The 53,059-nt window shown below is 68.2% G+C and carries 61 protein-coding genes, 1 pseudogene and 3 riboswitches (2 of these 65 only partly in view); of the genes and pseudogenes, 34 read left to right on the top strand and 28 right to left on the bottom strand.

Annotation, left to right across the window (positions count from 1 at the left end; translation table 11 throughout):
• Window positions 1–105, bottom strand: the 5' portion of a protein-coding gene (locus ACZ5M6_RS14110) for a DMT family transporter (protein WP_464158959.1). It extends 867 nt beyond the left edge of the window; only the first 105 of its 972 coding nucleotides appear in the window; it begins with the start codon at window positions 103–105; its stop codon lies beyond the left edge, outside the window.
• Window positions 106–203: 98 nt separating this feature from the next.
• A riboswitch (FMN riboswitch) is annotated at window positions 204–347 on the bottom strand.
• A 103-nt stretch (window positions 348–450) separates the two neighbouring features.
• Here ACZ5M6_RS14110 and ACZ5M6_RS14115 point away from each other — a divergent pair.
• From ACZ5M6_RS14115 to lpxK, 5 genes are read left to right on the top strand one after another with little or no spacing between them, the layout of a single operon-like run.
• Window positions 451–963, top strand: coding sequence for a hypothetical protein (locus tag ACZ5M6_RS14115; protein WP_464158960.1), 513 nt, complete (start codon window positions 451–453; stop codon window positions 961–963).
• Between the two features lie 31 nt (window positions 964–994).
• Entirely contained in the window at window positions 995–2,818 is a 1,824-nt protein-coding gene (locus tag ACZ5M6_RS14120; protein WP_464158961.1) for an ABC transporter ATP-binding protein, read from the top strand.
• Complete coding sequence (locus ACZ5M6_RS14125) at window positions 2,815–3,498, top strand: lysophospholipid acyltransferase family protein (protein ID WP_152950708.1); 684 nt, start codon at window positions 2,815–2,817, stop codon at window positions 3,496–3,498. Before ACZ5M6_RS14120 ends, ACZ5M6_RS14125 begins: the two co-directional genes overlap by 4 nt.
• The gene (locus ACZ5M6_RS14130; protein WP_182714909.1) at window positions 3,495–4,787 is read left to right on the top strand and encodes a 3-deoxy-D-manno-octulosonic acid transferase; all 1,293 of its coding nucleotides are present in this window, start codon (window positions 3,495–3,497) and stop codon (window positions 4,785–4,787) included. Before ACZ5M6_RS14125 ends, ACZ5M6_RS14130 begins: the two co-directional genes overlap by 4 nt.
• A complete protein-coding gene (lpxK, locus tag ACZ5M6_RS14135; RefSeq protein WP_464160129.1) occupies window positions 4,784–5,815 on the top strand; it encodes a tetraacyldisaccharide 4'-kinase in 1,032 nt (343 codons plus the stop codon). Before ACZ5M6_RS14130 ends, lpxK begins: the two co-directional genes overlap by 4 nt.
• On the opposite strand, the gene ACZ5M6_RS14140 is transcribed toward lpxK, so the two are convergent.
• Entirely contained in the window at window positions 5,800–7,125 is a 1,326-nt protein-coding gene (locus ACZ5M6_RS14140) for a metal-dependent hydrolase family protein (RefSeq protein WP_464158962.1), read from the bottom strand. The two genes, lpxK and ACZ5M6_RS14140, sit on opposite strands and share 16 nt — an antisense overlap.
• Window positions 7,126–7,239: 114 nt before the next feature.
• On the opposite strand from ACZ5M6_RS14140, the gene ACZ5M6_RS14145 reads away from it, so the two are divergent.
• On the top strand, window positions 7,240–7,926 hold the full coding sequence (locus ACZ5M6_RS14145) for a murein L,D-transpeptidase catalytic domain family protein (RefSeq protein ID WP_464158963.1): 687 nt from the start codon (window positions 7,240–7,242) through the stop codon (window positions 7,924–7,926).
• A gap of 3 nt (window positions 7,927–7,929) precedes the next feature.
• On the opposite strand, the gene ACZ5M6_RS14150 is transcribed toward ACZ5M6_RS14145, so the two are convergent.
• Genes ACZ5M6_RS14150 through purD form a run of 3 tightly spaced genes read right to left on the bottom strand, consistent with a single transcriptional unit; the run spans window position 7,930 to window position 9,699 of the window.
• Window positions 7,930–8,205 carry a type II toxin-antitoxin system RelE/ParE family toxin gene (locus ACZ5M6_RS14150; RefSeq protein ID WP_292137071.1) on the bottom strand — a complete coding sequence of 92 codons (276 nt, stop codon included), beginning with the start codon at window positions 8,203–8,205 and terminating at the stop codon, window positions 7,930–7,932.
• Entirely contained in the window at window positions 8,193–8,393 is a 201-nt protein-coding gene (locus ACZ5M6_RS14155) for a hypothetical protein (protein WP_007442400.1), read from the bottom strand. Before ACZ5M6_RS14155 ends, ACZ5M6_RS14150 begins: the two co-directional genes overlap by 13 nt.
• A gap of 31 nt (window positions 8,394–8,424) precedes the next feature.
• The gene (purD, locus tag ACZ5M6_RS14160) at window positions 8,425–9,699 is read right to left on the bottom strand and encodes a phosphoribosylamine--glycine ligase (RefSeq protein ID WP_464158964.1); all 1,275 of its coding nucleotides are present in this window, start codon (window positions 9,697–9,699) and stop codon (window positions 8,425–8,427) included.
• 112 nt (window positions 9,700–9,811) lie between these two features.
• On the opposite strand from purD, the gene xseA reads away from it, so the two are divergent.
• The 9 genes from xseA (at window position 9,812) to ACZ5M6_RS14205 (ending at window position 17,831) form a co-directional block, all read left to right on the top strand.
• On the top strand, window positions 9,812–11,449 hold the full coding sequence (xseA, locus tag ACZ5M6_RS14165) for an exodeoxyribonuclease VII large subunit (protein WP_464158965.1): 1,638 nt from the start codon (window positions 9,812–9,814) through the stop codon (window positions 11,447–11,449).
• 57 nt (window positions 11,450–11,506) lie between these two features.
• A complete protein-coding gene (gene lspA / locus ACZ5M6_RS14170; protein ID WP_152950713.1) occupies window positions 11,507–12,013 on the top strand; it encodes a signal peptidase II in 507 nt (168 codons plus the stop codon).
• A gap of 111 nt (window positions 12,014–12,124) precedes the next feature.
• Window positions 12,125–12,691 carry a DUF3035 domain-containing protein gene (locus ACZ5M6_RS14175; protein WP_201462916.1) on the top strand — a complete coding sequence of 189 codons (567 nt, stop codon included), beginning with the start codon at window positions 12,125–12,127 and terminating at the stop codon, window positions 12,689–12,691.
• 64 nt (window positions 12,692–12,755) lie between these two features.
• The gene (locus tag ACZ5M6_RS14180) at window positions 12,756–13,424 is read left to right on the top strand and encodes a Tat pathway signal sequence domain protein (RefSeq protein ID WP_182714913.1); all 669 of its coding nucleotides are present in this window, start codon (window positions 12,756–12,758) and stop codon (window positions 13,422–13,424) included.
• Window positions 13,424–15,226 carry an arginine--tRNA ligase gene (argS, locus tag ACZ5M6_RS14185; protein ID WP_464158966.1) on the top strand — a complete coding sequence of 601 codons (1,803 nt, stop codon included), beginning with the start codon at window positions 13,424–13,426 and terminating at the stop codon, window positions 15,224–15,226. Before ACZ5M6_RS14180 ends, argS begins: the two co-directional genes overlap by 1 nt.
• An 82-nt stretch (window positions 15,227–15,308) precedes the next feature.
• Entirely contained in the window at window positions 15,309–16,133 is an 825-nt protein-coding gene (locus tag ACZ5M6_RS14190; RefSeq protein ID WP_260171131.1) for a PIN domain-containing protein, read from the top strand.
• A 24-nt stretch (window positions 16,134–16,157) separates the two neighbouring features.
• Window positions 16,158–16,397 (top strand): FitA-like ribbon-helix-helix domain-containing protein, encoded by a 240-nt coding sequence (locus ACZ5M6_RS14195; RefSeq protein WP_054766258.1) that lies wholly within the window; start codon window positions 16,158–16,160, stop codon window positions 16,395–16,397.
• Window positions 16,394–16,825, top strand: coding sequence for a type II toxin-antitoxin system VapC family toxin (locus tag ACZ5M6_RS14200; RefSeq protein ID WP_054766259.1), 432 nt, complete (start codon window positions 16,394–16,396; stop codon window positions 16,823–16,825). Before ACZ5M6_RS14195 ends, ACZ5M6_RS14200 begins: the two co-directional genes overlap by 4 nt.
• Window positions 16,815–17,831, top strand: coding sequence for an adenosine deaminase (locus ACZ5M6_RS14205; RefSeq protein ID WP_464158967.1), 1,017 nt, complete (start codon window positions 16,815–16,817; stop codon window positions 17,829–17,831). The genes ACZ5M6_RS14200 and ACZ5M6_RS14205 overlap by 11 nt, the downstream gene beginning before the upstream one ends.
• Before the next feature lie 188 nt (window positions 17,832–18,019).
• On the opposite strand, the gene ACZ5M6_RS14210 is transcribed toward ACZ5M6_RS14205, so the two are convergent.
• Both ACZ5M6_RS14210 and ACZ5M6_RS14215 read right to left on the bottom strand, forming a co-directional pair.
• Entirely contained in the window at window positions 18,020–18,655 is a 636-nt protein-coding gene (locus ACZ5M6_RS14210; protein ID WP_444572566.1) for a nicotinamidase, read from the bottom strand.
• On the bottom strand, window positions 18,652–19,623 hold the full coding sequence (locus tag ACZ5M6_RS14215; RefSeq protein ID WP_054766261.1) for a class 1 fructose-bisphosphatase: 972 nt from the start codon (window positions 19,621–19,623) through the stop codon (window positions 18,652–18,654). Before ACZ5M6_RS14215 ends, ACZ5M6_RS14210 begins: the two co-directional genes overlap by 4 nt.
• A 157-nt stretch (window positions 19,624–19,780) precedes the next feature.
• Window positions 19,781–19,876: riboswitch (glycine riboswitch) on the top strand.
• A 3-nt stretch (window positions 19,877–19,879) separates the two neighbouring features.
• Window positions 19,880–19,965, top strand: a riboswitch (glycine riboswitch).
• Window positions 19,966–20,020: 55 nt separating this feature from the next.
• Here ACZ5M6_RS14215 and gcvT point away from each other — a divergent pair.
• The 4 genes from gcvT (at window position 20,021) to gcvPB (ending at window position 24,580) form a co-directional block, all read left to right on the top strand.
• Entirely contained in the window at window positions 20,021–21,139 is a 1,119-nt protein-coding gene (gene gcvT, locus ACZ5M6_RS14220) for a glycine cleavage system aminomethyltransferase GcvT (protein WP_464158968.1), read from the top strand.
• Between the two features lie 10 nt (window positions 21,140–21,149).
• Window positions 21,150–21,515 carry a glycine cleavage system protein GcvH gene (gcvH, locus tag ACZ5M6_RS14225; protein ID WP_191554309.1) on the top strand — a complete coding sequence of 122 codons (366 nt, stop codon included), beginning with the start codon at window positions 21,150–21,152 and terminating at the stop codon, window positions 21,513–21,515.
• 135 nt (window positions 21,516–21,650) lie between these two features.
• On the top strand, window positions 21,651–22,997 hold the full coding sequence (gene gcvPA / locus ACZ5M6_RS14230) for an aminomethyl-transferring glycine dehydrogenase subunit GcvPA (RefSeq protein ID WP_464158969.1): 1,347 nt from the start codon (window positions 21,651–21,653) through the stop codon (window positions 22,995–22,997).
• Window positions 22,998–23,011: 14 nt separating this feature from the next.
• Window positions 23,012–24,580 carry an aminomethyl-transferring glycine dehydrogenase subunit GcvPB gene (gene gcvPB / locus ACZ5M6_RS14235; RefSeq protein WP_183214850.1) on the top strand — a complete coding sequence of 523 codons (1,569 nt, stop codon included), beginning with the start codon at window positions 23,012–23,014 and terminating at the stop codon, window positions 24,578–24,580.
• A gap of 27 nt (window positions 24,581–24,607) precedes the next feature.
• Here the strand turns inward: gcvPB and ACZ5M6_RS14240 are convergent, their stop codons facing one another.
• Entirely contained in the window at window positions 24,608–25,219 is a 612-nt protein-coding gene (locus ACZ5M6_RS14240) for a TetR family transcriptional regulator (protein ID WP_464158970.1), read from the bottom strand.
• Between the two features lie 77 nt (window positions 25,220–25,296).
• Between ACZ5M6_RS14240 and ACZ5M6_RS14245 the strand changes: the two genes are divergently transcribed.
• From ACZ5M6_RS14245 to ACZ5M6_RS14265, 5 genes are all read left to right on the top strand, one after another.
• Entirely contained in the window at window positions 25,297–26,220 is a 924-nt protein-coding gene (locus ACZ5M6_RS14245) for an SDR family oxidoreductase (RefSeq protein ID WP_336967740.1), read from the top strand.
• 216 nt (window positions 26,221–26,436) lie between these two features.
• Entirely contained in the window at window positions 26,437–26,841 is a 405-nt protein-coding gene (locus tag ACZ5M6_RS14250) for a hypothetical protein (protein WP_224764434.1), read from the top strand.
• 142 nt (window positions 26,842–26,983) lie between these two features.
• Complete coding sequence (locus ACZ5M6_RS14255) at window positions 26,984–27,454, top strand: DUF6789 family protein (RefSeq protein ID WP_054766268.1); 471 nt, start codon at window positions 26,984–26,986, stop codon at window positions 27,452–27,454.
• A gap of 94 nt (window positions 27,455–27,548) precedes the next feature.
• Entirely contained in the window at window positions 27,549–27,878 is a 330-nt protein-coding gene (locus ACZ5M6_RS14260) for a hypothetical protein (protein ID WP_464158971.1), read from the top strand.
• On the top strand, window positions 27,871–28,014 hold the full coding sequence (locus ACZ5M6_RS14265; RefSeq protein WP_152950726.1) for a hypothetical protein: 144 nt from the start codon (window positions 27,871–27,873) through the stop codon (window positions 28,012–28,014). The genes ACZ5M6_RS14260 and ACZ5M6_RS14265 overlap by 8 nt, the downstream gene beginning before the upstream one ends.
• A gap of 88 nt (window positions 28,015–28,102) precedes the next feature.
• On the opposite strand, the gene ACZ5M6_RS14270 is transcribed toward ACZ5M6_RS14265, so the two are convergent.
• The 5 genes from ACZ5M6_RS14270 to ACZ5M6_RS14290 form a co-directional block, all read right to left on the bottom strand.
• Window positions 28,103–28,618, bottom strand: coding sequence for a F0F1 ATP synthase subunit B (locus tag ACZ5M6_RS14270; RefSeq protein ID WP_228184507.1), 516 nt, complete (start codon window positions 28,616–28,618; stop codon window positions 28,103–28,105).
• Complete coding sequence (locus tag ACZ5M6_RS14275; protein WP_152950727.1) at window positions 28,618–29,160, bottom strand: F0F1 ATP synthase subunit B family protein; 543 nt, start codon at window positions 29,158–29,160, stop codon at window positions 28,618–28,620. The genes ACZ5M6_RS14270 and ACZ5M6_RS14275 overlap by 1 nt, the downstream gene beginning before the upstream one ends.
• A gap of 78 nt (window positions 29,161–29,238) precedes the next feature.
• A complete protein-coding gene (locus ACZ5M6_RS14280) occupies window positions 29,239–29,463 on the bottom strand; it encodes a F0F1 ATP synthase subunit C (RefSeq protein WP_054766272.1) in 225 nt (74 codons plus the stop codon).
• A gap of 63 nt (window positions 29,464–29,526) precedes the next feature.
• Window positions 29,527–30,315 carry a F0F1 ATP synthase subunit A gene (locus ACZ5M6_RS14285; RefSeq protein WP_054766273.1) on the bottom strand — a complete coding sequence of 263 codons (789 nt, stop codon included), beginning with the start codon at window positions 30,313–30,315 and terminating at the stop codon, window positions 29,527–29,529.
• 4 nt (window positions 30,316–30,319) lie between these two features.
• Complete coding sequence (locus ACZ5M6_RS14290; protein ID WP_054766274.1) at window positions 30,320–30,676, bottom strand: AtpZ/AtpI family protein; 357 nt, start codon at window positions 30,674–30,676, stop codon at window positions 30,320–30,322.
• A 238-nt stretch (window positions 30,677–30,914) separates the two neighbouring features.
• On the opposite strand from ACZ5M6_RS14290, the gene ispH reads away from it, so the two are divergent.
• Window positions 30,915–31,886 carry a 4-hydroxy-3-methylbut-2-enyl diphosphate reductase gene (ispH, locus tag ACZ5M6_RS14295; RefSeq protein ID WP_464158972.1) on the top strand — a complete coding sequence of 324 codons (972 nt, stop codon included), beginning with the start codon at window positions 30,915–30,917 and terminating at the stop codon, window positions 31,884–31,886.
• Window positions 31,887–31,902: 16 nt separating this feature from the next.
• Here the strand turns inward: ispH and scpB are convergent, their stop codons facing one another.
• From scpB to ACZ5M6_RS14320, 5 genes are all read right to left on the bottom strand, one after another.
• Window positions 31,903–32,571 carry an SMC-Scp complex subunit ScpB gene (scpB, locus tag ACZ5M6_RS14300; RefSeq protein WP_054766276.1) on the bottom strand — a complete coding sequence of 223 codons (669 nt, stop codon included), beginning with the start codon at window positions 32,569–32,571 and terminating at the stop codon, window positions 31,903–31,905.
• Window positions 32,572–32,751: 180 nt separating this feature from the next.
• On the bottom strand, window positions 32,752–33,570 hold the full coding sequence (locus ACZ5M6_RS14305; protein ID WP_182714897.1) for a segregation and condensation protein A: 819 nt from the start codon (window positions 33,568–33,570) through the stop codon (window positions 32,752–32,754).
• Entirely contained in the window at window positions 33,567–34,616 is a 1,050-nt protein-coding gene (nagZ, locus tag ACZ5M6_RS14310) for a beta-N-acetylhexosaminidase (protein ID WP_464158973.1), read from the bottom strand. Before nagZ ends, ACZ5M6_RS14305 begins: the two co-directional genes overlap by 4 nt.
• Window positions 34,613–35,389 (bottom strand): SPOR domain-containing protein, encoded by a 777-nt coding sequence (locus tag ACZ5M6_RS14315; RefSeq protein WP_183214861.1) that lies wholly within the window; start codon window positions 35,387–35,389, stop codon window positions 34,613–34,615. The genes nagZ and ACZ5M6_RS14315 overlap by 4 nt, the downstream gene beginning before the upstream one ends.
• Window positions 35,390–35,469: 80 nt before the next feature.
• Window positions 35,470–36,651 carry a deoxyguanosinetriphosphate triphosphohydrolase gene (locus tag ACZ5M6_RS14320; protein WP_464158974.1) on the bottom strand — a complete coding sequence of 394 codons (1,182 nt, stop codon included), beginning with the start codon at window positions 36,649–36,651 and terminating at the stop codon, window positions 35,470–35,472.
• 151 nt (window positions 36,652–36,802) lie between these two features.
• Between ACZ5M6_RS14320 and erpA the strand changes: the two genes are divergently transcribed.
• Window positions 36,803–37,120 (top strand): iron-sulfur cluster insertion protein ErpA, encoded by a 318-nt coding sequence (erpA, locus tag ACZ5M6_RS14325; RefSeq protein WP_054767007.1) that lies wholly within the window; start codon window positions 36,803–36,805, stop codon window positions 37,118–37,120.
• Between the two features lie 6 nt (window positions 37,121–37,126).
• Here erpA and ACZ5M6_RS14330 read toward each other — a convergent pair whose 3' ends face one another.
• The 3 genes and pseudogenes from ACZ5M6_RS14330 to ACZ5M6_RS14340 form a co-directional block, all read right to left on the bottom strand.
• Window positions 37,127–37,309, bottom strand: a complete 183-nt coding sequence (locus ACZ5M6_RS14330; protein WP_287397848.1) for a hypothetical protein — start codon at window positions 37,307–37,309, stop codon at window positions 37,127–37,129.
• Window positions 37,306–38,492, bottom strand: a pseudogene (locus ACZ5M6_RS14335) (PepSY-associated TM helix domain-containing protein). The gene ACZ5M6_RS14330 and the pseudogene ACZ5M6_RS14335 overlap by 4 nt, the downstream one beginning before the upstream one ends.
• Window positions 38,402–40,570, bottom strand: coding sequence for a TonB-dependent receptor (locus ACZ5M6_RS14340; protein WP_464158975.1), 2,169 nt, complete (start codon window positions 40,568–40,570; stop codon window positions 38,402–38,404). The pseudogene ACZ5M6_RS14335 and the gene ACZ5M6_RS14340 overlap by 91 nt, the downstream one beginning before the upstream one ends.
• Before the next feature lie 171 nt (window positions 40,571–40,741).
• Here ACZ5M6_RS14340 and ACZ5M6_RS14345 point away from each other — a divergent pair, with 171 nt between their 5' ends.
• Entirely contained in the window at window positions 40,742–41,668 is a 927-nt protein-coding gene (locus ACZ5M6_RS14345; protein ID WP_464158976.1) for an alpha/beta hydrolase, read from the top strand.
• 44 nt (window positions 41,669–41,712) lie between these two features.
• Here ACZ5M6_RS14345 and ACZ5M6_RS14350 read toward each other — a convergent pair whose 3' ends face one another.
• The 4 genes from ACZ5M6_RS14350 to ACZ5M6_RS14365 all read right to left on the bottom strand — a co-directional run bounded on the left by ACZ5M6_RS14350 (window position 41,713) and on the right by ACZ5M6_RS14365 (window position 45,757).
• A complete protein-coding gene (locus ACZ5M6_RS14350; RefSeq protein ID WP_191554325.1) occupies window positions 41,713–42,267 on the bottom strand; it encodes a hypothetical protein in 555 nt (184 codons plus the stop codon).
• 138 nt (window positions 42,268–42,405) lie between these two features.
• Window positions 42,406–43,152 carry a prephenate dehydrogenase/arogenate dehydrogenase family protein gene (locus tag ACZ5M6_RS14355; protein WP_464158977.1) on the bottom strand — a complete coding sequence of 249 codons (747 nt, stop codon included), beginning with the start codon at window positions 43,150–43,152 and terminating at the stop codon, window positions 42,406–42,408.
• Between the two features lie 124 nt (window positions 43,153–43,276).
• A complete protein-coding gene (locus tag ACZ5M6_RS14360) occupies window positions 43,277–44,608 on the bottom strand; it encodes a dihydroorotase (RefSeq protein ID WP_464158978.1) in 1,332 nt (443 codons plus the stop codon).
• Between the two features lie 183 nt (window positions 44,609–44,791).
• On the bottom strand, window positions 44,792–45,757 hold the full coding sequence (locus ACZ5M6_RS14365) for a glycosyltransferase family 9 protein (RefSeq protein WP_333896948.1): 966 nt from the start codon (window positions 45,755–45,757) through the stop codon (window positions 44,792–44,794).
• A gap of 111 nt (window positions 45,758–45,868) precedes the next feature.
• On the opposite strand from ACZ5M6_RS14365, the gene ACZ5M6_RS14370 reads away from it, so the two are divergent.
• The 6 genes from ACZ5M6_RS14370 to ACZ5M6_RS14395 all read left to right on the top strand — a co-directional run bounded on the left by ACZ5M6_RS14370 (window position 45,869) and on the right by ACZ5M6_RS14395 (window position 49,692).
• Entirely contained in the window at window positions 45,869–46,087 is a 219-nt protein-coding gene (locus ACZ5M6_RS14370; RefSeq protein ID WP_054766288.1) for a hypothetical protein, read from the top strand.
• Entirely contained in the window at window positions 46,084–46,629 is a 546-nt protein-coding gene (locus ACZ5M6_RS14375) for a hypothetical protein (protein ID WP_191554329.1), read from the top strand. The genes ACZ5M6_RS14370 and ACZ5M6_RS14375 overlap by 4 nt, the downstream gene beginning before the upstream one ends.
• A gap of 61 nt (window positions 46,630–46,690) precedes the next feature.
• A complete protein-coding gene (gene ygfZ, locus ACZ5M6_RS14380) occupies window positions 46,691–47,494 on the top strand; it encodes a CAF17-like 4Fe-4S cluster assembly/insertion protein YgfZ (protein ID WP_464158979.1) in 804 nt (267 codons plus the stop codon).
• An 8-nt stretch (window positions 47,495–47,502) separates the two neighbouring features.
• Window positions 47,503–48,261 (top strand): 3-oxoacyl-ACP reductase, encoded by a 759-nt coding sequence (locus ACZ5M6_RS14385; RefSeq protein WP_464158980.1) that lies wholly within the window; start codon window positions 47,503–47,505, stop codon window positions 48,259–48,261.
• 197 nt (window positions 48,262–48,458) lie between these two features.
• On the top strand, window positions 48,459–49,058 hold the full coding sequence (locus tag ACZ5M6_RS14390) for a DNA-3-methyladenine glycosylase I (protein ID WP_464158981.1): 600 nt from the start codon (window positions 48,459–48,461) through the stop codon (window positions 49,056–49,058).
• Complete coding sequence (locus ACZ5M6_RS14395; protein WP_228184528.1) at window positions 49,051–49,692, top strand: ribonuclease HII; 642 nt, start codon at window positions 49,051–49,053, stop codon at window positions 49,690–49,692. The genes ACZ5M6_RS14390 and ACZ5M6_RS14395 overlap by 8 nt, the downstream gene beginning before the upstream one ends.
• 2 nt (window positions 49,693–49,694) lie before the next feature.
• Here ACZ5M6_RS14395 and ACZ5M6_RS14400 read toward each other — a convergent pair whose 3' ends face one another.
• The gene (locus ACZ5M6_RS14400; protein WP_152950749.1) at window positions 49,695–50,003 is read right to left on the bottom strand and encodes a hypothetical protein; all 309 of its coding nucleotides are present in this window, start codon (window positions 50,001–50,003) and stop codon (window positions 49,695–49,697) included.
• Window positions 50,004–50,044: 41 nt separating this feature from the next.
• Window positions 50,045–51,082 (bottom strand): DNA adenine methylase, encoded by a 1,038-nt coding sequence (locus ACZ5M6_RS14405; protein WP_464158982.1) that lies wholly within the window; start codon window positions 51,080–51,082, stop codon window positions 50,045–50,047.
• 62 nt (window positions 51,083–51,144) lie between these two features.
• Between ACZ5M6_RS14405 and ACZ5M6_RS14410 the strand changes: the two genes are divergently transcribed.
• Window positions 51,145–51,471 (top strand): hypothetical protein, encoded by a 327-nt coding sequence (locus ACZ5M6_RS14410; protein WP_464158983.1) that lies wholly within the window; start codon window positions 51,145–51,147, stop codon window positions 51,469–51,471.
• A gap of 392 nt (window positions 51,472–51,863) precedes the next feature.
• On the opposite strand, the gene pyk is transcribed toward ACZ5M6_RS14410, so the two are convergent.
• Window positions 51,864–53,059 carry the 3' portion of a pyruvate kinase gene (gene pyk / locus ACZ5M6_RS14415; protein WP_464158984.1) on the bottom strand. 247 nt of this gene lie beyond the right edge of the window, so only the last 1,196 of its 1,443 coding nucleotides appear in the window; its start codon lies beyond the right edge, outside the window — the gene reads right to left on this strand; its stop codon occupies window positions 51,864–51,866.

Raw genomic sequence — 53,059 nt, forward strand, 5'->3', positions numbered from 1 at the left:
AAGGGATTGCAGGATATTGCCGCAGGCGAAGACGAGACTGGCCGACAGCATCAACAGCGCCCCCAAGGCGGGGGCGCGAAGCGAAGACGAGGAAATCTGGTTCAATTGGTCGTCCTTTCCGTAACCAGTTTTCCAGGGTTACGGGCGACGACGCGCCGCGCCCGCCGCTCAAGCAAGAGCGACGCACGCCGCGAGGCGTTGGGTCCCGTTCTCTTTCATCCGGACTATACCGTCGGCCCCGGAATCGCACCGGATCTGCTGACCTCCCCAAGCGGGGGGAGCGCTCGCGGGCTTGGCGTCGCCGCCTTACCGCCGGTGGGGAATCGCACCCCGCCCTGAGAACACCGCAGGCGAACCTGCCCGCCCTACTTAGAAAGGGGCCGCTTGATCTTCAACCACCTGGGCGTTCAGGCGTTCAGACATCCAAGCTCCTCACCCCGAAAGGCCGCCATGAAGATCTTCGCCGCCGTCATCGCCGTCGCCTTGCCGGGCGGCGCCGTCGCCCAGAGCACGCCGCCTGAAGACCCGTCCCTGATCGCCTATCTGCAACAGCGCGCCGGCGAGGCGGCGGCCACGACCCGCTACACCGCCGCCCTGACTCCCGACGGCAAGACGGCTTTGGTCTATCTGACCGGACCGGCCTGGTGCGGATCGGGCGGATGCCGCCTGCTGGTTCTGGACCGCGACGGGTCCTCCTATCGCTCGGTCGGCGAGATCAGCGTGGCCCGCGCGCCCATTCGTCTTCTGGAACGCGAGGATCACGGCCGGCGCGCTCTGGGCGTGCAAGTGGCGGGCGGCGGGATCATCCAGGGCTATGAGGCCGCCGTGCCGTTCGACGGGCGACGCTACGCCTCCAATCCCACCGTCCCCCCGGCGACGAGGATCGACGATGCGCCGGGCGAAACCCTGATCCGGGCCGACGAAGAGGGGCGGCCTCTTCCACCCTCGCCTGACAAGCCTTGACTTGAGGGGCGGCTCGGACGACCGAAGGCCGATGAGCGAGCCCGCCCCCTCCATGCCCCTGAGCGCCCTGCTGGCGCGGATTTGGCGAGACTATCTGAGCAGCCGCAAGGGATCTTTGATCCTGTCGATCCTGTGCGCCGCCACGACAGGTCTGCTGACGGCGGCCCTGCTGAAGCTGCTGGAGCCGGCGGTGAACGGCCTGTTCCTCGGCGGCGACCAGCCGATCGTCCTGTTCGGCCGTTTCCGCTTCCCGGCGGACGAGGCCCTGATCGTCATCCCCGCCGCCATTCTGACGGTGGCGGTGGTGCGGACCCTGGCGGCCCTGGGCCAGGCCGCCCTGGTCAATCGACTGGGCCATACGATCGTCGGCGACATCCAGATCCGCCTGTTCGGCGCCATGATCCGCGCCGATCTGGCCCGACTGCGCAGCCAGCATTCGGGCGGCTTCGTCTCCTCGGTCCTGTTCGACGCCAATCTGGTGCGCGAGGCCTTCACCTCGGGCGTGGTCAACTACACCCAGAACCTGCTGACCCTGATCGCGGTGCTGATCTATATGGGGATCATTGATTGGCAGCTGACCATGGTGGTCCTGCTGGGCGTGCCCCTGGTGGCCCTGGTGCTGCGCCGGTTCGGGCGAAGGACGCGCAAGGCCGCCGTCGGCGCCATGGCCGAGACCGAGAACCTGTCCACCGCCCTGATGGAGAATCTGGACGGGGTTCGCCTGATCAAGATCGAGAACCGCGAGGCGGCCGAGCAGGATCGCGTGGCCGAGGTGGTGGCCCGTCGCCAGCGCCACGTCATCAAGGGCGCCAACGCCCGCGCCTTCGCCGGCCCGTCCAGCGATCTGGTCGCCTATGTCGTCGTCGCCGCCGTCATGGCCTATGCCGGATGGCGGGCCCAGTCGGGCGAGATGACGGTGGGCGGGTTCGCCGCCTTCATCGGCCTGTTGCTGGCGGCCGGCCAGTCGCTGCGCCAGGTCACGAACCTGGCCACGGTGATGAGCGAAGGCTTCACCGCCGCGCGTCGCCTGTTCGCCGCCCTGGACATCGAGCCGGAAATCCGTGAGGCGGCCGACGCCGAGACCCTGCCGTCCGGCCCGGTCGAGGTGGCGCTGGATCAGGTGTCCTTCGCCTATGCGGGGACGGACGCCCCGACCCTGGACGCCGTCTCCCTGCGGGTCGCGCCGGGCGAGACGGTCGCCCTGGTCGGCCCCTCCGGCGGCGGCAAGAGCACCATCCTCAGCCTGTTGCCGCGCTTCTATGACGTCACGGCCGGGGCGGTGCGGCTGAACGGGATGGATATCCGTCAGGTGCGGATCAGCGATCTGCGCGACCACATCGCCCTCGTGACCCAGGAGCCCTTCCTGTTCGACGACACCATCGCCGCCAACATCGCCTATGGCCGGCCGGGCGCGACGCAAGCCCAGATCGAGGACGCCGCGCGATCCGCCGCCGCCCATGACTTCATCACGAGCCTGCCGGACGGTTACGCCACCCGTGCGGGCGAGGCGGGCCTGCGCCTTTCGGGGGGGCAGCGCCAGCGGATCGCCATCGCCCGCGCCTTCCTGAAGGACGCGCCGATCCTGCTGCTGGACGAGGCGACCAGCGCCCTGGACACCGAGAGCGAGGCCCTGGTCCAGGCGGCGCTGGAGCGGTTGATGGAGGGGCGCGCCACCCTGATGATCGCCCACCGTCTGTCCACCGTCAGGAACGCCGACCGCATCTATGTGATCGAGGCCGGGCGGGTGGTCGAGGAAGGGACGCATGACGCCCTGGTGGCCCGTGGCGGACTCTACGCCCGCCTGGCCCGGCAACAGTCGCTGGACGGAACCCCGGCGGTCGAGGCCGTCGCGTGAGGCCGCTGCGCAATCCGATCATCCAGTCCGCCCTGGCCTGGACCCTGGCCAAATGGATGCAGGTCTGTTTCGCCACCATCCGCTGGACCCATGAGAACCAGCAGGCGGCCGAGGCTGTCTGGGCGCAGGGCGGCGGGGTTCTGTGCGTCTTCTGGCATTCGCGCATTGGCCTGTCGCCCGCCTGCTGGCCGCTGGACCGAGCCCAGCCGGCCAAGGCCCTGATCTCTCTGTCGGCCGACGGGGAGTTCATCGCCAAGGCGGTGGCGCGCCAGGGCTTTCCCGCCGTGCGCGGCTCATCGGCCAATAAGGACAAGGCGCAGAAGGCCAAGGGCGGCTCCCAGGCCCTGCGCGACGGGCTGAAGCAGCTCAAGGTCGGCGCCCTGGCCATCACCCCGGACGGCCCGCGCGGCCCGGTCAACATCATGGCCGAGGGCCTGCCGCTGATGGCGAAACTGTCCGGCGCCCCTGTCCTGTTCATCGGCCTGTCCTGCAATCCGGCGATCCGGCTGAACAGCTGGGATCGAGCGGTCCTGCCCCTGCCGTTCGGCAAGGGCGCCATTGTCTGGGATCGGGCCGACTATCCCGAGGGAGCCGACATGGCCCAGGTGACGCGCGACTGGACGGCGCGGCTGAATGCGGTCGAGGCGCGGGCGGATGCGATCACGGGTTTGAAGCCGTGACGCCCCTGCCCCTGCTGGCCTATCGGCTGCTGACCCGCGCCCTGGAGCCCCTGGCGCCGCGCCTGCTGGACGCCCGCGCCGCAAGAGGCAAGGAGGACCCCGCCCGTGTCGATGAACGGATGGGCTTTACCCGGATCGAACGGCCCGAGGGCGACCTGGTCTGGCTGCACGGCGTCAGCGTGGGCGAGACCCTGTCCCTGCTGCCCCTGGTCGAACGGTTCGTAAAGGCGCGGCCGGATCTGACGGTTCTGGTGACGTCGGGCACGGTGACGTCCGCCCGGATTCTTGAGGACCGGCTGCCGAAGGGGGTGATCCACCAATATGCGCCGGTGGACGGACCGGGCGCGGTCGGCCGTTTCCTGGATCACTGGCGGCCTGGGCTGGCGGTCTTCGTCGAGAGCGAACTATGGCCCAATCTGCTGCTGGAGGCCCACCGGCGCGGGGTGAAGCTGGCCCTGGTCAGCGCCCGCATCACCGACAAGACGGTCGAGGGCTGGCGCCGGTTTCCGGCCTCGGCTCAGGCGGTGACGCGCGCCTTCGACCTTGTCCTGCCCCAGGACGCCGCCTCCGCCGAGCGGCTGGAGCGGATGGGCGCCTGTATCGACGGCCTGGTCAATCTGAAGCTGGCGGGCGAGCCCCTGCCCCATGATACGGCCGCCTTCAGCCGTCTGAGCGCCGCCATCGGCGACCGGCCCGTCATCGTCGCCGCCAGCACCCATGAGGGCGAAGAGATCGCCATCGTCCGCGCCCTGGACAAGCTGAGCGAGCGCGTCTGCCTGATCCTGCTGCCGCGCCACCCCGAGCGCGGTCCCTTGATCGCGGAGGCCCTGCACCGGGACGGCGCAGCCTTCGCCATGCGCTCGCGGGGCGAGACCATCGGGCGCGACACGGACGTCTATCTGGCCGACACCTTGAACGAGATGGGGCTGTTCCTGCGTCTGGCCGATGTGGTGGTGATGGGCGGCTCCTTCGCTCCGGCCCTGGGCCTGCCGGCGGTCGGCGGTCACAATCCGCTGGAGCCCGCGCGGCTGGGGCGGCCCGTCGTGACGGGACCGGACGCCTCCAACTGGGCCAGCGTGACGGCGGCCTTGGCCCAGTCGGGCGGGCTGATCCCCGTCCAGGCGCCTTGGGACCTGCCCCAGGCGATAGGCCCCCTGTTGGCCGATCCGGCGGCGGCAAAGGCCATGGGCGAGCGCGCCCGCCGCGCGGCGGCCGAGGCGGGCGGGGATCTGGAGCGGCTGTGGTCCTGGCTCGCTCCGCTTACGCCGCAGAAGAGACCCCGGCGATGAAGCTGAACACGCCCCGCTGGTGGTATGTGCGCGACCGCGATCACGCCCGGATGACACGCACCCTGTTGAAGCCGCTGGGCTGGATCTGGGCTGGGGTGACGGCGCGGCGCATCGCGCGCACCGTTCCCCTTGATCCCGGCTGCGCGGTGATTTCGGTCGGCAATCTGACGGTCGGCGGATCGGGCAAAACGCCGGTTGCGCGCGAGGCGCTGCGGCTGCTGCGCGCGGCGGGGGTGGAGGCGCAGGGCCTGTCGCGCGGCTATGGCGGGCGGCTGGAAGGGCCGGTCCGCGTCGATCCCGCCTTGCATACGGCCGAGGACGTCGGCGACGAACCCCTGATGCTGACCAGGGACGCGCCGGTCTGGATTTCACGAGATCGGGTCGCCGGCGCCGAGGCGGCCGTTACGGACGGGGCCGACGCCCTGGTGCTGGACGACGGACACCAGAACCCCGCCTTGAAGAAGACCGTCAGCCTGATCGTCGTGGATGGAGAGACCCGCGGCGACGAATGGCCGTTCGGGGACGGCTCGGTATTTCCGTCCGGCCCGATGCGCGAGCCTTTGAAAGCGGGGCTGGCGCGCGCCGACGCCGTTGTGGTGATGCTGCCGACCGATCTGGAGACAGCCGATCCTGAACTGCTGGCGGTCTTCGAGGGTCTGCCGATCTATCTCGCGAGACTGACGCCGCAGGGTCCGCCCCCGACCGGCCCACAGGTCGGCTTCGCCGGCATCGCCAAGCCGTGGAAGGTCGAGCGGTCGCTGAAGGCGGCGGGCTGCGATCTGGTCGACTTCGTCCCGTTCCCCGACCATGCGGCCTACAGCGACAAGGATATGGCGTTCTTGAAAGATCGGGCGGCGGTCTTTCAGGCCGGCCTTGTCACCACGGAAAAGGACTGGGTGCGGCTGACGCCCGATCAGCGCTCGCATGTGACCGCCTGGCCCGTCGTCGCCCGGTTTGAGGATGAGGCCGGCTTCGCCGCCTTCCTGGTCGAGAAGATCAGGGCCGACCGGATTCAGTCGGCGCGATAAACGACCCCGCCCTTCATCACGAACTTCATACGCTCCAGTTCGGCGACGTCGCTCAGGGGATCGCCCGAGACGGCGACGATGTCGGCCGGCATGCCCGGCGCGATCCGCCCGGCCTCGCTGGAGATGCGCAGATGTTCGGCGGCGCCGACCGTGGCGGCCTGGACGGCCTCCAGCGGAGTCAGGCCGGCGCGGACCAAGAGGGCGAACTCCTTGGCGTTGTCGCCGTGGGCGGACACGCCGCTGTCGGTGCCGAAGGCGATTTTGACGCCGCCCTGGTGGGCGCGCCGCGCCATCTCCAGCATCTTCGGCCCCGCCTCCAGCGCCTTGGCGGTCTGGGCAGGGGTGAAGAAGTTGTCGGGCCCGGAGGCGACGCGCGCGACGAAATCCCCCGCCAGCAGGGTCGGCACAAGCCAGGCGTCGTTCTGCTTGAACAGGCGGATCGACTGGTCGTCCAGATAGGTGCCGTGTTCGATGGAATCGCCGCCGGCGCGCAGGAAGGCGTTGATGCCGTCGACGCCGTGAGCGTGAGCCGTGACCTGGCGGCCCATCCGGTGAGCGCTTTCAACGATGGCGGTCAGTTCGGGATCACTGAACTGCTGGTTCAGACCGGCGGCGGTGTTGGACAGGACCCCGCCGGTGGCCGTGATCTTGATGATGTCGGCGCCGGCGCGGATCTGGGTGCGGACCGCGCGCATACAGTCTTCCGGTCCCGAACAGACGCTTTCGGGCGACAGCAGGTGCAGGACGTCGGCGCGGAAGCCGTTGGCGTCGCCGTGGCCGCCGTGAACCGACACGGCCGAGCCCGCTGCAATGATGCGCGGCCCCGGCACGTCGCCCGCCTTCACCGCCTCGCGCAGGGCGAAGATCGCTTCGTTGTCGGCCCCGAGATCGGCGACGGTGGTGAAGCCCGCCATCAGGGTGCGGCGCGCATAGCGGGCGCCGACCATGGCCTGGGCGGCCTCTGACTGGGTCACCTCCTCCAGCCGCGAATTGGGGTTTTGCTGGCCGGTCAGGTGGACGTGGCTGTCGATCAGCCCCGGCAAAACGAAGGAGTCCCGCAGGTCGATGACCCGGCCCTGCGCCGGATCGCCGACGAAGCCGTCGCGAATATCGACGACTTGGTTCCCGCTGATCACGAGAGTTTTACTGCGCTGCACAACGCCGTTCGACGGATCCGCCAGCAGCCGCCCCGCCTCGACGAAGGTGACCACAGGGGGTCCGGAAAGTCCAACCCCTGCGGGGGTTTGCTGAGCCGCCGCCGCCGAAGCGGACGCCAGCAGCACCGACAAAGCCAAGATCAAACGCTTCATTGATCGCCCTCCCGCGACGCCTCGCCGCAAAATCGCCCCACAAGGCTCAGGTTGCCTCGGTCGTAACGGTTTGAAACAAACACCTCCGAAGACAAACCGCAACGAGGGCGTCGCATGCGGCTTTCGAGACGAGGACTCATTCTGGGCGGCTCGGCCATGCTGGCGGGGTGCGCCAGCGCCAGCGCCACGGCCCCCGTGACGACGGCGGCGCTCCCGCCCGTCGCGGCCCCGGTGGTCGTTCCCCCGGTTCAGACCGTCAGCGTGACCCCGCCGCCGCTGGATCCTCGCGGCGCCGTTCCGAAAGATCTGATGGACCGGGCCATGGCGGCCCTGGACATCCACCACCGCAAACTCCCCCTGCGTGACCGGATGTATCTGGTCGATTTCAAGAAGTTCTCGGGCGACGAGCGGCTGTACGAGGTCGATCTGATCGCAGGCGAGGTCAAGGTGCTGCGGACCTGCCACGGCCGGGGCTCCGACCCCGACCATTCCGGCTATGCGCGCCGCTTTTCCAACACGCCCGATTCCAACATGTCCTCGATCGGCGCCTACGCCACGGCCGGCGCCAGCTGGGGCAAGCAGCAGGGGCCGAACGTCCTGCTGGACGGGCTGGAATACACCAATGACAAGGCCCGCGAGCGCGCCATCATCGTCCACGGCGCCGACTACGCCGACCCGGACTTCCTGGCGCGCGAAGGCAAGCTGGGCCGCAGCTACGGCTGTTTCTCGGTGGCCCATACCGACTTGCCGGAGCTGCGCGAGCGGATGGGCGAAGGCCGGCTGCTGTTCGCCTGGGCGTAAGGCTTATCCCTCGGGCCGTCGGGCCGAGTGGCGGATGGTGATTATGCGAATCTCGCTGGGCAGGATGGCGTAGCGGATCACATAGGGGCGGATCGAGACCGCCTCGCGAAGCCCATGGCGTATTTGCCTGCCGCGATCCGAAAAGGCGCTCAGACTTTCGGCCAGATCGATCAGGCGCACCGCCAGGCGGATCGCCGCCGGCGGGCTGAAACCTTGCACATAGGATTGTATGGCGATCAGGTCTTCCCGAGCTTGCTCGGTCCAGACTACTCGCCGCATTTCGGCGGCGGGAGCGGATTGTCCGTTCCCCAAGACAGAAGCCACCGCTTTACGGCTTCATGGCTCACGACCCGTCCCGCCTCGGCGTCGGCGAGACCACGCAGGGTCGCCGCCTCGTCCGCCGCGTCGTCGGCGATGTCGAAGACGCCCGGCTCGTCGTCATCTTCGTGGTACGCGGGATCAGCCATGGCGCGAGCCTACCACACCCCGCCGATACGGTCAGCCCCGCTCCAGCGCCCGCCAGCCGATGTCGGAGCGGTTGAAGCCGCCGGGCCAGTCAATCTGGCGGATGGCGGCGTAGGCGCGCTCGCGGGCCTGGGCGATGTCGTCGCCCTCGGCGCAGACGTTCAGGACGCGGCCGCCGGCGGCGCACAGCTGGCCGTCGTCGCGACGCTTGGTGCCGGCGTGGAAGACCTGGACATGGGGACCGAAGTCCTGATCGGCGCCGCGGATGATCGAGCCTTCCAGCGGACTGTCGGGATAGCCCTTGGCCGCCATGACGACACAGATGACCGTCTGGGGCTTGAACGCCGGCGCCGGCAGGCCGGAGACGTCGCCCCGCGCGCAGCCCAGCAGATAGGGGACGATGTCGCCGGCCATCCGCATCATCAACACCTGGCATTCCGGGTCGCCGAAGCGGGCGTTGAACTCGACCACCTTGGGTCCGTCGGCCGTAGCCATCAGCCCGGCGTAGAGAACGCCGCGATAGGGGGCCCCCTCCTCGGCCATCTTGCGGATCGTGGGCTGAACGATGCGTTCGTCAGCCTGCTGGACCAGGTCGGCGGTGAAAACGGGCGCAGGGGAATAGGCGCCCATGCCGCCGGTGTTCGGCCCTAAGTCGCCGTCGAAGGCGCGCTTGTGATCCTGGGCGCCGCCGAACAGCAGGGCCTGTCGGCCGTCGCACAGGGCGAAGAGCGAGCCCTCCTCTCCGTCCATGAACTCCTCGATCACGACGCGGGCGCCGGCGGCGCCGAACCGGCCCCCCAGCATCCGCTCGACCTCGGCCTCGGCGTCGGCGCGATCCGGGCTGATGGCCACGCCCTTGCCGGCGGCCAGGCCGTCGGCCTTGATGACATAGGGCGGCTGGAAGGCGTCGAGCGCGGCCTTGGCCTCCTGAACCGTCTCATAGACGCCGTAGCCGGCGGTGGGGATGGAATGACGCTCCAGGAAGGCCTTGGAAAAGGCCTTGGACGTCTCCAGCTGCGCGGCCTTGGCGGTGGGGCCGAAACAGGGGATGCCGGCGGCGGCCAGCCGGTCCGCCAGACCGGCCGCCAGGGCGACCTCCGGCCCGACCACCACCAGGTCCGCCTTGATCTCGCGCGCCAGGGCCGCCAGGCCCTCGGCGTCGTCGGCCTTGACCGGACGAAGCTCGCACACGGCCTCGATCCCAGGATTGCCGGGCGCGGCGACAAGGCGGGTGACCAACGGCGACTGGGCGATCTTCCAGGCCAGGGCGTGTTCACGCCCGCCCGATCCGACGAGGAGAATGTTCATAAGGTCGGCAATGACCGCACCGCGCGAGGCGGTCAAGCGCGGGGTCGCCCTGATACGCCCTCCCCCCTCGAAACGGGTGCGAAAACGATCCGCCTCGGGCTAGAGTGGCGTCATGAGCGACGACTCCTATGTGTTCGAAGGCCCAGCCGAGGCCGCCGCCCCGCGCGACAACAATCCGCCCCTGTCGATCTCGGAACTGTCCTTTGCCCTGAAGCGGACGCTGGAGGAGCGATTCGGCCACGTCCGGCTGAGGGGCGAGGTGTCCAAGGTCAATCGTCACGCCTCGGGCCATGTCTATCTGACCCTGAAGGACGACAAGTCGGCCATCGACGGCGTGATCTGGAAGGGATCGGTGCGCGGCCTGGGCGTCCAGCCGGAGGCGGGGCTGGAGGTCATCGTCACCGGCAAGATCACCTCCTATCCCGCGCGGTCCTCGTACCAGATCGTGATCGAGAGCATGGAGGCGGCGGGTGCCGGCGCCCTCTTGGCCCAGTTGGAGCGGCTGAAGGTTCGCCTGCGCGACGAGGGCCTGTTCGAGCCGGAACGCAAGACGCCCCTGCCTCCGTTTCCCCGCACCATAGGGGTGATCACCAGCCCGACCGGGGCGGTGATCCGCGACGTCCTGCACCGAATCGCCGAACGCTGGCCGTGCCGGGTGATCGTCTGGCCTGTGGTGGTCCAGGGCGAGGCGGCGTGCGGCCAGGTGTCGAACGCCATTCGCGGCTTTGATGCGATGACGCCCGACGGGCCCATCCCCCGGCCGGATCTGCTGATCGTGGCGCGCGGCGGGGGGTCGGTAGAGGACCTGTGGTGCTTCAACGACGAGGGGCTGGCCCGCACGGTGGCGGCGGCGCGCATTCCGATCATCTCGGCCGTGGGACACGAGACGGACACCACCCTGATCGACTTCGTGTCCGACCGGCGCGCGCCGACGCCCACGGGGGCGGCCGAGATGGCCACGCCTGTGCTGGCCGACCTGAGATACGCCGTCGCCGACCTGGATCGACGGCTGGTTCTGGCGGGCGGGCGGCTGATCGAGGATCGACGGACCCGGCTGCGCGCCGTGGCGCGCGGACTGCCCGCCCGGCCGGAGGACCTGACGGCCCTGGCGCAACAGAGGCTGGACCATGTGTCCAGCCGCCTGGGTTCGGGCCTGCAACGCAACATCGCCCTGCATGAACGCCGTCTGGCCGTGACCGGCGGCAAGTTGAGCCCCGGGCTGCTGCGGACCCGGATCGAGCGGGGTCAGGATCGACTGCGCGGCGCGGGGGACCGGCTGGGGGCGGCGCTTCAGGCGGGCGTCGCGCGCGGCGAGCGACGGCTGTTGCAGATCGGCGGCCGCCTGTCGCCCGAACCGCTGCACCGCCGCCTGGACCAGCGCCAGGCCAGGCTGGACGCGGTCTCCGCGCGCCTGGAGGGCGTCATCCCCCGTCGACTGGACGGCGACCGAGCCCGACTGAACGCCCTGTCCCGCGCCCTGGCGACGCTTGATCCCAGCCGCCCCAAACCCGGCTTCGCCCGGGTCGAGCGCGCCGACGGTGGCTGGATCACCGCAGCGGCGGGGCTGGAATCGGGCCAGACTGTCCGACTGGTGTTCGGCGACGGCGCCCGCGAGGCCGTCATCGACGGCGCGGCGCATAACCCTTCGCCGACGCCGCCCTCTGCGACGCCCCAGTCGAAGCCTCAGTCGACCCCACGACCGACGCCTCGGCCCAAGCCACCGGCGCCGGACCAGGGCGACCTCTTCTGACGTCCGGTCCCGCTTTTCCGCTTCGCCCCTGAGCCGCTTCCTGCTAACCGCCGCCGCATGAAGATCCCCCGCATCGCCTTCGCCGCCTATGGCTTCGCCCTTCTGATCATCGTCCTGGACCAGCTGACCAAGGCCTGGATCCTGAGTCTGCCGGACGTGGCCTCGATCGAGCAAATCCCCGTCGGCTACGTCTTCGCCGAGGTCTTCCCGCCGATCCTGCGGTTCACCTTCGTCCAGAACACCGGCGTCAGCTTCGGCCTGTTCGGCGGGGGCGAGGCGCGCTGGGGTCTGACCATCTTCTCCGTCCTGGTCTCGGGCGCCCTGGCCTGGTGGGCGACGCGGGCCGATCGCCGCCTGCTGATCACCGCCATCGGCCTGGTGATCGGCGGCGCCCTGGGCAATGTGATCGACCGGGTGCGGTTCGGCTATGTGGTCGACTTCATCGACGTTTCGGGCACAGGCGTCTTTCCCTGGGTGTTCAACGTCGCCGACAGCGCCATCACCATCGGCGTCGTCCTTCTGATCATCGACAGCTTCCTGTCCGACCGGGCCTCCAAGGCCTGAAAACGGCTGCAAGGTTGGCGCGGCCCCCGAAAAGTCGTAATCACCCCGTCTTCACTATGCCAACAGCGCCCGCAGAGGCGTTCCGTGCATCAGCCGATCGAGCCTGAACCCATGCGTATCCGCAGCGTCGCCGTCCTGACCCTCGCCGCCTCAGCCGCCCTCGCCGTTTCGGCCTGCGGCAGCCTCAAGCAAGGCATCGGCCTGACCAAGGTCGTGCCGGATGAGTTCGTGACCGTCTCCACCGCGCCGCTCAGCGTGCCGCCGGAATACGGCCTGCGTCCGCCTGCGCCCGGCCAGCCCCGCCCGCAGGAACTGGCGCCCGAAAGCGCCGCGCGTCAGATCCTGCTGGGTCAGCGTCAGGCCGTCACCCGCACCCCCGGCGAACAGGTCCTGGTGGCCCAGGCCGGCGCCGATCAGGCCGACCCCCTGGCCCGCTACGTCGTCGACGACGAGTTCGGCGACATCGCCCACAAGGACGAAAGCTTCGCCAACCGCGTGATGTTCTGGCGCAAGGACGACGCCTCGACCCAGGCGGCCACCACCCGCCAGACCGCCGAGGGCCAGCAGACGATCGACGCCTCGACCGAGGCCGCCCGGCTTCAGGCCCTGACGGGCGGTCGTGAGGCCATCACCATCACCCCGCGTCGCAGCGGCGGTTTCAAACTGCCGGGTCTGTAAACCGGTCGAACCCTTGTCGGACGCCGGCTGCGGCGTTGGTCCTTTCGCTGTCGGAAATCATTTGATGCGTCGCCTGCTCACCGCCCTGGCCGCCGTTTCCATCGCGGCCTCCGTCCTGCCTGTCGCCGCCGAGGCGCAGCAACGTCAGCGTCAACGCGGTTCCAGCGGACAGCAGGCGGACGGGTCGGAGAATGCGCCGTCCACCCGCGCGCCCCGGATCGCGCCCCTGCGCCGCCGCGCCAACGCCGGCCCCTGCCCCTTCGTCAAGGTGCTGTACGACGCCGCCCGCTATGTGGAGCTGGAAGGCGGTCGCGCCGCCATCGCCAACGTCGGCTACACCGGCGAGATCGAAGGCGTCTCGGCCGATTGCGAATATCGCGAAGCCGATCCGATCCGGCTGGACATGGACATCCTGTTCCAGCTGGGCCGCGGCGCCCAGGCGACCGAGGACCAGAAGACCTATCGTTACTGGGTCGCGGTGACGGAACGGAACAGCGCGGTCCTGGCCAAGGAATATTTCGACCTGCCGGTGAAGTTCGACGGATCGCGCACCGCCTCGGTCCACGAACAGCGGACCATCATCATTCCCCGCGCCGAGGCCACAACCAGCGGCGGCAATTTCGAAGTTCTGATCGGGTTCGACGTCACGCCCGAAATGGCCGAGTTCAACCGGTCCGGCAGTCGCTTCCGCGTCAACGCCGGAGCCGCCCAAGCCTCTGCGCCGAGCCAGTAATGTCTGATCTGAAGACCGTCCTCAGCGAAGCGGTCGCCGCCGCCTTCGCCGCCGAAGGCGTGGAGCCGGCTCTCGCTCGCGTCACCCCGTCCGACCGGCCGGATCTGGCCGACTTTCAGTCGAACGGCGCCCTGGCCGCCGCCAAGGCGTTGAAGGCCAATCCGCGCGAACTGGCCGGCAAGATCGCCGAGCGGCTGAACGCCGATCCGCGTTTCACCTCGGTCGAGGTGGCGGGGCCCGGCTTCATCAATCTGAAGATCGCCGACGCCGTTCTGGCGGAACGCGCCGCCGAAGTCGCCGCCGACGCCGAACACGCGGGCGCCGCCCTCGTGGCCGAGCCGCGCAAGGTGGTGATCGACTACGGCGGTCCGAACGTGGCCAAGCCGATGCACGTCGGCCATCTGCGCAGCGCCATCATCGGCGAGAGCCTGAAGCGGCTTTTCCGTTTCCGCGGTGATCATGTGACCGGCGACGCCCATTTCGGCGACTGGGGCTTCCAGATGGGGCTGCTGATCACGGCCTGCGGCGACGAGGGTCTGGCCGACGCCTTCATGGCCGACGGCGACGGCCCCTTCCCCGCCGAAAGCCCGGTGACCCTGGCCGATCTGGACCGGCTGTATCCTCAGGCCGCCGGCAAGGCCAAGGAAGACCCGGCCTTTCGCGACCGCGCCCGCAAGGCGACGGCGGAACTGCAGAACGGCCGCCCCGGCTATCGCGCCCTGTGGTCGCATTTCGTGGCGGTCAGCCGTGAGGCCCTGAAGCGCGAATACGGCGACCTGTCGGTCGATTTCGACCTGTGGAACGGCGAGAGCGACGCCGATCCCCTGATGGACGAGATGATCGCCCATCTTAAGGCTGAGGGCCTGCTGGTCGAGGACGACGGCGCCCAGGTGGTCCATGTCGCCAAGCCGGGCGAGACCCGCAAGAAGAAGCTGGCCGACGGCTCGGTGATCGAGACGCCCTCGCCCCCGCCCCTGCTGGTGATCAGCTCGGAAGGCTCGGCCATGTACGGCACGACCGACCTGGCCACGATCCTGGACCGCAAGAAGGCCCTGGCGCCGGACCTGGCCCTGTACGTCGTCGACGAACGCCAGGCAGAGCATTTCGAACAGGTGTTCCGCGCCGCCTATCTGGCCGGCTACGCCGCGGAAGGGTCGCTGGAGCATCTGGGCTTCGGCACCATGAACGGCGCCGACGGCAAGCCGTTCAAGACCCGCGCGGGCGGGGTGCTGAAGCTGCGCGACCTGATCGATCAGGCGACGGACAAGGCGCGCGAGCGTCTGCATGAGGCCAAGCTGGGCGACGACCTGTCGCCGGAAGAGTTCGAAGCCATCGCCCACAAGGTGGCCATCGCCGCCCTGAAGTTCGCCGACCTGTCGAACGCGCGGACCACCAGCTACGTCTTCGACCTGGACCGGTTCATGAGCTTCGAGGGCAAGACCGGCCCCTATCTGCTGTACCAGTCGGTCCGGATCAAATCCCTGCTGAGGAAGGCCGCCGAACAGGGCGCCGCGCCTGGCGCCATCGTCATCGCCGAACAGGCCGAGCGCGATCTGGCCCTGACGCTGGACGCCTTCTCGACCGCCGTGTCGGACGCCTATGACAAGCGGATGCCGCATCTGGCAGCCGAGCACGCCTATCGGGTGGCGCAATCGTTCTCGAAATTCTACGCCGCCTGCCCGGTGCTGGTGGCGCCGGACGAGGCGACGCGGGCCTCGCGCCTGGCCCTGTCGGCGGCGGCGCTGCTGCAGCTGGAAACGGCGTTGAACCTGCTGGGGATCGAGACTCCCGAACGGATGTGACCGCCGTTCTGTGACCTGAAAGACGCGGACTCTGCTCTTCAGCTCTGATTAACCTTCGCCGGGTTCAGGGAGCGGTCGACGGATGGGGACCGGCGGTCAGCAGTCTAAGGGGCGTCGCTGGGGTCAGCATCGGGGACGCATCCGCGTGGCGGACGGCGCCCTGCGGCCGTTCGGCCCCCGCGATCTGACGCCGCCGTTCCTGAAGCGCCGGGCGATCCTCTATGTGGACGGCTACAACCTTTTCCACGCCCTGCTGAACCAGAAGCGGCGCGAATGGCTGTGGCTGGACTTGCAGGCCTTGGGGCGGGGCCTGATCGATCCGACGGAGCGGCTGGCCGGCGTGGTCTGGGTCAGCGCCCACAAGCCCCAATCCCGCTCGCGGATGGAGGCCCTGTTCCGCTATGAGGCGGCGCTGAGGGCGCGCAAGGTTCGTTGCCTGATGGGCCATTTCATCGTCCATGGCGAACACTGCCGCGCCTGCGGCAATGTCTGGAGCGCGTCCACGGAGAAGCAGAGCGACGTCAACCTGGCCCTGGCGGTGGCGGACGATGTGGCGGCGAACCGGGTCGATTCCGTCTATCTGCTGACCACCGACGGCGACCACGCCGCCACCGTGCGGTACGTGCGCGAGGCCTATCCGGAAAAGCGGATCGTCAGCGTCGCCCCGCCCGGCCGGGCGCACAATCGCCAGATCGCCGCCTGGACCGACGAACTGGTCGGGATCGGGCCCAATCTGCTGGCCGGGTCCATGCTGCCCGACCGGCTGAAGACGGCCAGGGGCTGGGTCGAACGGCCCGAGGCCTGGAGCGCCCGCCCCAGCCTGCCCCCGCCCCCCGATCCGCCGCCGACGAACGACGCGGGGAAGACCAAGGCTGGACATCTGCGGCTGGTGGTGTCGAACGCCTAGCCGAGATGATATGATCGCGTCGTCATGAACCTCCATGTCCGCAATCTTGATGAAGAAACGGTCCGCGCCCTGGAACAGAGGGCCGCGCGCAACGGCCGTTCGGCCGAAGCGGAAGTGCGAGCCATTCTGACGGCGGCTGCGGCGGTCGAGATGGCGGACAGGTCCGACTGGATCCAGGTGTCGGATGAGCTGCGAGCGCGTTCGGCCGGATTCAGCCACACGCCGTCCGAAATTCTGGTTCGGGAAAGCCGCGACGAAAGATGAAGGCGATCATCGACTCCAGCGTCGTGATCAAATGGTTCGTGAAGGAGGATGGTGCGGACGAATCGCTCGACCTCCGTTTTCAGCCTTTGGCTGCGCCGGACCTTCTGCTCGTGGAATGCGCCAATGTGTTCTGGAAGAAGGTTCGACGTCAGGAATACCAAGCCGACGACGCAGTCTTGGCCCTCGGGGCGATTGAGCGAGCGAACATAAGCCTGTCGCCCGCCTATGGATTGGCCTCGCGCGCGTTCGATATCGGTCGCGCGCTCGACCATGCCGTCTATGATTGTTTCTATCTGGCCCTTGCTGAACGCCTGAGCCTGCCTTTGATCACCGCCGACGCCAAACTGATGTCCAAAGCGACGCTCGAGCGCACATCTGTCCGCGTGCTCAATCTATCAAACTGGAAGACCGTCCTCGATGCCGACTGACCTCGACGCCTATATCGCCGGCCTGCCCAAGGCGGAGTTGCACCTTCACATCGAGGGCTCGCTGGAGCCGGAGCTGATGTTCGAGCTGGCGAAGCGCAATGGGGTCTCAATCCCCTACGACAGCGTCGAGGCGGTGCGGGCGGCCTATGATTTCTCGAATCTGCAGGACTTCCTGGACATCTATTACGCCGGGGCGGCGGTCCTTCTGACGCGCCAGGATTTCGAAGATCTGGCCTTCGCCTATTTCCAGCGGGCGGCCGCCGATAACGTGCGCCACGCCGAGATCTTCTTCGATCCCCAGACCCATACCGACCGGGGCGTGCCCTTCGGCGTGGTGGTGGAGGGGCTGATCGCGGGGATGGACCGGGCCAAGGCGGAACTGGGCGTCAGTTCGGGCCTGATCCTCAGCTTCCTGCGGCACCTCACCGAGGAAGAGGCGTTCGCGACCCTGGAGGCGGCCAAGCCCTATCTACATCATTTCATCGGGGTGGGGCTGGATTCGTCGGAGGTCGGCCATCCGCCGTCCAAGTTCCAGCGCGTCTTCGCCGCCGCCCGCGACCTGGGCCTGAAACTGTGCGCCCATGCCGGCGAGGAAGGCCCGCCGGCCTATGTGCACGAGGCGCTGGACCTGCTGCACATCGACCGAATGGACCACGGCAATCGCTCGATGGAGGACGAGGTTCTGGTGGAGCGGCTGGCGCGCGAGCAGATGACCCTGACCGTCTGCCCCCTGTCGAACCTGAAACTGTGCGTGGTGAACGACCTGAAGGACCACCCCGTGCCCGAGATGCTGCGCCGGGGCCTGCACGTCACCCTGAACTCGGACGATCCGTCCTATTTCGGCGGGTACGTGAACGACAACTACAGCCGGCTGGCGGCGGCGGTCGGGCTGACGAAGGAACAGGTGACGCTGCTGGCGAAGAACAGTTTCGAGGGGTCTTTCCTGGGCGAGGCGGAGAAGGCGGCGTTCGTCGCGGAGGTAGAGGCCTACGCCAAGGCGGGCTGACGTCCTTTCGTCATTCCGGGCGAAGGGCCTGCTTGGCCCGAAGACCCGGAACCCAGCGGCGCCGAAGGCGAAATGGGTCCGCCGCACTGTGCTGGAACAGCGCGTCCGCGACAGTTTCGCGCTCTCGCGCGCCGCTGGGTTCCGGGTCTCCGCTGCGCTTCGCCCGGAATGACGAAAGAAAAAGGGGTTTAGCCGAGGAAGGCCGCCGCCCCCACCTCCGCCACCCCAATCGCCCGGAAACTGTCCCGCGCCGTCGCCTCGGTCTGTGGCGTGATCGCGCGGCTGGCGTCGGAGATGACCACGGCCTCAAAGCCTTCGCGCACCGCGTCCTCGACGGTGAAGCGGACGCAGTAGTCGAAGGCCAGACCGCACAGGAAGACGCGAGTCACGCCCAGGTCGCGCAGCAGGCCGGCCAGGCCCGTCGGGGTGCGATGGTCGTTCTCGAAGAAGCCGGAATAGGAATCGACCGCCGGGTTGTAGCCCTTGCGGATCACGGCCAGGGCCTTTTGCACCGTGGGCGCCGCGTCGGGATGGAAGTCGGCGCCGGGCGAGCCCTGGGTACAGTGGTCCGGCCACAGCATCTGGCGGCCGTAAGCGACCTCGATCTCGGTGAAGGGAGCCGCGCCGGGATGGTTGGAGGCGAACGAAATCTGGTCCGGCGTGTGCCAGTCCTGGGTCAGGACCACCCAGTCGAACCGTTCGGCCAGCCGGTTGATCAGCGGCATGATCCCCGCCCCGCCCGCGACCGCCAGAGACCCGCCCTCGCAGAAGTCGTTCTGCGGGTCGATGACCAGAAGGGCGTCAGTCGGACCGATCTTCATCATGCGCTTGCGTAGGCGTCGATCTCGTTGGCCGAGCCCAGGGCGACGGGGATGCGCTGGTGCAGATGCTCGGGCTGGATGTCGAGGATCGATTGAACCCCGTCCGTCGTCGCCTTGCCCCCGGCCTGTTCAACCAGGAAGGCCATGGGATTCCCCTCGTACATCAGGCGCAGCTTGCCGGGCTTGTTCGGCTCCCGCTTGTCCCAGGGGTACAGGAAGACACCGCCGCGCATCAGGATGCGGTGGACATCGGCGACCATGGCGGCGACCCAGCGCATGTTGAAATTCTTGCCCCGGGGGCCGTCCGCGCCCTTCAGCACGCCGTCGACATAACGCTGCACCGGCTCGGCCCAGTGGCGCAGGTTCGACATGTTGATGGCGAACTCCTTGGTGTCCGGCGAAATGGCGATGGCGTCGTGGGTCAGGATCCAGTCGCCGTCGTTCGACAGGGTGAAGCCCTTGACCCCGGCGCCCGTGGTCAGGACCAGCATGGTCTGGGGGCCGTACAGGGCGTAGAGGGCGGCGACCTGATTGCGGCCCGGCTGCATGAAGTCGGCCTCGGTCGGCGAAGGCGTCGCGGACTTCAGCACCGAGACGATGGTCCCCACCATGGCGTTGATGTCGATGTTGGACGAGCCGTCCAGCGGATCGAACAGGGCCAGATATTCGCCGGTCGAATGGGAGGCCGGCTGGACCTCGTCCATTTCCTCGGAGGCGACGCCCGCGACGGCGGGACAGGCCAGGAGGGCGTCGGTCAGCATGTCGTTGGTCATGACGTCGAGCTTCTTCTGCTCCTCGTCCTGAACATTGATCTGGCCCGAGGCGCCCAAGGCCCCGGCCAGGGCGCCGCCGGCGACCAGAGTGCTGATGTCGGCGCAGGTGGCGGCGGCGACCGTCAGGACCGTCTTCAGCCCTTCCGGAACCTCCAGGGCGGCGATGTGGGCGTCGAGGCGGGTGCGGTCGGCGGTCATGGGATCGGTCCGGAGCGGCGGAGAGGGACGCTCCGTTCTTGGCGGGCGGACGCAGGGAGAGCAAGGGCGAGCCGACGCCGGACGTCAGGAAGTGCGACAAGGCGGCGTCAAAACACGCCTGCGCTTGACTTGCGGCCGGAGTCGGTGGCTTAGGTCGATTGCTCTCGCGGGAGAGATCGGCGCGCCTCGGCGGGTCGACGCCGAAGGCGCAACCGCCCCGGAAACGCTCAGGCAAACGGACCGCGAAGCATACGGACGCTGGAAAGCCGCTCTTCACGGGCGCGCCGACGGAGCAAGGCGACATGATTTGGTCGCCGGAATCTCTCAGGCTTCAGGACAGCGGGGGCGCGAGGACGGCGGAGCTCCGCCACAACACGCGACCGTGAAAGCCTGAACCATGACCGATCAGACCCTGAAGATCACGCCCCTGAACGCCGCGCACCGCGCCCTGGGGGCCCGGATGGTGGGCTTCGGCGGCTATGACATGCCGGTCCAATATGAGGGCGTCCTGGCCGAGCACCGCTGGACCCGCGAACACGCCGGCCTGTTCGACGTGTCCCACATGGGCCAGTGCAAGATCACCGGCGCCGACGCCACCGCCCAGTTCGAGCGGTTCGTGCCCGGCGACTATGAAATCCTGAAGGCGGGCAAGCAGAAGTATTCGCTGCTTCTGAACAAGGACGGCGGGATCATCGACGACCTGATGGCCGGCCGCCCGGATCACGACGGCCTGTTCGTCGTCGTCAACGCCGGCAACAAGGACGAGGACTTCGCCTTCTGGCAGGCGAACCTCGAAGGCGACGCCAAGCTGACGGTGCTGGACGACCGCGCCCTGATCGCCATCCAGGGGCCGGAGGCCGCCGAGGTCTTGGCCGCCCACGAACCGATCCTGGCGGAAATGGGCTTCATGGAATGCGCCCGGCTGATGCTGTTCGGCGTCGACTGCTATGTCTCGCGTTCGGGCTATACCGGCGAGGACGGCTATGAGATTTCGGTCCCGGCGGACCAGGCCGAGCGCGTCTGGAACACCCTGCTGGAAGACGCCCGCGTCAAGCCGATCGGCCTTGGCGCCCGCGACAGCCTGCGCCTGGAGGCCGGCCTGCCGCTGCACGGCCACGACATCGACCCGACGACCTCGCCGGTCGAAGGGGCTCTGACCTTCGCCCTGTCCAAGTCGCGCAAGGAGCGGGCGGATTTCAACGGCGCCGACCGCATCTTGAAGGAACTGGCCGATGGCCCGTCTCGCGTCCGCATCGGCCTGATCGTCAAGGAAGGCGCCCCGGCCCGCGAAGGCGCCGAGATCGCCGACGCAGACGGCAATGTCATCGGCAAGGTCACCTCGGGCGGCCCCTCCCCCACCTTGGGCAAGAACATCGCCATGGGCTTCGTGCCGCCGGCCTTTGCGGCCCTGGGCACGGACCTGAAGGTCATCGTGCGCGGCAGGTCCGCCGCCGCCGAAGTCGTCGCCATGCCCTTCGTGGCGCAACGCTATTACCGCAAACCGAAGACCGTCTGAGGATCAGATCATGAAGTTCACCAAGGATCACGAGTGGGTCAGCCTGGACGGCGACATCGCCACCGTGGGCATCTCCAAACACGCCGCCGACGCCCTGGGCGACGTGGTGTTCGTGGAAGTGCCTGAGGTCGGCAAGACCGTCGCCAAGGGCGCCAGCTTCGCCGTGGTCGAGAGCGTCAAGGCCGCCTCCGACGTCTACGCCCCCGTCTCGGGCGAGGTGGTCGAGGCCAACGACGCCCTGTCGACCGCCCCGGAAACCGTCAACGCCGCTCCGGAAGGCGACGGCTGGTTCGCCAAGATCAAGGTGTCGGACGTCTCGGAGCTGGACGCCCTGATGGACCAGGCCGCCTACGACGCCTTCCTCGCCACCCTCTAATCTCAAACTCCGTCACCCTCGGGCTTGACCCGAGGGCCGGAGGATCAACCACTCGTGCGAAGCCTTAGACGCACGAGCCGCACAACATCCGATCCTCGGGTCAAGCCCGAGGATGACGGGTGAAGGAAACCGGCAATGCGTTATCTCCCCCTGACGCCCGACGACCGCACGGCGATGCTCGCCGCCATCGGCGTGAAATCCATTGACGACCTGTTTGTGGACGTGCCCGAGGCGGCGCGTCTGGACGGCCCCGTGGACCTGCCCCGGGTGGCGGGCGAGCTGGAGGTCGAGCGCGCCCTGTTCGCCATGGCGGCCAAGAACGCCACGGCCGGCGCCGTGCCCTTCTTCTGCGGCGCAGGGGCCTACAAACACCATGTCCCGGCGACGGTGGACCACATCATCCAGCGGTCGGAATTCCTGACCAGCTACACCCCCTATCAGCCGGAAATCGCCCAGGGCACGCTGCAGTATCTGTACGAGTTCCAGACCCAGGTGGCGAACCTGACCGGCATGCCGGTGGCCAACGCCTCGCTGTATGACGGTTCGACCGCCATGGCCGAGGGCGTGCTGATGGCGACCCGCGTGACCCGTCGCAACAAGGCGGTGATCTCGGGCGGCGTCCACCCCCACTACGTCAAGGCGACCGAGACCGTGGTCCACGCCGTCGGCGTCGAGACGCAAGTCCTGGCTCCCGCCGTCGACGCCGAGGCCGCCGTGATCGACCAGATCGGTCCCGACACCGCCTGCGTCGTGGTTCAGACCCCGAACGTCTTCGGTGCCGCAACGGATGTCACGAAGATCGCCGAGGCCGCCCATGCAGCCGGCGCCCTGCTGATCGTCGTGGTGACGGAAGCCGTGTCTATGGGCCTGCTGAAGTCGCCCGGCGAGATGGGCGCGGACATCGTCGCCGCCGAGGGCCAGTCGATCGGCAACGCACTGAACTTCGGCGGCCCCTATGTCGGCCTGTTCGCCACGCGCGAGAAGCTGATCCGCCAGATGCCCGGCCGCCTGACCGGCGAGACCGTGGACGCCGACGGCGAGCGCGGCTTCGTCCTGACCCTGTCCACGCGGGAACAGCACATCCGCCGCGACAAGGCGACGTCGAACATCTGCACCAATTCCGGCCTCTGCACCCTGGCCTTCACCATCCACATGAGCCTGCTGGGCGAGACGGGCCTGCGCAAACTGGCCCTGCTGAACCACGAGAAGGCCCTCGCCACGCGCGACGCCCTGGCCGCCGTTCCGGGCGTCGAAATCCTGACCGACCGCTTCTTCAACGAGTTCGCGGTGCGCCTGCCCAAGAACGCGGCCGAGGTCGTGGATCAGTTGGCCGCCCATCACGTCCTGGCCGGCGTGCCCTACAGCCGCCTGGCACCCGACGCCGGCATGGACGACGTCCTGCTGGTCGCTGCGACCGAAACCACCCTTGACGCCGACATCAAGCTCCTGGCGACCGCCCTCGCCAAGGTGCTGGCGGCCTGAGCGGAGACAAGACCATGAGCACCATGAACACCGTCGGCCGCCCGACCGCCCCGAACCAGGTACAGACCAAGCCCGCCACCCTGACCGGCGGGCGCGGCCTGTTGCAGAACGAGCCGCTGATCTTCGAAGGCGAAGGCTGGGGCAAGACCGGGGTCGACCTGCCCGAACCGAAGACCGATGCGTCGGACCTGGGCGACCTGGTCCGCAAGGATCCGATCGGCCTGCCCGGCCTGTCGGAGCCCGAGGCCATGCGCCACTATGTGCGCCTGTCGCAGAAGAACCACGCCATCGACCTGGCCATCTATCCGCTGGGCTCGTGCACGATGAAGCACAACCCGCGCCTGAACGAGAAGATGGCGCGTCTGGCCGGTTTTTCGGACATCCACCCCCTGCAGCCGATGTCGACGGTTCAGGGCGCGCTGGAGCTGATGGATACGCTGGCCCATTGGCTGAAGACCCTGACCGGCATGCCCGCCGTCGCGCTATCTCCGAAAGCGGGAGCGCACGGCGAACTGTGCGGCCTGATGGCCATTCGCGCCGCGCACGAGGCCTCGGGCCAGCATGAGAAGCGCCGCAAGGTGCTGGTGCCCACCAGCGCCCACGGCACCAACCCGGCCACCGCCGCCTTCGTCGGCTATACCGTCGTCGAGGTCGCCCAGACCGAGGACGGCCGCGTGGACGTGGCCGACCTGGCGTCCAAGCTGGGCGACGACGTCGCCGCCATCATGGTGACCAACCCCAACACCTGCGGCTTGTTCGAGCGCGACATTCTGGAAATCAGCCGCCTGACGCACGAGGCGGGCGCCTATTTCTACTGCGACGGCGCCAACTTCAACGCCATCGTCGGCCGGGTGCGTCCGGGCGATCTGGGCGTGGACGCCATGCACATCAACCTGCACAAGACCTTCTCGACGCCGCACGGCGGCGGCGGGCCGGGCGCGGGTCCGGTGGTGCTGTCACAGGCCCTGGCGCCCTTCGCCCCCGCCCCCTGGGTCGTGCATGACGATAGCGGTTACGCGCTGATCGAACGGGAAGAAGGCGACGCAGCCCAGGCCTTCGGCCGCCTGTGCGCCTTCCAGGGGCAGATGGGCATGTATGTGCGCGCCCTGTCCTACATGATGAGCCACGGCGCCGACGGCCTGCGTCAGGTCGCCGAGGATGCGGTGCTGAACGCCAACTACATCAAGGCCCGCCTGTCGGACCTGATGAGCGCAGCCTTCCCCGACGGCCCCTGCATGCACGAGGCCCTGTTCGACGACGAATGGCTGAAGGGCACGGACGTCACCACGCTCGACTTCGCCAAGGCGATGATCGACGAGGGCTTCCACCCGATGACCATGTATTTCCCCCTGGTCGTCCACGGGGCCATGCTGATCGAGCCGACCGAGACCGAGTCCAAGGCCGAGCTGGATCGCTTCATCGAGGCCATGCGCCTGCTGGCCCAGGCGGCCAAGGCCGGCGACGTCGACCGCTTCAAGGGCGCCCCCTTCCACGCCCCCCTGCGTCGTCTGGACGAAACCCGCGCCGCCCGCTCGCCGGTGCTGCGCTGGACCGCCCCTGCGGGTTCGAACCAGGCGGCCTAAGCCGCTCTTGGCGTCCGCCGTCCTGGATCAGGGCGGCGGACGCTGGCCCGCCATGCGTCTCAGGACGGCGAAGGCTTCGCGGCCGAACCGTTCAGGCCCTTCGCCCGGATGGGCGAGCCAGGCCTCGCCGGCCAGTTTCATGATGCTGACGCCGATCGCCGCCGCGACGCGACAGGCGACGTCGTCCGGGGCCAATCCCTTCCGCTCGGCCAGCGTCTGGGCCAGCAGCCGCTCCACCCCTTCATACTTTGCGTGATCACCGGCCTGAAGGGCGGGCGTCTGATGGATCAGCCGCGTCAGGTCCAGCATGTCGGGCGTCTGGAAGCGCGCGGCGACATCGGCCAGCCCCCCCTCCACCATATCGAGCAGCGGTTCGTCGCACGGCCGGGCCGCCACCGCCTGGGCGATCATCTCAGGGATCTGGGCCTTGAGGGAAAAGACGATCTCTTCCTTGGAGCCGAAATAGTTCAGCAGGGTGCGGCGCGATACGCCCGCCGCCGCCGCCACCTCGTCCAGGGTGGCGCCGTCAAATCCCTTTTCGATGAACAGCCGCAGGCCTTCGGCCTGAATGCGGGCGTGGGTTTCCAGCCGCTTCCGCGCACGCAGACCCTGCTCGTCAGGAAAAACTTTTTCTTGCACTTCTTGCATATTTGCACCGGATGCAGATATGCAAGCCGGAGCCCTTCGGAAATTCAGTTCACCCCAGGATAGCCGCAATGACCCAATGGACGACAGCCGATATTCCCGACCAGAGCGGCAAGCTGGTCATCATCACCGGGGCGACCGGCGGCATCGGCTTGGAGGCGGCGCTCGTTCTGGCTGGAAAGGGCGCCGAGGTCGTTCTGGCCGCGCGCAATCCGGACAAGGGCGATCAGGCGGAAAGGCTGATCCGCAGTCGCCACCCTGAGGCCCTCGTGCGGTTCGAACGGCTGGACCTGGCGGACCTCAGCTCTGTCGCCGCCTTCGCCGAGGCCCTCCTGGCGGCGGGTCGGCCGGTCGACATTCTGATCAACAATGCGGGCGTCATGGCCGTGCCCCGTCGCCGAACGACCATCGATGGTTTCGAGATGCAGTTCGGAACCAACTATCTATCCCACTTCGCCCTGACCGGCCGGCTCCTGCCACTGCTGACGGCGGCTCAGGCGCGAGTGGTGCAGTTGTCCAGCGTGGCCCATCGCGGCGGTCGGATTCAGCTCAGAGATCTGAACTATCGCTCCGGTTACCGGCCCTGGCCCGTCTATCAGCAGTCCAAACTGGCGATGCTGATGTTCGCCCTGGAGCTTCAGCGCCGCAGCGATCGCGAAGATTGGGGCCTGACCAGCGTGGCCGCCCATCCCGGTTTCGCCCGGACGGATCTGATCGCCAACGGCCACGCCGGCAGCCCGCCCGGACTTTTCGCCTTGGTCAGCCGCCTTCTGGCGCGCGTGGCCAGCCATTCGGCGGCCGACGGCGCCTTGCCGATTCTGATGGCGGCGACCCTGCCCCAGGCCGAACCCGGCGCCTATTACGGCCCTCAGGGCTGGCAGGAGATGCGGGGTGCGCCCGGCCGCGCCCTCATCAAGCCCCAGGCGCTGGATGTCGAAACCGCCCGCGCCCTGTGGTCCGAGTCCGAACGCCTGACCGGCGTCCACTACGGCTGACCAAGGCCCAGCCGCGTCCTGTGGGACACAGACTGCGACAATCCGGCTTCATGACCAAAGCTTCATAGGAAAGCCACGGATCGGCCATCGAACCGGATCTTAAGGGGTTATGTGACAACCTCGCCACGGTCGCTCTTTCCCTTCCCGGCTTGGGATCGGGTGGGCGTGGCGACCGTTGTCACACCTCAGTCAGTCCTCCTCCCTCCCGGCGCCCTCGTGATCTCCGCACCCGCTCTCGTCCTGTCCTCCGCCTCGCCTCGCAGCCGCAAGCTGCGGGTGCTGAAGCGTTGGGCCCTGATGGCGGGCGGGCTGTTCGTGGTCCTGCTTGGCATTCTGATCGCCCCCCTGCCCGGCCCCGGCGGCGTCCCGGTGATCGCGGTCGGCCTGATGCTGATCCTGAAGAGCTCCTTCTGGGCCAAGCGACAGTTCATCCGCGCCCAGTACGCCCGGCCCAAATGGGTCTATCCCTTCCGGCGGCTGATGCGGAAAAAGCCGGAGTTCGCGCCGGTCTTCTGGCAACAGGCCTTGCGCGCCGAAAAGGTGATCCTGACCCGGCGTCGGCGCGGCCTGATCCGTCTGCGCAAGGGCCTTCGCCGCTACATCCGCAAACTGTTCCGCTGACCGCGCGCGCATCAGCGATCATTTCGCGCTTGCGTTGCTGCGTTCGCTAACCACGGCAACGTGAACGCCGACCGTCCGAGTCAGGCGTATTCTGTCCCAGCGTTATCAGAGAACCAGAAAAGCGTTGGGAGGCGCTAAGGTCATGATGTCACGCTTACAAAAAGGTCTGATCGCCGGTTTCGCCGCCACGGTCGCCGTGTCCCTGCTGGAAATACCCAATCTGTTCCTGAACTGGTTCGACCCGTTCCAGAGCGTCATCGCCGCCCTGATCGGCATGCCCGACGCCCTGGCCGTGGGCTGGGTTCTTCATGCGGTGGCCGGGGTGCTGATCCTGGGCCCCCTGTTCGCCTACCTCTGCCCGCGACTGCCCACCGACACGCCCGAGACCAAGGGCATCGTCTTTGCGGTCGGCGCCTGGGTGGTGATGATGGCCGGCGTCTTCATCGTCGGCGACTACCGTACCTTCAACGCCGGCTCGGGCTTCGGCACCATCGCCTGGCTTCTGGTCACCCATGCCGTGTTCGGGATCGTCCTGGGCAATGTCTATGCCCGGCTGGTCGCGCGCGACAAGCGCCAGACGCCCCATGTGATCGGCGGCGCCACGGCCCACTGATCTCGGCGGGCCGGACGGCCTGGTCTCCAGGCCGTCCCTGCGTCCGGCTTTCTACACAGACGAACCGGACGGTGGGCCGACGGCTTCCCCTGCGATGAACCGCAAGGAAGATCCGACGCGCCGAGGGCGCATCCGCTGGGAGCCTCTGCTGATCGGCGGGGTGGTCCTGGCCCTGGTCGCCTATTACCTCGTCGCGGAGGTGATATGGCGAAATCCTCAGGCCGCCAGCGACAGCGAGACGGCCGTAGTCCAACCGGCCGTCGTGCCGCCGCCCGGCGGTGCCGTCCCGCCCAGCGCGCCCGCCGTGGCGCCCGGCGACAATCCGGCCCTGCGCGGCCAGTCTGCCGTGCGCGGCGACGGCACGCCCCTGAACGGCTCCACCACCTCGACGCCGCCCCCGCAGCCGATGCAGACCGATGACTGAACCCGACCGCGATCCGGACGGCTTCAGCCGCCGCAGTGAAAGCGGCCCGCCCTTCCGCATCATGGGCGGGGTCATCGTCTTCATCCTGGTGATGATCGCTGTGGTTCTGACGGTCAGCGGCGTCATCGGGCGCTGAGGGGCCGCCCCAAAACGACTTCGGCCGAAACCGCCAGAGCGATTTCGGCCGAAGGACGGGCGTTGAGACCCGGTCAGACTTGAGGTCGTCAGTTCAGGCGGTCGCCGATCTGGGCGATGGCGGCGTCCAGCAGCGGATCCTTGGCGCCGCCGGCGAGGCGGGCGGCCAGGATCTGTTCCGCGGCCTTGGCGGCCAGGTCGGCGGCGGCGGCCTTGACCTCGGCGGACGCCTGGGCCTCGGCCTGGGCGATGCGGGCCTCGGCCATCTTCTGGCGACGGGCCAGAGTCTCTTCCAGCTTGGCCTTGGATTCGACTTCCAGACGACGGGCGTCGGCTTCCGCCTGGGCCATCATATCAGCGGCCTGGGCCTCGGCCTCGGCCTTCTCCTTGCGGATTTGGGCCAGCAGGGCTTCGGCCTCGGCGCGCAGACGGGCGGCCTCGTCCAGGTCGGCCTGGATCTTGGCGCCCTTGGCGTCCAGCTGGGCGGCGACCATCTTGGGCACGCCGACGGCGATCAGAATACCGAAGAAGATCAGCAGGCCGACGCCGACCCAGATCTCGGGATTCGACAGGTCCCAGATGCCCGGTTCAAAGATCAGGTTCATCAGGCGGCTCCCTTGGCGAGGTCGAGTTCGGCCTTGGTCGCGGCCTGGCCGGTCAGGCGCTCCACCATGGCGGCGGCGGCGTCGGAGGCGATGGTCGAGACATTGCCCATGGCGGCGTCGCGGGTCTTGGCGATGGCGGCCTCGGCTTCGGCGATGCGGGCATTGACCACGGCTTCTTCAGCAGCCTGGCGCGCGTTGGCTTCTTCCGTGACGCGCGCCTTGGCGGCGGCGGCGGTGGCGCGGGCGTCGGCGCGGGCCTTGGCCAGATCGGCCTGGGCCTGGGCGGCCTGTTCGGCGGCCTCGGCCTGGACCTGACGCGCGGTGGCGACGGCGCCCGAGATGGTCTCGCGACGTTCATCCATGACGCGGCGCAGGCGCGGCGCGAAGACCTTGGCGATCAGGAAATAGAGCAGGAAGAACAGGACCAGCAGATAGCCCATCTGCCCGGCCCAGTGCTGGGTCTCGAACTGGGGCAGTCCGCCGCCGCCGTGGCCTTCGGCCTCGGTGGTCGCGTGCGTGTCGTTAGAATTGGGTGCGGCCATGGTGTCCGTTCGTCCGAAAAGCAGAAAGGCGGCGACGGCCTCAGCGAGAAGCCGCCGCCGCCCTAAACCCCGGATAGATCAGGAGTTCAGGATCAGGATGCCCAGCACGAAGGCCAGGATGCCCAGGGCTTCGGCCAGAGCCGCGCCCACGAACAGGTTGCCGACTTGCGAGGCGGCGGCCGACGGGTTGCGCAGCGCGCCGTTCAGGAAGTTGGCGAAGATGTTGCCCACGCCGATGGCCGAGCCGATCATGCCGAGGGTGGCCAGGCCGGCGCCGATGTACTTGGCGGCTTCAGCTTCCATGGTGAGTATCCTTGTTTCAGTCAGGTGGGTTGGAAGAAGGGAGTTCTCGAACTGGGCCGGGCCTTAATGGCCTTCACCCAGGTTGACCACATCATTGAGATAGATGCTGGCCAGAACGGCGAACACGAACGCCTGAAGGAAGGCGACGAGGAATTCGAGGGCGGTCAGGGCGACGACCATGGTCATCGACAGGGCGGCGATCGGCAGGCCCCACAGGCCCAGGCCCTCGCCGACGAAGGCGCCGGCGCCCAGGGCCACGACGAAGCCGGCGAAGATCTTCAGCGCGACGTGGCCGCCCAGCATGTTGCCGAACAGACGAAGAGCCAGGGTCACCGGACGCAGCAGGAAGGACAGGAACTCGATCGCGCCGACGACGGGGCGCAGCACCAGAGGCGCGCTGGCCGGCCAGAACAGTTTGAAGAAGCCCAGGCCGTTCTTCAGGAAGCCCACGCCGATGACCAGCAGGATGGTCAGGGCGGCGAAGGTGACCGTAACCGCCAGCTGCGACGTCGCGGTGAAACTGAGGAACATGCCCAACAGGTTCATCACCAGCACCAGGAGGAACAGGCTGAAGACGAACGGGAAATATTTGCGGCCGTCGTGGCCGATGATGGAATCGGTCACCCCGTCGATCATGTCGAACAGGCTTTCGCCGGCCGTCTGCAACCGTCCCGGCACCACCTTGGCGCTCGAGGTGACCAGTTGCAGGAACAGGACGATGGCCACGAAGGCGACCGTCATGGCGACGTGCGAATTGGTGATCGCCAGCTGGGTGTGGCCGAAGACAGGCAGGTTCACCGCGCCGAAATCGACGAGCGGCTGGATCTTAAACTGGTGAAGCGGATCGGCCATCAGCCTATCGGTCCTCGTCTTCCTCGTCGTCGAAGGGGACCGATTTCGGTTCGATCCCGCTCGCCTTCGCCTGCGCCATCAGCCGGTTGGCTGTGCGGCGCGCCATGTAAATCGACAGGGCGAAGCCCAGAAGGACTCCGCCGATGATACCCCAGGGATTGGTCCCAAACAGTCGGTCCGCCCCAAAACCTAGCCCCAAGCCCAGGAAGACCCCGCCGAGCAGTTCGGCGACGATCTTGTAGGCCTGGCTCGTCACCGCCTGAGCCGCGAGGTGCTCCGACGCCTTCTGAACCGTCTTGTCCTCCAACGCGGATGCGCTGTCTTGGAGGCGTTTGATCGCCTCTTCGCGCGATTCCGACATTGGGGACATGGCCTGTGCGCTCAGCGCCCGAACAATGTGTTGAGGCAGGTCTGAATTCGGCGCGGAAACTAATCGTGAGCGGCCGGTTGGTCAAGGCGTCGTGAACTTAGTCTAAATCTTTGTTCCGAATGGATTTTCAATGAGAACCAGCCGACCGTGGCGATGCGTCGCTGCCTTGAGGTGCGGATTCGCTCGCCCCGCATGGCGATATGGTCCGCGAACGACTAGGTTGGCGGTCATGAACATGCACGTCCCCTCCCCTGCGCCCGAACGCCGCCCGATCGCCGTGCGGCTGGCGACGCCGCGGGGCTTCTGCGCCGGGGTTGATCGGGCGATCCAGATCGTCGAGCGCGCCATCGAGAAGTTCGGCGCCCCTGTCTATGTCCGCCACGAGATCGTCCATAACCGCCATGTGGTCGAGCGGCTGAAGGCCATGGGCGCCGTCTTCGTCAAGGAACTGGACGAATGCCCCGACGACCGACCGGTCGTCTTCTCGGCCCACGGGGTGCCCAAGTCCGTGCCGGCGGCGGCGCGGTCGCGCGAGCTGCTGTTCCTGGACGCCACCTGTCCCCTGGTGTCCAAGGTCCACGTCGAGGCCGAGCGTCATCATGCCGCAGGTCGCCATATCATCCTGATCGGCCACGCCGGCCACCCGGAGGTGATCGGCACCATGGGCCAGCTGCCGCCCGGCGCCATCAGCCTGGTCGAGACCGAGGCCGACGCCGAGGCCTTCGAACGCCCCGGCGACGCCCCCCTGGCCTATGCGACCCAGACCACCCTGTCGGTCGACGACACGGCGGGCATATTGAAGGTGCTGAAGCGGCGCTTCCCCGAACTGCCCGATCCGCACAAGGAAGACATCTGCTACGCCACCACCAATCGCCAGGAGGCGGTCAAGGTGCTGGGCGAGGGCTGCGAACTGGTGCTGGTGGTCGGATCGAAGAACTCGTCCAACTCGGCCCGGCTGGTCGAGGTGGCGATGCGCGCCGGCGCCCGCGACGCCCGCCTCGTCGATGACGCCTCCCAGGTGGACTGGGACTGGTTCGACGGGGTTCAGACGGTCGGCGTCACCGCCGGCGCCTCGGCGCCCGAGCCTTTGATCGCCGCCCTGGTGGACGCCATCGCCGAACGGTTCGACGCCACCGTGACCGAGGACGCCGGCGCGCGTGAGACCGTGACCTTCAAACTGCCGCGCCAGCTGACCGCCTGAGCGCGGCGTCCGACGGCTATCGCTCCTCGCCGACGAAGTCCTGGGCGAACTCGGGGCTGTCTTCGTCCAGCAGGGGCGCCTCCTCCTCATCCGCCCCGGTCGCACGACTGGGGTCGGGCAGTTCGAACCCGACGGGGGCCGACAGGTCCAGAAGCCCGGCGGCCTTCATCTCCTGAACCCCCGGCAGGTCATACAGACTGGCCAGGCCGAAATGCTCCAGGAACCGGTCGGCGGTGCCGTAGGTTACGGGCCGACCCGCTGTCCGCCGCCGCCCTCGCAGACGCACGAACCCCATCTCCAGCAACAGGTCCAGCGTGCCCTTGGACAGGCTGACGCCGCGCACGCTCTCGATCTCGGCGCGGGTCACGGGCTGGTGGTAGGCGATGATGGCCAGGGTCTCCAGCGCCGCCTTGGACAGGCGGCGGGGCTCCTCCCGCTCTTGGCTCATCATGAAGGCCAAGTCCGCCGCCGTGCGGAACCGCCAGCGGTCGGCCACGCAGTCCAGCTCCACCCCCCGCCCCTCGTAACGGGCGCGCAGGCCCGACAGAGCCCGGCCGACGTCGGCGCCTTCGGGGAGGCGCGCCCCGATCTCGGCGGCGCTCAGCGGGCCGGCGGCGGCGAACAGCAGGGCCTCAACCCGGCGCTCGATCTCGGCCTCATCGGGCTGGAAGGACAGGTCAGACATGGGCCAACTCCCGACTTTCGGCGCCGACGCCCCTAGCCCAAAGTTCGTCATCCTCGCCCTTGTGGCGAGGATCCAGACTCCCGGTTTCTCCGAAGATGCGCCCATGCCCGGCGCCGGGATTCTGGATCCTAGGGACAAGCCCTAGGATGACGGCCTTGACGGTGCAAAAACCAACACGCATCACGGCGTCAGCTCCAGCGGCTGCCCCAGGCCCCGCCGCTTCAGATACAGGTCCGCAAACGGCGCCGTCTGGCGAATGTCCATGGCCCCCTCCTTCACCAGCTCCAGACTGGCCGACAGGGTCGAGGCGGTATAGCTGGCCTGGCTGGGGCCCTCAGGGTCTTCGGGACGGGGCGCGACCTGGTCCAGCGGGGTCCAGTCTGCGAGACGCGGCATGATCTCGCGCAGCCAGTCGCGCGCCGCCTCCAGCGGAAAGGCCTCGACCCGCTGGCCGGGCGAATAGCGTCGCGCCTCCTCGCGTCGGCGCTGGGTCACATAGGCGCTCATCAACTCATACAGGCTGGCGTCGATCCGGTCGGACGGCACGATCACCGTCGCCTCGGGATCGCCCCGGGTGAAGACGTCGCGCTTCAGCTGGGGACGGGCCATCAGCTGTTCGACCGCCTTGCGCATCGCCTCCAGCTTCTGCAGGCGAAAGGCCAGGGCGGCGGCCATGGCCTCGGCCGGCGGCTCCTCCCCCTTGCCCTTTTCGGTGCGGGGCAGCAGCAGCCGGGACTTCAGATAGGCCAGCCAGGAGGCCATCACGAGATAATCGGCCGCCAGGGCGAAGTTGCGCCGCCGCGCCTCGTGCACGAAGGCCAGATACTGCTCCGCCAGCTGGGTGATCGACAGTTTCAGCAGATCGACCTTCTGCGTCCGCGCCAGGGCCAGGAGGACGTGCAGCGGCCCTTCATAGCCGTCCAGATCGACGACGAAGGCCTCGCGCTCCTCGACCTCCTCGGCGTTGAAATCGAGGTTCGGCTGAAACGCCTCGCTCACGCCTGCGCCTCCCCCACGTCCGGTCCTTTAGCCGCGTCCGTCTTGCCCGCCATTGCGCGGAAGAAGCGTTCGTGCCCGGCGACGGGATCCAGCGGTTCCGGCGTCCGAACGATCCGGGCCAGGGCCGCCTCGGCGCGCCGTTTCGCACCGCCCTTCAGCGGACCGACGCCCTCGGCGACCTGACGCATCTCGTCCATGTCGCCGTTCCAATGGATGACGACGTCGCATCCCGCCTTCAGCGCCTTGTGCGCCCTCTGGGTCAGAGAGCCGGACAGGGCGTTCATCACCAGATCGTCCGACAGCAACAGACCGCCGAAGCCTAGCCGTTCGCGGATCAGCCGGATCGCCTTCTTGGACTGGGTGGCCGGGCGTTTGGGGTCGATGGCGCTGAAGACGATATGGGCCGTCATGCCGATCGGCATGTCGGACAGGGCCTTGAACGGGGCGAAATCCAAGGCGTCCAGCGTCTCGAGATCGGCATGGACCGTCGGCAGGTCCTTGTGGGTGTCGGCGAAGGCGCGACCGTGCCCCGGCATGTGTTTGATGCAGGGCAGGACCCCGCCCGCCAGCAGACCCTCCGCCGCCGCCCGTCCCAGCAGGGCCACGTTCTGCGGGTCGCGGCCATAGGCGCGGTCGCCGATGATGTCGTGGGCCCCGGGCACGGGCACGTCCAGCACCGGCAGCAGATCAATATTGATTCCGACCTCGCGCAGATCGTGCGCCATCAGCCGCGCACCGAGACGGACCAGGTCTCGGGCGTCCGCCGGGTCGTTCGTCGCCTTAAGATAGGCGTCGCCCGGCGGATATTTGGGCCAGTGCGGCGGCCCCATCCGCTGGACCCGCCCGCCCTCCTGGTCGATCAGGATCGGCGCGTCACGGTCGCCTATGGCCGCGCGCAGCTCGTCCGTCAGGGCCCGCACCTGTTCCGGGCTGTCAATATTGCGCCGGAACAGGATGAAACCCCACGGCCGCGCCTCGGCGAAGAAGGCGCGTTCGTCTTCCGTCAGCCGATGGCCGGCGCAGCCGTAGATGGCGGCGGAGGTCACCGAACGATGCAATCCCGCCCGGCGGCCTTCAGGGCGTTGCAGAAGGCGACCGCCCGCTCGCGCGACAGGCCGGTGAAGGTGGTGCGGTACAGGGTCGAACCGCTGGACGAGGTCACTTCGGTCACCCGCTTTTCGGCGCCCGACGCATATTGGCTGAAACGGCCGGCGACGGCGGCGTATTCCCGGTCGGCGATCTCCGTCGAGGAGAAGGCGCCGATCTGGACCGAGGCCGAACCGCCGGCGGCGGCGGGAGCCGTCGGCGCGGGAGCGGCGGGCGTGGTCGCCTCGGTCTTGGGCGCCGGGGTGGCCGGACGGGGCGCAGCGGCGGCGGGCGGCAGGCCCTGGCCGGTCGGCGCGGCGGTCGGCGGTGCGGCCGGGCGCGGCTGGGGCGTCTCGGGCGGCGGGGTGAAGGTCACGGGCGCGTCGGCGGTCTCGGTCTCGTCGCGATAGACCCGCACGCCCTCGGCCGGATCGACCGGCTGGGCGTCCAGGGGGGCGGCGGTCTTCATCTCGCCGACGGCTTGGCCCACGGCCGGCGGGGCGTCGGTCGAGGCCCGCATGCCCGAGCGATAGAAGAAGATGACGGCGATGATCAGCACCAGCAGCACCACGCCGCTGACGATCAGGGTCACGGGCGGCGCCTTGCCCCCGCCCGAGCCGACGTTTCGGCCGCCGCCGCGCGGGTCATAGGTGTTCCGGCGGAACGGCAGGTCGTCGTCGGTCGGAGGCGTATAGGCGCCTCGGCCGGGTCGGTTCTCGTCATCGAAAGACATGGTGTCGCTCCGCCGTCTGTCCGACGCAGCGAATCGGCGCGTCGAACGGTTAGTTTAACGCCCCGCCGCCGTCTTTCGAATCACAGATCGAGCGCCAGGTCGAGGCTGAACAATTTCTGGTGGACTTCGATCGCATAGCGGTCGGTCATGCCGGCGATGTAATCACAGACGGCGCGCGCCCTGCGGGTCCGATCCTCGGTCTGGGCCGGCACGCCCCATTCCGGCGGCATGACCTCCGGCTCAGCCATGAACAGTTCGAACAGCTGCGACAGCACCCGCCGCGCCTGGCTGCGCGTCCGGTTGACGCGATAGTGGCGATACATCCGCTCGAACAGGAATTTGCGCAGGATCGCCAGGTCCGCGTGCATCGACCGGGAGAAGTCCACCAAAGTCCGCGAGGCGTTGCGCACATCCTCGGTCGAGCCGATCTGGTCCTCCTCCAGCCGTCGCGCCGTCTCGGCCAGCACGTCCTCGACCATGACCCCGATCATCCGCCGCACCGCCTCGATCCGCAGCATCCGGTCGTCGATGGCGGGCCAGTCGCGGCGGACCTCCGCCAGGGTCGGGCCGATCAGGGGCACCTGATCCAGATCCTGAAGCGTGATCAGCCCGGCCTGCACCCCGTCGTCCACATCGTGATTGTTATAGGCGATGTCGTCGGCGATGGCGGCGCACTGGGCCTCCAGCGAGGCGAAACTGTCCAAACGCAGGTCCCAGTTCGCCTCTCCGCCTGTCCGATAGGGACGCACCACCGACCAGGCCGCTTCGTCCAGCCGATGCGACACCGGGCCGTTGTGCTTGATGACGCCCTCGACCGTCTCCCAGCTCAGGTTCAGCCCGTCGAACTGGGGATAGCGGGTCTCCAGCTCGGTGATGACGCGGAAACTCTGCACATTGTGGTCGAAGCCCCCGTAGTCGGCCATCTGGATGACCAGCTCGTCCTCGCCCGCATGGGCGAACGGCGGATGGCCCAGGTCGTGGGCCAGGGCGATGGTCTCGGCCAGGTCGTCGTCCAGCCGCAGGGCATGGGCCAGGGACCGGGCGATCTGGGCCACCTCCAGCGAATGGGTCAGGCGGGTGCGATAGTGGTCGCCTTCATGGGCCACGAAGACCTGGGTCTTCTCCTTCAGGCGACGAAAGGCGGTGGCGTGGATGATCCGGTCGCGGTCGCGGGCGAAGGCGGTGCGGGTGCGGCTGGGCGGTTCGAAGAAGCGACGGCCCTTGGTCAGATCGGCGCGTTCGGCGTAGGGGGCGAGAGTCATCGGGCTCAAGTCGTCAACTTTGAAGCGGCTTTGATCGGACGGGCCCTTTGCGAACGCCCGCACGCGCCTCATATAGACAGCTGTGAGCACCGTCCAATCCACAGAACCGTCCACACCCGCCTTCAGCGTCGCCACGCGCGCGCCGGAAGGGATCGTCCTGGCCGCCAGCGCCGCCGATCGTCTGGCCCGGCTCAGCGCGGCCGAAGGCAAGGCCCTGATGCTGCGCGTCGCTGTCGACGGGGGCGGCTGTTCGGGGTTTCAGTACCGGTTCGAACTGGTCGAGACGGCCGAGGACGACGATCTTAGGATCGAGGCCCAGGGCCAGACGGCCCTGATCGACCCCGTCTCGGTCCCCTTTCTGAAGAATTCCGAGATCGCCTATGTCGATGAACTGGCCGGCGCCCAGTTCGTGGTCCGCAATCCCAACGCCGCCTCAAGCTGCGGCTGCGGCGTCAGCTTCTCGATCTGACGCCGATCACCGTCGGCGCCGGATCAGGGCCCAGACGGTGACGATCACGGTCGAGGCCAAGAGGGCCGAAAAGACGGCGTCCCAGGCGCCGTCCTCCAGCAATGCCCCGATCAGCCCCGTCAGGCTGAGCACGAACACCCAAAGCGGCGCGCCGAAGATGGCCCACAGGCTGCGATCCTTGCGGCTCATGACGGCGTCCGCCGTCCCTTGCCCAGCCACAGATAGAGGCCGGACCCCAGGATGACGATGGTCGCCAGGTCCAGCAGCGCCCACAGGATTTTCAGCCCCAGCCCCCCGTAGTCGCCGAAATGCAGCGGCTGGGACAGGGACAGGGCCTTCACATACCAGGGCGTCGGGGCCACGGCCGTCAGTTCGCCTGTCCGGGCGTCGATCAGGGCCGGCGTCGTCAGATGGGTCGTCAGCGGCGTGTCGCCGTGGAAGAAGACGGCGTAGTGGTGATCGGTCGAATAGTCGGTTCCGGGAAAGGCGATGAACTGCAGCGTCCTGCCCGGCAGGGCCTGTTTCGCCCGCTCCACCGCCAGGTCCAGCGAGGCCCGCTCGCCGACGGAGGCCGGGGCCTCATGGGCGGCGGTCAGTTCCTTCAGCGCCGTATTCTTCCAATAGGCCAGGATCGGCGTCGCCAGGGTGTTGACCACCCCCGTCGCCCCGACCACCAGCACCCAGGCCACGGTGATGACGCCCAGAAGGTTGTGATAGTCCAGCCAGCGGGTCCGCGCCGACTTCGTCGCCCGCACCGTGCCGAATGGCAGCCGCCGCATGAAGGGGGCGTACAGCACCACCCCCGACACCACCGCCGTGATCAGCATCAGCCCCATCAGGCCCAGGAACAGCATGCCCGGCAGGCCCAGGAACATGTCGGTGTGCAGCTGAAGCAGGAACTCCATCACCGGATGGCCGGCGACCGGCGGGGCGACGGCGCCGCTGGTCTGGTCGATCGGTTCGAAACTGTAGCGACCGGCCGGGCCGTTCGGATTGACGCTGGTGACGTTCACCACCGGCCGATCCACGTCGAAGCTCATGAAGGCCGGAACCTCGCCCGGATGACGCGCCAGGGCCGCCGCCAGCACCTCGTCCAGGCTCGACAACGGCCCGTCGGGCGCGGCGGGCGTCCAGGCCTGCTCCAGCAGCACCTCTTCGATCTCATGGGTGAAGACCAGCGGCAGGCCGGTGACGCACAGCATCAGCAGGAACACGGTCGAGATCAGGCTCGACCATTTGTGCGTCCACGACCAGGCGCGGATCGTCCGCGTCCTCATCCGATCAGAATTCCGCCGAGATCGACAGGGACAGGGTGCGCGGCGCCCCCAGCGTCAGATAGTTGGAGCCCGGATAGCCGCCGACGGCGACCCACTGGTCCTCGTCGGCCACGTTCTCGACCCGCGCCCGGACCGTCAGAGGACGCCCGCCGGCCTCGAAGGCGTAGCGAACCCCGGCGTCGAACCGGGTCCAGGCGTCCAGCTCCAGCGTATTGGCCGCATTCGCCGCCTGGGCGCTGGTGTGGACCACCCGCCCCTCCAGCGTCAGGCCGCTGAGGCGCGGCACGTCCCATTCGACGTTCAGATTGGTCTGGACCTCCGGCACGCCGATGGCCGACTTGCCTTCGTTCGCCGCCGTCAGCGACCGTTTGACCTCGGCGTTCAGCCAGGTCGCCCCGCCGATCAGCCGCAGGCCGTCGATCGGCTCGCCATAGACGGTCAGTTCAACGCCCCGGTTCTCCTGTTCGCCGCCGTCGGAATAGACGCGGGTGGCGGGATCGAAGAAGGCGCTGGGCAGGGTCGTCCTGAAGACGCTCAGCGTCCCGCCGAAGGTTCCGGCGTCATATTTGGCCCCGACCTCGGCCTGTTCGGCGCGGAAGGGCGACAGGACCTCGCCGGCGTTCGCCACGGCTGCGCCGTTGACCACCGCAGGCGCGACCCGTCCGGGCGTCAGGGCCTCGGCATAGTTGGCGTACAGCGAAACCCGGTCGCTGGGCTTGTAGACCAGGGCGAAGGCCGGGGTCGCAGCCTCGCTGGAATAGCCCGAGCCGAAGGCGCCGTCGGCATAGGCGTAGGACTTGGTCTCGATCTCCTGATACCGCACGCCGACGGTCGCCAGCAGACGGCCGTCCAGGAAGGACAGCCTGTCCGCCACGGCGACGCTGGTGTTCTTGACGCGCTCGGTCACCTTCGGATCACTCAGGTCGCCCGAGACGCTGGCGATCGCCGGCGCCGGCGACAGGACCGGATCGGTCAGGGTTCCGAAGCTGTAACCCGCAAAGTTCGACCCCGCCCAGGCGTTCCTCGACTTGGACTGGATCTGAGAGGCCGAGGCGACCAGCCGGTGTCCCACCGGGCCGGTGGTCAGGTCCGCCCGCAGGCCGACGTCGCCCGACCAGACCGTGTCTTTGCGGATATTGTCGAACCGATAGCCCCGGATGGCGCCCGCGGCGTCGGATCGCGGATTGGCCAGGCTGTTGTCCTCCTCGCCGTGACGCCCGCCGAAGGCGGCCCAGGCGGTGACGCTGTCGGTGATGTCGAACTCGCCCCGCACCGCGCCGAACAGCTGTTCCTCATCCGTATAGGTCCAGCGCTGGGCGAAATTCCGATCGGCGGACGGCGCTTCAGGGATGGCGGCGCCGGGCGTCACGCTGGGGCGCGGGGCGTCGATCCGGTGGTCCTGCCAGCCCAGATCGGCCGAAAAGCGAGCCCGCTCGCCCCGCCGGTCCAGGTTCAGGCCCACCACGCGCAGGCTGTTGGTCTGGTCCTCGACCGAGGCTTCGCCGCCCCGGCCGGCGACGTTCAGGCGCGCGCCCCATTCATCCTGATCGCCGAACCGGCGCGCCAGATCGGCCGCGGCGTAGATTTCATCGGCGCCGGACACGCTCGCCGTCAGACGGGTCAGCGGTCCATTGGCCCGCTTGGGCGTCAGGTTGAAGGCGCCGCCCACCCCGGTTCCGCCCGGCGCCGCCCCGTTCAGAAAGGCGCTGGCCCCGCGAAAGACCTCGACCCGCTCGATCAGCTCGGCCGCCACGAACTGGCGCGGCAGAACGCCGTACAGGCCGTTGTAGCTCATGTCGTCCGAATAGACCGGGAAGCCCCGGATCACATACAGTTCCTGGAAATTGCCGAAGCCCTTGGTCACCCGCACCGTCGGATCGTTCTGCAACACGTCGCCGATCCCGCGCGCCTGCTGATCCCGCGCCAGTTTTTCGGTGTAGCTGGTGGTGGAGAAGGGCGTGTCCATCATGTCCAGATTGCCCAACAGCCCGACCCGGCCGCCCCGCGCCACCTGACCGCCCGCCGCCGGCGCCGTCAGATTCACCTGCGAGCCCGTCACCACGATCTCGCCCAGCTCGGTCGGCGCGGCCGGCCCCTGCTGCGCCAAGGCGGGGGCGGCGAGGCTCAGGGCCAGAAGGCTGACGGCGCAGGCGAGACGGATCGGGCGGGCCATGATCTGCAACATATTCTCAAGAACAGAAAGGCGGGCTCCATACGCGCTTCTGCAACTGGTTTGCAATGGCAAGGCGGTGTTCGGCGCCCGGCCATCTTGCCGCACCGGCTCAGGGGACTAGGGTCGAGAGCCGCCACCCTTCTGAACGCCCCCTCTTCAAAGGAGACCGCCATGTTCAGCCTCGCCCTCGCCCTGCTCGCCGGCCCCGTCTCCAGCGAAGTGACCCTGCCCGCACAGCCCGCGCCCCTGCACGGAACCCTGTCGGCGCCCGACAGCCCCGCCGCCGTCGCCGTGATCCTGCCGGGCTCAGGTCCGACGGACCGCGACGGCAACAGCCCCATGGGCGTTTCCGCCTCGACCTATCGCCTGCTGGCCGAGGGGCTGGCGGCGCAGGGGATCGCCACGGTTCGGATCGACAAGCGCGGCATAGCGGCCAGCGCTGCGGCCGGTCCGGCCGAGGCCGATCTGCGCTTTGACGCCTATGCGGCCGACGCCCGCGCCTGGGCCGCCGAGGCCGCCCGTCGCGCCGACAAGCCCTGCGCCTGGCTGATCGGCCACAGCGAGGGCGCCCTGGTCGCCCTGAAGGCCGTCGAGGGTGGAGACGATAAGGTCTGCGGCCTGATCCTGCTGTCCGGCGCCGGGCGCCCCGCGGGCGTGGTCCTGCGCGAACAGCTGGAAAAGGGCCTGCCCGAGCCGTTGAAGGCCCCGGCCTTCGCCGCCCTGACCGAGTTGGAGGCCGGCCGCACCGTCGCCGATCCGCCCCCGGCCCTGGCGGCCCTGTTCCGCCCCTCGGTCCAGCCCTATCTGATCTCCTGGCTGCCGCTGGACCCCGCCGCCCTGATAGCCGCCTATGACGGCCCGGTCTTCATCGGCCAGGGGACCACGGACCTTCAGGTCGGGATCGCCGACGCCCAGGCCCTGGCCGCCGCCGACCCCAAGGCGACGCTGAAACTGTGGGACGGCGTCAACCACATCCTGAAAACCGCCCCCGCCGCCCGCGCCGCCAATCTGGCCACCTATGCCGACCCGGCGTTGCCGCTCGCGCCGGGCGTGGCGGAGGACGTGGGGGCGTTTATTCGGGCGAACGATGAACACTGAGTTCAACTTGGGAAGCGGACATACTCAGCGTCGCTCATGGGTGGTTATCGGACATCACCCGCATCTTGCCCCATGATGAAATAAGGACGGTTCGGACCGCATGTATCCAAGAGAGCCATCAGGGTTTTCATGCGATCAAGAGTGAGTTTGCGGGGTTCTGGTGGATCGACTGAAATCGCGTCGCCGCTCACCGAAAGCAAGTCGCCTTGTTCGGCGCCGCATGCGATTTCGACACGTGCAGCAAACTCACTCGCGCTTTCGCTTTCGGGGTCGAACGGCGGAAAACCTGATAAGCCACGCGTCGTGAGCCATTCGTGTTGCTCCCAGCGTGCCTGATCTCGCAGCGCGACCATTCTTGGCGAAGCTGAAACTATGCGTTGGAATGCGTCGTGGAGTTCTTCAGATGCAAACACGAAGCGGCTCGGAAACGACAGGTATAAGTCGGCGAGTCTGATCAGCACTGCGTCTGGGATGTTGGCCGCCGAAAAGGTGAGGACATCCTCTTGGCAGAGGTCATCCCGGTCTACCTTCACGTCTTCCGGTTGGATGCCGCATGACATCAATGCGCCCACCAGCGGGTCGATAGGGTGGTCGCCCATGATCACCAATCCTCACATCCGGACCTCTCGTCCACAGCGAGTGTATCGGTGGAACCGGCGTCGGCAAATGACGCCGACGAATTTCCGCAATGGGTCGAAAGCGCCCATCCAACCTACTCTCCAAAAAGAGACACGCCCCTACCCCTCCCCCGCCTTCCCCCGCGCCTCATCCGCCAAGGCGAAGAACCGCTCCCGCACCTCCGCCGCGAACGGATTGTCGCGTTCGATGGCGCGGAAGACGGCCGGGCTGTCGTGGCGCACCATGTCCACCGCCTCCATCAGCCGGTCGAAACTGGCGGTGGTCATGCGGGTCGGCAGGGGCTCCATGGCCAGAAGCGCACGGGCGATCAGATGGGTCAGGCCCTGAACCACGGCCGCCTCCCGGTCATGATCTTCGGGCGTGACCAGAAAGACCCTCAGCTTCAGGGCTTTCCGGCAGAAGGCGGCGACGCGGCGGGCGTCACGGTCGCCACGCACCGCGCAGACGGCGATCCTGAGCCCGGCGATCCCGGCCTTGCCGCTCTGGGGGCCGAACAGCGGGTGGGTTCCGACGACGCGCACGCCGGGCGCCAGCCTATCGTCCATCAGTCGCGCGGGCTTCACCTTGACCGAACCGACATCGAGGACCAGGGCGCCCGGCGCCAAATGGGGGCCCATGGCGCCCAGGGTCGCCTCCAGCGCCTCGACCGGCACGGCCAGGATCACCGTCGGACAGGCGGCGGCGATCCCCAGATCGGTCAGGGTCGCATGGCCCTCGCCGTCCGTCGCCGCCGGATCATGGGCTTGGATGTCGAACCAGGACGACAGATGCCGCGCCGTCAGCCGCCCGAAGGCGCCGAAGCCGATCAGGCCGAGGCGGGGTTTGGCCGCAAACACCCCCGTCATCCTCGGGCTTGACCCGAGGACCGGCGGGTCCGCCGCATTGCGTCAGCGGCGGGCGCACAGCCCGATCCGCACCCGGTCCTCGGGTCAAGCCCGAGGATGACGGGGGTATGGGAGCGGGGCGGCCTCACAGCGTCTCCATGAACCGCACCGGCCGTCCGTGGGCCGCGCCGATCAGTTCGCCGTCCTGCATCACCACCCGCCCGCGCACGATCGTCGCCATCGGCCAGCCGGTCGCCTCGACCCCGTCGAAGGGGGTCCAGCCGCAGCGCGAGGCCTGCTGGTCGTGGGTGATTGTTCTCTTGGCCTTCAGATCGACGATGGTCAGATCGGCGTCATAGCTGACGGCCATCCGCCCCTTGTTGGCCGTGCCGAACACCCGCTGCGCCCCCGCCGAGGTCAGGTCGATGAACCGCTCAAGACTCAACCCTCCGTTGGCGACGTGCGTCAGCATCAGCGGCACCAGGGTCTGCACCCCCGGCATGCCGGACGGCGAGGCCGGATAGGGTTTGGCCTTCTCCTCCTTCGTATGCGGCGCATGGTCCGAGCCGATGACGTCCGCCACGCCCTGCTGCATGCCCCACAGCCACAGGGCGTCCACATGCTCCTGCGACCGGATCGGCGGATTCATCTGGGCATAGGCGCCCAGCCGCTCATAGGCTTCGGGCGCGGCCAGGGTCAGGTGTTGCGGCGTGATCTCGACGGTGGCGACATCCTTGTGGAAGCGCAGATACTCCATCTCGTCCTTGGTCGTGACGTGCAGCACATGGATGCGGGCGCCCGTCTCCTGGGCCAGGCCGACCAGACGGCGGGTCGAGCGGATGGCGCTTTCGGCGTCGCGCACCTCCGGATGGCTGGTCCAGTCGCCGGTGCGGGCCAGGCCCCGCCGTTCGACCAGCCGGTATTCGTCCTCGGAGTGGAAGGTGGCGCGGCGGCGCACGTTGGACAGGACCTTCCTGACCCCCTCGTCGTCGGCGATCAGCAGGTCGCCGGTCGAGGCGCCCATGAAGACCTTGACCCCGCAACAGCCGGGCAGCCGCTCCAGCTCGCCCAGATAGTCGGCGTTCTCATGCGTGCCGCCGACATAGAAGGCGTGGTCGGTCCACATCCGGTCCTTCGCCCGGGCCAGCTTGTCGGCCATGGTGTCCGGATCGGTGGTGTTGGGATTGGTGTTCGGCATTTCGAACACGGCGACGACCCCGCCCAGGGCAGCCGCCCGGCTGCCCGTCTCCAGGTCTTCCTTCCACTCCAGGCCGGGTTCGCGGAAATGAACCTGGGTGTCGATGACGCCGGGCAGGACGGTCAGGCCCGTCGCGTCGAAAGTCTCTCCGGCCGAGGCCTGGGACAGGTCGCCGATGAAGGCGATCTTGCCGTCGATCACCCCGACGTCGGCCATGCCCCGCCCCGCATGGTTGGCCACCTCGCCGCCGCGGACGATCAGGTCATAGGTCTGGGTCATGGGGCGGCGTCCTTCTATCCGATGCCGCGTTTCTACATTTCCGCTCATCCCCGCGAAAGCGGGGACCCAGTTCTTTCGCCAGGACTCGAATAGTGGGTTTGCTTGCTGCAAGTCCCTTCAGGCACTGATCGCCCAAAGCACTGGGTCCCCGCTTTCGCGGGGATGAGCGGAGTGTGGGGGCTTTTAGCCCCTCTCCTTCAACAGCCGCACCGCCGCCTTCAGCACCCGCTCCCACGGCAGGTCCATCATATGCTGGATGGCCTGGTTCAGCCGGGGGTCCAGGGTCTTGAACTCCGCAAACGATCGGGGCCCGCGCACCGTCACCCCCTTCCAGGGGCCGCGCCGCGTCTCGTCCGACGGGCCGAAGACCGCCACCACGGGCGCGCCCGCCGCCGTCGCCAGATGGGTCCAGATCGAATCCGCCCCGATATAGAGCCGCGCCTTGGACAGGGCCGCTACGGTCTGCAGCCGCGTCAGCTTTCCTTGCAGCTCGATCACCCGCGCGCGCGGCGCGGCATAGCGGATGGTGTGGGCCGCCTCCCGGTCGATCTCCTCGCCCACGATCATCAGACGCCCGCCCGCCAGGGGGCCGTCGTCGGCCAACAGCTTGGTCGCCACCTTGGCGTAGCGTTCGGCCGGCCAGCGCCGCCCCATCCACTCCACCCCCGGCCCGACCGCCAATATGGGGCCGTCGCCGCCGGTCGCGGGGATCAGGGCCTCGACCTGGGCCTGGGTGATGTCGGAGACATAGAGCCGGGGCGCCGGCGCCTCATGCGGCTCCAGCTTCAGCACGGCGGCGGCGGCCTCGACCGCATGCAGGCCCTCGGGATCGCGCCCCCGCACCGCCCGCTTCTGGCGCCTCAGCTTGCCCGACAGGGTCGAGCCGCGCATGTCCACGACCAGACCCCAGTGGGTCCCCCGCACCTGGTTCCAAAGGGCGATCCAGTCGAACCGCCCCTCGCGCTCCAGCACCAGCAGCCGTTCCAGCCGGGGGGTGTCGGCAAACAGGGGCGCGCTGGCGGCCGATCCCACCACGGTGAAGACGGCGTTGGGCAGGCTCTCCACCAGATAGGCGAGCACGCCCGAAGACAGGACGGCGTCCTCGGCGTCCGCCTCGGCGATATAGAGGATGGGAAAGCGCCCGATCATCCGTGCACCGTATAAGGGGATTCTCGCCGGGATTCAGCGCCAATCCCCAACTGCGGGTCTGCGCCTCGTCCAACGGTTTCCCCGCAGGCCGCAATGGTTTAGAGCCCGGCCATGGTTCAAACCCCCGATCCGGCCGCCGTCGCCGCCCTCGAACGCTTCAAGGCTCAACGGGTCACGGCCCTCTATCGGCTGGACCTGATCGACCAGGGCGCGGTCATCACCTATGAGGACGGCACGCCCGTGGACATGGCCTCTGAGAAGACGCGGCTTCAGGCCGTGGTCGCCGACATGGACCGCCGCATCGCCCGGCTGGAGCGGTCGGTCGGTTGAGCCTGCCCCTCCTGCCCGACCGAGCTTGCGGCGCCTGCGTCGAATGCTGTCGGGCCATTCCGCTGAACCTGCCCGAACTGGCCAAGCCCACCGGCGAGCTGTGCGCCTATTGCGTCGAGGCGACGGGCTGTTCGGTCCATGCCGTACGCCCCCAGACCTGCCGCATCTGGTTCTGCCTGTGGCGGGTCGTCGAACTGTCCGACGACTGGCGGCCGGACCGCAGCGGCGTCATCGTCCGCCCGGATGGGATCGAGGACGGGGTGATCACCCTGTACGTCCTGCGGCGCAGCGACTTCCTGGCCTCCGTCGACCTGTTCGCCACCATCGCCGGCTGGATCGCCGAGGGGGTGGAGGTGGCGCTCAGCGTCCCCGGCCCCGTTGGGACCTATCCCGCCCGCGCGGTCGTCACCGACTGGCTGCGCCCGGCCGTTGAGGAGGGCGATCCCGCCGACTTCCTGGATCGGCTGATGCGGTCGCTGGACCGGCTGGACCGGCATGATTTCCAGCCGGACGGGGTGGTCGCCCGCTACGCCGTGGTCTGACACCGCAGATTTTCCGTGCCGCCGCCTTATGCCCAGGCTCGGGCCTGCCTATCTAGGCGCCATGCCCGTCGTCCGCCTGTCCAGCCGCGCCCTGATCGCCGTCACCGGCCCCGAGGCGCGGCCCTTCCTGCACAATCTGCTGACCCAGGACATCGAGACCCTGTCCGAAGGCGAACTGCGGTTCGGCGCCCTGCTGTCCCCGCCCGGTCGGCTGCTGTTCGACCTGTTCATCCTGGGCCAGGCCGAGGGCGTCCTGCTGGACGTCGCCGCCGACCGCCGCGACGCCCTGATCCAGCGGCTGTCGATGTACAGGCTCCGCGCCAAGGTCCAGGTCGCCGCCGACGACCGCCCCGTCTTCGCCGCCTGGCCCGACGCTCCCACAGGCTTCATCCCCGACCCCCGCACGCCCCTGATGGGCGGCCGCCGCTATGGAGAAGCTGAAGCCGACGCGACCGAGGCCGACTATGACGCCCATCGCCTGTCGGTCGGCGTGCCCGACCCGACCGCCGACGCCCCCCAGGACAAGACCTATCCGATCGAGGCCGATTTCGACCTGCTGAACGGGATCGACTTCCACAAGGGCTGTTTCGTCGGCCAGGAGACCACCTCGCGGATGAAACGCCGGGGTTCGATCAAGAACCGGATGCTGGTCCTCGACTTCGACGGCCCCCCGCCCCCCTTCGGCGCCGAGGTGCTGAAGGGCGAGCTGCGCGCGGGCGAGGTGCTGTCCGGCAAAGGCGGCTCCGCCATGGCCCTGTTGCGCATCGACCGTCTCGACGGCGACCTAACCGTCGAGGGCCGGCCGGTGCGCTTGCGTCGGCCCGCCTGGATGGGTCAGGACGTCCTCCCCTCCTCCACCGACTGAGACCCTCCATGAAGATCGCCGATCAGATCGTCCTCGTCACCGGCGGCGCGCGCGGCGTCGGCGCCGCCGCCGTCCGCGCCTTCGCCCGCGAAGGCGCCCGCGTGGTGATCAACTGGCGCGCCAGCGGCGAGGCCGCCCAGGCCCTGGCGGCCGAGATCGGCGACCGCGCCGTCGCCCTTCAGGCCGACGTGGCCGACCGCGCCGCCGTCGACGCCCTGGTCGCCGCCGCTCAAGGCCATTTCGGCGCCCCGGTCACCACCGTCGTCAACAACGCCCTGGACTACAGTTTCAACGGCGACGCCCGCTCGCAGATGACCGACATCGGCTGGGACGAACTGGCGGCCCAGTTCTCGACCGTCGTGCGCGGCGCCCTGAACACCATCCAGGCGACGGCGCCGGGCATGGCCGCCGGCAAGTTCGGGCGGGTGATCAACATCGGCACCAACCTGTTCCAGAACCCGGTCGTGCCCTATCACGACTATACCGCCGCCAAGGCCGCACTCCTGTCCCTGACCCGCACGGCGGCCGGCGACCTGGGTCCGGACGGGATCACCGTCAACATGGTCTCCGGCGGCCTCTTGCGCACCACCGACGCCAGCGCCGCCACGCCGGACGCCGTCTTCGACCTGATCGCCGGCATGACCCCGCTGCGGTCGGTCACGACGCCGGAGGAATTCGCCGACGCCGCCCTGTTCTTCGCCTCCCCCTGGAGCCGCGCGGTGACGGGCCAGAACCTGGTGGTGGACGGGGGACTGGTGCGGGATTGATCTCACCAGACCTTCCCCCGCTTGCGGGGGAAGTGTCAGCTCGTCGAGCGGAGCGAGACGGCTGACGATGGGGGAAGTCTTCTTCTTCAAGTAAAACTTCCCTCTCCGTCGCTGGATCGCTTCGCGATCGACGCGACACCTCTCCCGCAAGCGGGAGAGGGTCTTGAACACCTCGAACAAACCGGCAACATCGCCGCATGACCGACTCACACACATCGGGCCGCTGCGGCTGGTGCGGGACCACCGACCCGCTCTACATCGCCTATCACGACACCGAATGGGGCGTGCCCGAACGCGACCCCCGCGCCCTGTGGGAGAAGCTGGTCCTCGACGGCTTCCAGGCCGGCCTCGCCTGGATCACCATCCTGCGAAAGCGCGAGGGCATCCGCGACGCCTTCGACGGCTTCGACCCCGAAATCGTCGCCCGCTATGACGAGGCCGACATCCAGCGCCTGCTGGGCGACCCCCGCATCATCCGCTCGCGCGCCAAGATCAAGGCCGCCATCCGCGGCGCCCAGATCTGGCTTGAGATGCGCGACAACGGAGAGGATTTCTCAGCGTGGCTCTGGTCCTTCGTCGGCGGCGAACCAATCCACACCCCCTTCGCCGACTATCGCCAAGCCCCGACCCAGACCGAACAGTCCGTCGCCATGGCCAAGGCCCTGAAGAAACGCGGCTTCAACTTCTGCGGCCCGGTGATCGTCTACGCCTTTATGCAGGCGGTCGGCATGGTCAATGATCACCAGACGACCTGCTTCCGTCACGCCCAGGTTCGTGCGATGGCGGCCCATGGCTAAAGCCCCCGCGAATCCGAAGGCCTTTCCCACGCTCGCGCTGGAGACCCTGCTGATCCAGCGCGTCAACGGCCCCGTCTGCGGCGTGGACGAGGCGGGGCGCGGGCCGTGGGCGGGGCCGGTGTCGGCGGCGGCGGTGATCCTGAACCCCGACGACCTGCCGCCGGGCATCGACGATTCCAAGGCCCTTACCGAAAAGCGCCGCGCCGCGCTGGAGCCCGAGATCAAGGCCCGCGCCGTCGCTTGGGGCGTCGGCTTCGCCTCGGTAGAGGAGATCGAGGCGCTGAACATCCTGCACGCCACCGGCCTGGCCATGTGCCGCGCCATCGAGGCCCTGTCGGTCCAGCCGATCGCCGCCCTGGTGGACGGAAACTATCGGTTCAAACTGCCGTGCGAGATCCAGACCGTGGTCGGCGGCGACGGCCTGTCCCTGTCCATCGCGGCGGCCTCGATCCTGGCCAAGACGGCGCGGGACCGGCTGATGATCGAACTGGACGCCGAGTATCCCGGCTACGGCTTCGCCGGCCACAAGGGCTATAACGCCCCCGTCCATCAGGCCGCGCTGAAGACCCTCGGCCCCTGCCCCGCCCATCGCCGCAGTTGGGGACCGATCAAGGCCTTGCTCGAAGAGGCCTGACCTCAGATGTGCATGAAGCCGCCCAGGAGGGCGCCCATCAGGGCGGCCACCGCAGCGCCGGCGATCATCATCATCCAGTGCGGCGGCGGGTTCAGGGCCGGTTCCGCCTCCGGTTCGACGGTCTCGACCGGCTCGGGCTCGCGGCGGCCGAACCGCTCGGCGTTGTGGGTATAGAGGCGCGACGTCATGCGATCCGCCGGAAAATCGGAAATGGGCTGATCCGTCACCCACGACTTGGGCTCGGCGGCCGGGCGCAAGCGATAGTCGTCTTCGCGAGCGGGCGTTCCAGTGTGTGTGACGGGCGGTTGCATGGACCCTCAACGGCGTCCGCCCGAGTCGGGTTCCCGCCCCGTCAGGCCGCCAGCGACAGATCCACCGGCCGGTCGGTGACCACGAACAGGTGTTCGACGTTCCTCAGCCGCCCCACCTGCCCCACCTTCTCCCCCTTGGGATTGTGGATGCCGATCCGGGCGCCGACGTAGCGGGGGTGGGCGATCTCCACGACCTGGACCCGTCCCCGCGCCGACAGCATCTCGACCAGATCCTGACGGCTCAGATAGCCCTCGTCATTAAAGCTGACGATCAGGTTCGGCGCCCGGACGCGCTCGATCACCGACTTCAGGGCCGGGCCGATGCCGGGGCGGCTGTTGAAGGCGCTCTTGCGCGTCTTCACATCCACCCGCTTGTTGGCGATCCCATAGGTCTCGGGCCGGTCCCACAGCACCAGGCTTTCCCAGCAGTGATAGTTGGCCAGATAGGAATGCTGGTTATAGGGCGGGTCCAGATAGACCAGGTCCGCCTCCACCTGGTCGGCCATCTCGACCGCATCACCTTGCGTCGCCCGGCACGGCGCCCCGACGCCCGGCAGGAGGTCGGGCAGACGCAGCTCCAGCGGCTTCAGGGCGCGCGGCGCCCACTGTTTCATATAGGCCATCTGCACCCCGGCGGTGCTGTCCACCCGATCCGCCGCCTCCATCAGACTGACCAGGACCACCGCCTTCAGCTCGGCCTCCAGCTCCATCGCCTCGATCCGGTCGCGCACCGCGTCGATCCGGGCGCCGTTGTCGGGATGGAAGTAGCGGGCGTCCCGGCAGAAGGTCTGGGTGAACCAGCCCGCCTCGGGTTTCACGGCCCGCAGTTCCGCCAGCACCGCCTCGGCCCGGTCGATCCAGACCTCTCGATCGGCCTGGACATAGGCGGTGGCAAGCACATGAGCGTAGGCGTTCAGATCATTCGACCAAACTTGAAACCCCTCACCTTTGAGGGCGTGTCCAACTCTCGAAGTGCCGGAAAAAAGGTCGCATACCCGGCCGCCATCCGGAAGGGCTTGATCAACCGCAGCGATTATGTGGTGCAGCAATGCACGCTTAGAGCCAATATACTTGATCATAACCCTTGACTCTCACAACCTCAGATAGCCAATCATGGTTAACAAGTATGGAGGGAGGGTTAATGCCGCCTCGTAAGATTCAACGCACTCGCATCCAGCAGGGCGACATTGCGGTTTTAGCGCTGGAGCTAGCTGCCCAACGCGCCAACGGAACAATATCGACGACGGCCTTGAAAAAGTTCCTGATCGACAAATTTAAACCCACAGAAGGTGATGCGATCCCAACCGCAAATGGATACACACCGCTGTTTGATCAAATAGTGGGCAACTTGGTAAGCAACCGCAAAACTCCCACCAGCATGTTTGCTAAGGGATATGCAATCTATACAGGAAACGGCATCCAAATCACACTGGCTGGTCGCGATTTCCTGAAGACGGTTCCTCGGTAAAGCGGCAAATTGTTCCTGTTATATCTCTTTACGAGCTGACGCATTAGCGGCGCGTCGGGAGCCGATATGCTTGATCATCCGCCAGCCGACTTATCAGGGCATGCTGGCGCTCCGGCTCCGTCGCCGCCGATCCGCACGACGGAGCGAAAATCAGACAGGACCGTCAAGGCCTTGGACGGATCGACCCGCCTTCGACGCCCCTGGGTCCGACGGCGTCCTATAGGACGTCTCAGGTCTTTGACATCCTTCGCCCCCATCCAGCGCCCGGCTCAATCGGACAGATCGGACACATCGGACACTGTTTTTTCGTGTCCGATCCCGCCGCCTTCGCCCCGGTCACCGGACTCAACGGACACATCGGACTGTTTTTTCCGTCCGACGGCGCCTGATCCTCAGCCCTTCTTGCGGCCCTTGGCCTTGGCCGGCGCATGGGCCAGGCGCAGCAGATTGGCCGCCCCCGGCGCGCCGAACGGCGTGCCGGCCAGGATCAGAATGCGCTGGCCCGGCTCGGCCAGCCCATAGCGGACCGCGCTGTCGACCGCATCGTCGGTCACGGCCTCCAGCGAGTCCGGCTGATCCCCCAGCCGCGGCTCCAGCCCCCAGACCAGGGCCAGCCGCCGCGCGGTATTCGGATTGGGGGTCAGGACCAGGATCGGCTTCAGCGGCCGCTCGCGCGCCATCCGCCGGGCCGTGCCGCCCAGGGTGGTGAAGACCACCAGACAGCCGGTCGAGGGGGCGCTGGCCGCCATGCCCGCCGCCGCCACCAGGGCGTCCACGTCATGTTCGTCCATGCCGGCGTGTTCGGCGCCCATCAGCTTGGGCCACATCGGATCGCGTTCGACCCGCTCGATGATCCGGCTCATGATGCCGACCGATTCGAGCGGATAGTCGCCCGACGCCGTCTCGGCCGACAGCATCAGGGCGTCGGCGCCTTCGTAAACGGCGTTGGCGACGTCGGTCGCCTCGGCGCGGGTCGGGGCCGGGGCGCTGGTCATGGATTCCAGCATCTGGGTGGCCACGATCACCGGCACCCCGCGATTGCGCGCCGCCCGCACGATCTGCTTTTGCGCCACCGGCACGTCCTCGGGGTCCAGCTCGACGCCCAGGTCGCCGCGCGCCACCATCACCCCGTCGCAATAGTCCAGAATGGCCTCCAGATCGGCTACGGCGGCGGGCTTTTCGATCTTGGCCAGGCAGGCCGCCTGGCCGTTCACGATCCGCTTCAGCTCGGCCATGTCCTCGGGCTTCTGGACGAAGCTCAGCGCCACCCAGTCCACCCCCTGGCGCAGGGCGAAGGCCAGGTCCTCGCGGTCCTTGGGCGTCAGGGCCGAGACCGGGATCACGGCCTCGGGCACGGCCACGCCCTTGCGGTCCGACAGTTTGGAGCCGCTTTCGACCGTGACATCGGCCCATTCGTCCGTGCGTTCGCCGACGCGCAGCCGCACCCGGCCATCGTCCAGCAGCAGCAGCATCCCCGGGCGCAGGGCCTTAAAGATTTCGGGGTGCGGCATCTGCACCCGGGTCTCGTCGCCCGGCGTCGGGTCCAGGTCGAACCGCATCTTGTGGCCCGGCTTGACCGCGATTTCGA

Source organism: Brevundimonas sp. Br13, from assembly GCF_055391505.1.

Bases quoted from the DNA above. Each gene is read 5' to 3' on its own strand.
- ACZ5M6_RS14115 (WP_464158960.1), top strand. From the start codon at position 451: ATGAAGATCTTCGCCGCCGTCATCGCCGTCGCCTTGCCGGGCGGCGCC.
- ACZ5M6_RS14120 (WP_464158961.1), top strand. From the start codon at position 995: ATGAGCGAGCCCGCCCCCTCCATGCCCCTGAGCGCCCTGCTGGCGCGG.
- lpxK (WP_464160129.1), top strand. From the start codon at position 4,784: ATGAAGCTGAACACGCCCCGCTGGTGGTATGTGCGCGACCGCGATCAC.
- ACZ5M6_RS14140 (WP_464158962.1), bottom strand. From the start codon at position 7,125: ATGAAGCGTTTGATCTTGGCTTTGTCGGTGCTGCTGGCGTCCGCTTCG.
- ACZ5M6_RS14145 (WP_464158963.1), top strand. From the start codon at position 7,240: ATGCGGCTTTCGAGACGAGGACTCATTCTGGGCGGCTCGGCCATGCTG.
- ACZ5M6_RS14150 (WP_292137071.1), bottom strand. From the start codon at position 8,205: ATGCGGCGAGTAGTCTGGACCGAGCAAGCTCGGGAAGACCTGATCGCC.
- ACZ5M6_RS14155 (WP_007442400.1), bottom strand. From the start codon at position 8,393: ATGGCTGATCCCGCGTACCACGAAGATGACGACGAGCCGGGCGTCTTC.
- purD (WP_464158964.1), bottom strand. From the start codon at position 9,699: ATGAACATTCTCCTCGTCGGATCGGGCGGGCGTGAACACGCCCTGGCC.
- xseA (WP_464158965.1), top strand. From the start codon at position 9,812: ATGAGCGACGACTCCTATGTGTTCGAAGGCCCAGCCGAGGCCGCCGCC.
- lspA (WP_152950713.1), top strand. From the start codon at position 11,507: ATGAAGATCCCCCGCATCGCCTTCGCCGCCTATGGCTTCGCCCTTCTG.
- ACZ5M6_RS14175 (WP_201462916.1), top strand. From the start codon at position 12,125: ATGCGTATCCGCAGCGTCGCCGTCCTGACCCTCGCCGCCTCAGCCGCC.
- ACZ5M6_RS14180 (WP_182714913.1), top strand. From the start codon at position 12,756: ATGCGTCGCCTGCTCACCGCCCTGGCCGCCGTTTCCATCGCGGCCTCC.
- argS (WP_464158966.1), top strand. From the start codon at position 13,424: ATGTCTGATCTGAAGACCGTCCTCAGCGAAGCGGTCGCCGCCGCCTTC.
- ACZ5M6_RS14190 (WP_260171131.1), top strand. From the start codon at position 15,309: ATGGGGACCGGCGGTCAGCAGTCTAAGGGGCGTCGCTGGGGTCAGCAT.
- ACZ5M6_RS14195 (WP_054766258.1), top strand. From the start codon at position 16,158: ATGAACCTCCATGTCCGCAATCTTGATGAAGAAACGGTCCGCGCCCTG.
- ACZ5M6_RS14200 (WP_054766259.1), top strand. From the start codon at position 16,394: ATGAAGGCGATCATCGACTCCAGCGTCGTGATCAAATGGTTCGTGAAG.
- ACZ5M6_RS14205 (WP_464158967.1), top strand. From the start codon at position 16,815: ATGCCGACTGACCTCGACGCCTATATCGCCGGCCTGCCCAAGGCGGAG.
- ACZ5M6_RS14210 (WP_444572566.1), bottom strand. From the start codon at position 18,655: ATGATGAAGATCGGTCCGACTGACGCCCTTCTGGTCATCGACCCGCAG.
- ACZ5M6_RS14215 (WP_054766261.1), bottom strand. From the start codon at position 19,623: ATGACCGCCGACCGCACCCGCCTCGACGCCCACATCGCCGCCCTGGAG.
- gcvT (WP_464158968.1), top strand. From the start codon at position 20,021: ATGACCGATCAGACCCTGAAGATCACGCCCCTGAACGCCGCGCACCGC.
- gcvH (WP_191554309.1), top strand. From the start codon at position 21,150: ATGAAGTTCACCAAGGATCACGAGTGGGTCAGCCTGGACGGCGACATC.
- gcvPA (WP_464158969.1), top strand. From the start codon at position 21,651: ATGCGTTATCTCCCCCTGACGCCCGACGACCGCACGGCGATGCTCGCC.
- gcvPB (WP_183214850.1), top strand. From the start codon at position 23,012: ATGAGCACCATGAACACCGTCGGCCGCCCGACCGCCCCGAACCAGGTA.
- ACZ5M6_RS14245 (WP_336967740.1), top strand. From the start codon at position 25,297: ATGACCCAATGGACGACAGCCGATATTCCCGACCAGAGCGGCAAGCTG.
- ACZ5M6_RS14255 (WP_054766268.1), top strand. From the start codon at position 26,984: ATGATGTCACGCTTACAAAAAGGTCTGATCGCCGGTTTCGCCGCCACG.
- ACZ5M6_RS14260 (WP_464158971.1), top strand. From the start codon at position 27,549: ATGAACCGCAAGGAAGATCCGACGCGCCGAGGGCGCATCCGCTGGGAG.
- ACZ5M6_RS14265 (WP_152950726.1), top strand. From the start codon at position 27,871: ATGACTGAACCCGACCGCGATCCGGACGGCTTCAGCCGCCGCAGTGAA.
- ACZ5M6_RS14270 (WP_228184507.1), bottom strand. From the start codon at position 28,618: ATGAACCTGATCTTTGAACCGGGCATCTGGGACCTGTCGAATCCCGAG.
- ACZ5M6_RS14275 (WP_152950727.1), bottom strand. From the start codon at position 29,160: ATGGCCGCACCCAATTCTAACGACACGCACGCGACCACCGAGGCCGAA.
- ACZ5M6_RS14280 (WP_054766272.1), bottom strand. From the start codon at position 29,463: ATGGAAGCTGAAGCCGCCAAGTACATCGGCGCCGGCCTGGCCACCCTC.
- ACZ5M6_RS14285 (WP_054766273.1), bottom strand. From the start codon at position 30,315: ATGGCCGATCCGCTTCACCAGTTTAAGATCCAGCCGCTCGTCGATTTC.
- ACZ5M6_RS14290 (WP_054766274.1), bottom strand. From the start codon at position 30,676: ATGTCGGAATCGCGCGAAGAGGCGATCAAACGCCTCCAAGACAGCGCA.
- ispH (WP_464158972.1), top strand. From the start codon at position 30,915: ATGAACATGCACGTCCCCTCCCCTGCGCCCGAACGCCGCCCGATCGCC.
- scpB (WP_054766276.1), bottom strand. From the start codon at position 32,571: ATGTCTGACCTGTCCTTCCAGCCCGATGAGGCCGAGATCGAGCGCCGG.
- ACZ5M6_RS14315 (WP_183214861.1), bottom strand. From the start codon at position 35,389: ATGTCTTTCGATGACGAGAACCGACCCGGCCGAGGCGCCTATACGCCT.
- ACZ5M6_RS14320 (WP_464158974.1), bottom strand. From the start codon at position 36,651: ATGACTCTCGCCCCCTACGCCGAACGCGCCGATCTGACCAAGGGCCGT.
- ACZ5M6_RS14330 (WP_287397848.1), bottom strand. From the start codon at position 37,309: ATGAGCCGCAAGGATCGCAGCCTGTGGGCCATCTTCGGCGCGCCGCTT.
- ACZ5M6_RS14340 (WP_464158975.1), bottom strand. From the start codon at position 40,570: ATGGCCCGCCCGATCCGTCTCGCCTGCGCCGTCAGCCTTCTGGCCCTG.
- ACZ5M6_RS14345 (WP_464158976.1), top strand. From the start codon at position 40,742: ATGTTCAGCCTCGCCCTCGCCCTGCTCGCCGGCCCCGTCTCCAGCGAA.
- ACZ5M6_RS14350 (WP_191554325.1), bottom strand. From the start codon at position 42,267: ATGGGCGACCACCCTATCGACCCGCTGGTGGGCGCATTGATGTCATGC.
- ACZ5M6_RS14355 (WP_464158977.1), bottom strand. From the start codon at position 43,152: ATGACGGGGGTGTTTGCGGCCAAACCCCGCCTCGGCCTGATCGGCTTC.
- ACZ5M6_RS14360 (WP_464158978.1), bottom strand. From the start codon at position 44,608: ATGACCCAGACCTATGACCTGATCGTCCGCGGCGGCGAGGTGGCCAAC.
- ACZ5M6_RS14365 (WP_333896948.1), bottom strand. From the start codon at position 45,757: ATGATCGGGCGCTTTCCCATCCTCTATATCGCCGAGGCGGACGCCGAG.
- ACZ5M6_RS14370 (WP_054766288.1), top strand. From the start codon at position 45,869: ATGGTTCAAACCCCCGATCCGGCCGCCGTCGCCGCCCTCGAACGCTTC.
- ygfZ (WP_464158979.1), top strand. From the start codon at position 46,691: ATGCCCGTCGTCCGCCTGTCCAGCCGCGCCCTGATCGCCGTCACCGGC.
- ACZ5M6_RS14385 (WP_464158980.1), top strand. From the start codon at position 47,503: ATGAAGATCGCCGATCAGATCGTCCTCGTCACCGGCGGCGCGCGCGGC.
- ACZ5M6_RS14390 (WP_464158981.1), top strand. From the start codon at position 48,459: ATGACCGACTCACACACATCGGGCCGCTGCGGCTGGTGCGGGACCACC.
- ACZ5M6_RS14395 (WP_228184528.1), top strand. From the start codon at position 49,051: ATGGCTAAAGCCCCCGCGAATCCGAAGGCCTTTCCCACGCTCGCGCTG.
- ACZ5M6_RS14400 (WP_152950749.1), bottom strand. From the start codon at position 50,003: ATGCAACCGCCCGTCACACACACTGGAACGCCCGCTCGCGAAGACGAC.
- ACZ5M6_RS14405 (WP_464158982.1), bottom strand. From the start codon at position 51,082: ATGATCAAGTATATTGGCTCTAAGCGTGCATTGCTGCACCACATAATC.
- ACZ5M6_RS14410 (WP_464158983.1), top strand. From the start codon at position 51,145: ATGCCGCCTCGTAAGATTCAACGCACTCGCATCCAGCAGGGCGACATT.